This is a genomic window from Lampropedia hyalina DSM 16112 (assembly GCF_900129055.1).
GTDB lineage: Bacteria > Pseudomonadota > Gammaproteobacteria > Burkholderiales > Burkholderiaceae_C > Lampropedia > Lampropedia hyalina.
Genome location: NZ_FQUZ01000030.1, coordinates 1 through 40,731, shown reverse-complemented (window position 1 = coordinate 40,731; position 40,731 = coordinate 1). Strand labels below are relative to the sequence as shown.

Below are 40,731 nucleotides of genomic sequence, written 5' to 3'. Positions count from 1 at the left end.
ATATCGCGCTCCTGCTTAACTTGCCTGAGCTCGCGCCGTAATGCGGTCAATTCTTGGCGCTCAGCGGTGCTCAACGGTGCATCTGAAGACGTATCGCCGGTTTCATCAATTTGACTCTGGCGAACCCAGGTGCCAATGCTGGTGGCGTGGCATCCAAACTCTCGGGCAAGTTCAGCATGTGTGCGACCTGCTTTGGCCAGCTCAACAATTTGACTGCGAAACTCAGGTGGATACTGCGGGCGTTTTGAAGACATGATGGACTCCTTCTTTGAGAAATATAAGGTGTCCGGTCAATGGGGGGAACTTCACCTGTGCGGCCACCCAGCCCAGATAGCTGAAGATGATGATGATGGAGCAGACCACCTCAATGAAGGTGCCGAACCGCTGGCGGTAGAAGTCGCACAGCGTCAGCAGGGTCTTCTGGTAGAGCTTGCGGGCGAAGAACAGGCCCACCAGCACCAGGCAAAGCCCGGCCCCGAAGGGGTCTTTCACCACGGCGATCAGGCCGCCTTCGGCGAATTCCGCCGAAACGCCCAATACCAGTTCGGAGCCGAACCAGGTGGCAAAAGTCATGACCACCACCATGAACAGCGGCAGGCGGCGACTGGCCAGCGCGTAATCGGTGGTGTTGTGAACATTCCTGGCGGCATACAGGCCAATGGCCACGGAAACCAGCAGGTAGGCGAAGATAAAAGCGATCAGTGCCATGCGAAAACCCTCTCACACAAAGAGTCAAAGCGAAAGCCATTTTCCTGGCTGGCAGTGCATGGCCTGATGGCCAGCGGCGGGGCGCGGGCATGACAGGGGCGGGCACAGCAGGCAAGACGGATGGTTGCGACTGAGCAAAAATCAAGCCGGTTTTTTGCCTGGATGGCACTCGCCCACGACTGAATTTTGTCAAGGGCGGATTATCTTCAGATTTTGTGGCGGTACTGAAAAAAACAGGGCACAAGGCCCCATTTTTTCAGGGCAAGCGTGCCATGGTGTTTCTCTTGTCCGGTTTGTGTGATGGTGAGACTCACGCACAGCGTCATGCCGTGCTCAACCTGCTGCTGTCTGGAACGTTTGGGCATAAGCTGGCCAAGTGGTTATTACAGCCTGGGTCAAAGCAGCAAACGCTGTCATGCCGGACTTGATCCGGCATCCAGTGACGACGCTTACAAAAAATACCTCGCTTGCCAATGGGTTGCGGCGCAACTGGATGCCGGATCAAGTCCGGCATTACGGAGGGGGCTGAAGCAGCTCACCCCAGCATTCCCTGCCGCACCAGAGCCTGCACCAGCAGCACCCCCAGCCCGCCCAGCACAAAGCCCAGCGTGCCGTAGAGCAGGGCGTGCAGCAGGTTGCTGGTGCGCCGCTGCTCTTGCAGAAGTTGCTGCAATGCCGCCTGCTGGTGGGACTGCTGGCCGTGCTGCACCAGAAAATCCTGCAACAGGCGCGGCAGGCCGGGCAGGATTTGCGCGTAGCGTGGGGCTTCGTTGCGCAACTCGGTCATCAGGCGGTGCGGCCCCATCTGCTCGTTCATCCACTTTTCCAGGAAGGGCTTGGCGGTGCTCCAGAGGTCAAGGTCGGGGTCGAGCTGGCGGCCCAGCCCCTCGATGTTCAGCAGGGTCTTTTGCAGCAGCACCAGTTGCGGCTGGATTTCGACGTGGAAGCGGCGCGAGGTCTGGAACAGCCGCATCAGCACCATGCCCAGCGAGATTTCCTTGAGCGGGCGGTCGAAATAGGGTTCGCAGACGGTGCGCACCGCCGCTTCCAGTTCGGCCACGCGGGTGTCGGCGGGAACCCAGCCGCTTTCCACATGCAGCTCGGCAATGCGCTTGTAGTCGCGCCGGAAGAAGGCGGAGAAGTTCTGCGCCAGGTATTCCTTGTCGAAATCGGTCAGGGTGCCGACGATGCCGAAGTCCAGCGAGATGAAGCGTCCGAAGCTTTGCGGCTCCACGCTGACCTGGATATTGCCGGGGTGCATGTCGCCGTGGAAGAAGCCGTCGCGGAACACCTGGGTGAAGAAAATCGTCACACCGTCGCGTGCCAGCCGGTGCAAATCCACGCCTTGCTCCTGCAAGACCTCGGTCTGGCCGACGGGAATGCCGTTCATGCGCTCCATCACCAGCACGTCGATGTGGCAGAAGTCCCAGTGGATTTCGGGAATCAGCACCAGGTCCAGCCCGTCCATGTTGCGGCGCAACTGCGCGGCATTGGCGGCTTCGCGCATCAGGTCGAGTTCGTCGTGCAGATAGGTGTCGAACTCGGCCACCACCTCGCGGGGCTTGAGCCGCTTGCCGTCGGCGGAGACACGCTCCAGCATGGATGCCATCGTGTGCATCAGCTCCAGATCGCGCTCGATCACGTCCAGCATGCCGGGGCGCAGCACCTTCACGGCCACGTCGCGCAACTGGCCTTCGCGGTCGGTGATCTGCGCGAAATGCACCTGCGCAATCGAGGCACTGGCCACCGGGGTGCGGTCGAACTGGACGAAGATATCTTCCAGCCGCTTCCTGAAGGCTTTCTCGATGATGCCCACCGCCACGTCGGAGTCGAACGGCGGCACACGGTCTTGCAGCAGGGCCAGTTCCTCGGCAATGTCGGGTGGCAGCAGATCGCGCCGGGTGGACAGCACCTGCCCGAACTTGACGAAGATCGGCCCCAGCCGCTCCAGGGCCTCGCGCAGTCGCTGGCCACGCGGTGCGTCCAGACTGCGGCCGATCGAGAGAATCCGCGCCAGTGCGGCCACGCCCTTGTGGTTGAAGCTGGTGAGCACCAGCTCATCCAGCCCATAGCGGAACACAATCCAGAGAATCGCCCAGCCGCGCAGCCACTTCCTCATGCCGATGGCTTTCTGTCGTCGCTGCTGCCGGTGTGTTCCGGTGCGTGGCCGAAGTCGCTGGCCGTGCCGGCATCATGGGTCGGGTTTTTCTGGCCGCGCAATCCGTCGATGAAGCCGGTGGCGTTCTGCGCAAAGCCGCGCAGTTCCTGTGCCACGCGCCGCGCCACGTTCGATACCTTGTGGGCCGGCACATCGCCGATCAATCGGGCCAGATCGTCTTCCAGGTCCCAGCGCACGTTGTCGATGACCCAGTTCAGTTCGCTGGCCAGTTGCACGTCCCCGGCAATGCGGATCGGCGGCTTCTGGCCGTGGATGGCATCGCGGGCCAGGGCGGAAGGCGAGGTTTCGGTGATTTCCAGCAGCAGGTGGTTGGTGGCGTGGTCTTCGTCCAGATCGAGCAGCCCGGCGGGCGTGATCTTCACCTGCATGTGAAACTGCCGCCAACTGATGAACACGGCCTTGCCGCGCTGGGTGGCCAGCCGCTCTTGGGCCTGCGGCTCCTGTTGCAGCACATGATTGACCAGCAGCACCACGCGATGCTGTACCTCATGCACCAGCCAGGGCGGAGGCGTGAGGGTTTTTTCCAGGCCAGAGAACAGGTTGCGCAGAAAGAACAGGGGGGATTGCGGAGAGGTCATGGTGGAATGCCTTGGAGAAATGGGGTTACAGCCAGTCTATCAGTTCTTCGCGGGTGCGCCCGATGGCCCCGTTGAGCACCAGGGCCAGCAGCGAGAACCACACGGCAATGGCCAGCCAGACGCTGGTGCCAGCCAGTGCGCCTTCCAGCAACGCGCTCTGGTAGCCCAGCACGAAGGGGGTCATGGGGTTGAGCCACAGTGCCCACTGCCATTGCTGCGGGAACATGGCGATTGGGAACAACACGGGGCTGAGGAAAATGCCGATGCCCAGAATGAAGTTGGTGATCTGTACCGTGTCGCGCACGGCAGCGGCCAGCAGGGCCAGCAGATAGCCCACCAGCCAGCACAGCACTGCCTGAAGCAGCAGCAACAGCACAAACGACAGCAGGGCCAGCGGCGCGAAACCGTGCTGCGGCCCATAGAACAGAAACACCGCCAGCAGCAGCGGCCCGAAAATCAGCCCGCTGGCCAGCACCGTGCGCGTGAGAAACAGCACCGGTGGCAGGGGGTTTTTCTGCAACGCGCTGCCCGCCTCCAGCAGACTGCCCATGCCGCGCGAGATGGCATCGGCAAAGGCAATCCACGGCAGCATACCGGCAATCATGTACACGCCCACGGTGCGGGCGGGGGCCTGATCGCCCAGGCGCATATTGAAGATGATGTCGAACACCAGGTAGTAGGTCGCCATCGTCAGCAGCGGTGGCAGATACACCCAGATCACGCCCGCCGCCGTGCCTGCGTAGCGGCTCTGCATTTCGCGCACGCCCATGCGCCAGCACAACTGGCGCAGGCGTTGCAGCGATTGCAGGTCCTGAAGAAGAAAGTTCATGGAAAAAGTAAGCTGCAATGCCACCTGCTCCGACCCGAACAGGTGGCATCGGGTGAGTGCATCAGCGGTCGGGGGTGGCCTGTGCCTTGCTGAAGGCTTCGATGGCCTCGAAGTCCGGGGTCGCCTTGTCCTTGATCGCTTCGGTCACGGCCGTGCGGGCACTGCGAAAGGCCGCTTCGTTACCCTCCTGCTCCAGCCGCTCGCGCACCTCCTCGAACGGCAGGGGGCGTTCCGGGCGGCGTTCTTCCAGCCGCGCGATGTGCCAGCCGAAGTGCGACAGGAAAGGCTTGCTCCACTCCCCCGGTTTCTTCAACTGCTCCACGGCATGCTCGAATTCGGCCACCATGCGGCCCTTGGTGAAGAAACCCAGATCGCCACCGTTTTCTGCACTGCGTGGGTCTTGCGAGTGCTCCTTGGCCAGTGCCGCAAAATCCCCCCCCTGCTGGAGCTGGGCGTAAATGCCGTCGATCTTCTCCTTGGCCCCTTCGGTCTTGCTCAGGATCAGGATATGGCTGGCGCGGGTATCGGCCGGTGCGCGGAACTTCTCTGGTTCGGCCTTGTAAATGGAGCGGGCGTATTTTTCCCGGTTCTGCGGCGACAGCGCGGCCTCGTCCTTCAGCTTGTCCAGCACCAGAGCCGCTTCGATGCGATCCTTGGCCAGTTGCACACGGGTCTGGACTTCGGTGGTCTGATCCAGCTTCTGCTCGCGTGCCTGTGCGGCCAGGGTGCGCTGTATGAACAGGTTTTCGGCCAGTTGGCCCACCTGATCGGGGCGACTGAGCAAACGCTGGCGCGTATCGGCGGGCAAATGGGCGGTTTCGGCCTGAATGTCATCGGTGGTGACGGTGGCATGCGGCCCCTTGAACAGCACCTGCGGCGCATCGGCCACGGCAGGCATGCAGGCTGCACCAGCCATGCCCAGCAGCACAGTGCCCACCAGATGGCGAGAAGAAGAAAGCGGAGAGAAAGAGAGTCGGAGGGTCATAGGGGTTTCAGGAAAAATCGTACACACGTTCCAGGATGCAGCGCGTCCAACGCGCAGACTATATGCCAAAAGAGTTTCCTGCCCGCAGTTTGTTCAAAGAGAATCGAATGTCGCGGCAGCATCGCACTGGCAGGTGCGCATCTTCAGTCTCCACCCCATTGCAGATACGCCAGTTCCTCCTCGGTGAAACCGGCGGCGCGTCGTGCCTCCAGATTCAGCGGAGCCTTGGGGCGCGGGGCCTCGTACTGCGCCACCAGTTGCGGGTACAGGCCCACCGGCTCCAACTGCTGCTGGTGGCACAGCCAGCGATACCAGTAGTTGCCAATGGCCACATGCCCCACCTCCTCGCGCAGGATGATGTCCAGAATCGCCACCGTCTGCACCGCATCGTCCGTGCCGATCTGGCGCAGCTTCTGCTGAATCAGCGGCGTGGCATCCAGCCCGCGTGCCTCCAGCGTGCGCGGCACCAGGGCCATGCGTGCCAACCGGTCGTGGCGGGTTTTCTCGCACATGCTCCACAAGCCCTGATGCGCCGGAAAACTGCCGTAGTGCCAGCCCATGCGCTCCAGCTGCGCCTGCAACAACTGAAAGTGCTTCGCCTCTTCGGCGGCCACCTTCAGCCAGTCGCGGTAGAACGCGGGCGGCATACCGGCAAACCGCCAGATGGCATCCAGGGCCAGATGGATGGCATTGAATTCAATGTGCACGATGGCATGCACCAGCACCGCCCGCCCCTCCAACGTGGCCGGGGAACGCCGCGCCACATCCGTATGGCGTGCCAGCACCAGAGCCGCAGGCATTCCCGGCAACCCGGCAGCCGGTGGCGCGTGCAGTTGGGCATCAGCGTGCAGCGGCAACGCATCGGCCTGGGCATGGAGCGCGTGGGTGCGGCGTGCCTTTTCGTCGGCATCGGTCAGCAGCAAAATCTCCAGAGCCTGGGCACGCAATTCGGAAAAAGCGGGGTATGAATCGGTCATCCCGCGATTGTAGGCAAGGCGGGATGATTGATCGTTTGATCGTCCCTGCGCTCCTGCGTAGCAACGCCTCCCCCGCCGCTCCAGCGGCACGCCATGGACGCTGGAGCGTCCCGATGCCGTTCCCACGCAGGAGCATGGGAACGATCAGTTCTTGCCGGAGTGCATCATAGCCGTAGAAAGGAAGTTGCGGGCATCGGAGCGAGCGGCAGCATCCTGACTCCTCTTGGCAAACTCCTGGTACTGCACCAGGGCAATACTGGCCAGAATGCCAATCACCGCCATGACCGTCAGCAACTCGATCAACGTGAATCCCCTGGAACGATGGACAGATGCCATGGCAGGCCTCATTGCACTCGCAAATGGATGAAAGGCACCCGCTTGGGGTCGAATGCCGCACGGGCGGTCTTGTCCAGAAACGCCGGTGCATGGTCGCCCACCACCACCACTTCCAGACCCGACAGGGCAGGGTCTTGCAGGGTAGAAAAAAACCGCCACTCTTTTTATGGAGGGCGGTTTGAAGTGGGGCATAGAATGCTCCACTCAATATAAGAACACGTTTGAAATTATTTCTACATTACGCGTTCACGCAAATTGCGTTATGCGCGAGGGCTGGCGTTAGTTCCATCAGCACAACCGTTCTCATCTTCAGCTTCTACGCTGGGGGCTGCGGCTGCGGGTTCGTCATTTCCGGCAGTTGCTTCACCGCAAACTGATACAGAGCCACCAGCACTGCTGCCACTGAATACATTACGACCACGAGGGGTGGAGGTAGATACTGCAATAGTGTTGCGGTTTTGAGTGTAGAAAAGATCCACGTTATTGGAAAGATGGAAGCTGAAATCACTCACAACATAAAAAGCATCAGCACCTGCAAAATTGTTGATGCGATCACCGTCAAATGCAATACTGCCCGTTGCATCACCACCCACATCTGCGGCAAAAGCAGAACTGGAAACCAAAGCTGCGGCAATCAGACCGAATTTGAAAAAGTTTTTCATAATTTTCTCCTGATATTCAATCAATTACTTAACAGAGTTGGCCATTGCGGAACTCAGGAAGTTTTTGGCATCAGATTGTGCCGAACGATCCTGAGCTTTCTTTTGGTATTCGCTGTATTGCGGAATGGCAATGGCAGCCAGAATGCCGATAATCGCCACCACGATCATCAGTTCGATCAGGGTAAAACCCTTTTGCAGAGATTTTTTCATAATCAATGTCCTCCAGATTGGGATTGACAGGCCTGAAAATATTTCCTGACCCTTGCTGTTTCTTCTGCAAATGCCATGCCCGTTGAAAATCGACCCTGAAAACGGCATTGGCACATTCCCTGCCGTGCCATTGCCCGCATGGGGCAAAAAAATGGCACAGAAGATGCTGTGCCATTGGTGGCTGTCATAACCCGTGGTGTGCCATGTTGGCGGCACGGTGGGCAGTATGGTTTGCGTGATGGTGAAACTCACTCACAGCGTCATGCCGGGCCTGACCCGGCATCCAGTGGCAACGTTTGCCTTGAAAGTCCCGGTAGCCTGGGTCGTGCCATGCTTCTGGCTGCCGGGTCAGGCCCGGCATGACGGGGTAGTGGGGTTTGTGTTTGGTAGAAATAGGTACATATCGAATGTTTTTGACATGGCACGATCGTTCCGTCTGTATGCCGCTTTGGCCCGCCACCACCGCATCAGCAAAGTACACTGCCCAGACCCGCACCCGGCCCAAGGAGAAACGATGCCCAGCGAAACCACGCACGACCTGGCAACCAGCGGGAAGTGCGCCGCGCATTTCTGTCGTGGATTCGTCTGGTGCTCTTGCCAAGGGCCTTGCCGGATGTGAAACTACCCGAACTGCACGACTTCATCCGATTGCGCGAGAAACCCCGTCCTTCAGAGCCTGCCCCGTACTTGATACGGGGGCGGGGAGGGATAGCGCGGCACTCGTAGAGTGCCCCCTCTCTCGCTTCCTTTCTGGAATTGCTATCTTTGCGTGGTTTATGGACAATGCGCAAGTGGACATCAAACGTGCCTACCGATTCCGGTTCTACCCCACGCCCGAGCAAGCATCGACGCTTGCCCGCACGTTTGGCTGTGCCCGCTTTGCCTACAACCACATGCTGCGCTTGCGCACCGATGCCTGGATGCAGCGGCAAGAGCGCGTCGGGTACCACGCCACGTCTGCGGCCCTGACTGCCCTGAAAAAGCAGCCGGAATATGAATGGCTCAACGAGGTTTCCAGCGTCCCGGTGCAGCAGGCCTTGCGCCATCTGCAAACCGCCTTTGGCCACTTCTTCGCCAAGCGTGCCCGCTACCCGCAGTTCAAACACAAGGATGGCAAACAGTCTGCCGAATACACCACCAGCGCATTCAAGTGGGACGGCTCGGCCTTGAAGCTGGCGAAGATGAATGCCCCACTGAACATTCGCTGGTCGCGCCCGATTCCGAAAGTGGCCAAAATCACCACGGTGACAGTCAGCAAGGATACGGCAGGCCGCTACTTCGTCAGTCTGCTGTGTGACGATGCCGTGGCCGCAAAGCCTGAAGCATCCGGCAAGGTAGGCATTGATCTGGGCCTGACTCACTTCGCCATCCTCTCCACCGGCGAGAAAGTCGCTGCACCCAACACATACCGCAAGAACCAGGCAAAGCTGGCCAAGCTGCAACGCCGTCTTGCCAAGAAAACCAAAGGATCGAACCGACGAAGAAAAGCCAAGCTCAAGGTTGCCAAACTGCATGCAAAGGTCGCAGACTCACGCAAGGATTTCTTGCACAAACTTTCCACCCGGCTGATAAACGAAAACCAAGTGATCGCCATTGAAAGTCTGTCTGTGTCGAACATGCAGAAAAACCGCTGCCTGTCCAAATCCATCGCCGATGCAGGCTGGGCAGAGTTTGTGCGACAGTTGGAATACAAGGCCCATTGGTATGGGCGTGAACTGGTAGGCATCGACCAATGGTATCCCTCGTCAAAGCGATGCTCGGACTGCGGATATACGATGCCAAAAATGCCTTTGAATGTGCGGCAGTGGACGTGCCCGGAATGTGGAGAACACCACGACCGGGACGTGAACGCTGCGCGCAACGTACTGGCCGCCGGACTGGCGGTGTCAGCCCGTGGAGAAGCGGTAAGTCCTGTGGCTTTTTGAGGCATGGGCGCGGTTCGGTGAAGCGGGAATCCCCTCACTTTAGGGAGGGGAGGATGTCAAGGAGGTGAAAGAAATGCTTGTAGAGAATTCCCGCTCGTGGATTGACCAGTGGAAGCATCAGGGCTGGCAGGAGGGTCGGCAGGAAGGCCGGCAGGAAGGTCGGCAGGAAGGTCGGCAGGAAGGCATTGCCCAGATACTGAACAAGTTGCTGCAAGGCAGGTTCGGGGTTTTGCCGCAATGGGCACAGCAGCGGCTGCAACAGGCCGATGCGGATACCCTGACGCTTTGGGCGACGCGGGTGCTGACGGCCAGCACGCTGGAGCAGGTGCTGGCGGATTGAGTCTGCCGATGGTTGCGGCTGTACCCGCATCTACAATGCCACCATGATGACCGAAACCGTAACAATCAGCCTGGATGCCGTCATTGCCATGTCGGGGCGCAGCAGGCGTACCTGGTGGCGGCGCATTGAGGAGGGCAGCATCAGCAAGTTGCCAGCCGATGCGCGTGGACGCACGTTGTTGGTGTTTGGGGAGATTCGCCCCGCGCTGGGCATGGCCTTGACCGATGAGGAAGTGGCCATGATTGCCCGTGCCGATGCGGGTGATGCGCTGGCCCAGGCCGAGGCTGGCGCGATGTTTGCCTTGCGGGCACAAAAAATGCCGGGAGCCGGGAGCCATTGCGCGGCTTTTTACTGGCTGGAGCAGGCGGCCGCGCAGGGGTCGGCAGATGCCATGCACTGGCTGGGAATGCTGTACGCTGCCGGGCGGGGTGAGAGTGGCGACAGCCAGCATCTGGCACTGATGTGGATTGCGCAGGCTGCGGCCCAGGGGCACGCAATTGCCAGGCAGCAGGTTCATTCCCTGACCGGGCGGGTGGTGCAGCAGGCGGTTTGATTGGCTCTTGGCCGGAGTGCAGAGCGATCGCGCTATGGTCAGTGTTTTTGCTGTTCAGTTTGCGTGATGGTGGAATTCACTCACAGCGTCATGCCGGGCCTGACCCGGCATCCAGAAGCATGGCACAACCAAGGCTACCGGGACTTTCAAGGCAAACGTTGCCACTGGATGCCGGGTCAAGCCCGGCATGACGGGGTCGTGGGGTTTGTGTTTGGCAAAAATAGGCATGTATCGGATGTTTTTGACATGGCGTGATCGCCCGCATAATCACGACACAATCATTCTTCCCCCACCCCTGTATGGAGACCCGATATGGCCGTTTACGAACTCGATGGCATCCACCCCGACATTGCCCCCACTGCCTGGGTGGCCGATAGTGCGCAGGTGATGGGCAAGGTGCAACTGGGCGAGGATGCCAGCGTCTGGTTCGGCACGGTGGTGCGGGGCGACAGCGATACCATCACGATTGGCGCGGGCAGCAATATTCAGGATGGCAGCGTGCTGCATGCCGATGAAGGCAAGCCGCTGCACATTGGCCGCCATGTCACGGCAGGGCATCAGGTGATGCTGCATGGCTGCACGATTGGCGATGAATCGCTCATCGGCATTGGCTCGGTCATTCTCAACGGCGCACGCATTGGCTGCAATTGCCTGGTTGGTGCGCGTTCGCTGGTGACGGAGGGCAAGGAGTTCCCCGATGGCGTGATGATTCTGGGCAGTCCGGCCAAGGTGGTGCGCGCCCTCACGCCCGAAGAAATCGAGGGACTGCGCCGCAGTGCCCGCCACTACATCGACAACAGCCGCCGCTTCCGCGATGGCCTGAAAAAATCCGAATGAAGGAACCCCACTGTGTCTGAACTGCATAAATTTCTGTTTGATGGCCTGCCTGTGCGGGGCGCGATTGTGCGCGTGACCGACGCATGGCAGGAGATGCTGCGCCGCCGTGCCGCCAATACCGAAACCGGCGCGTACCCGTTGCCGGTGCAGACCCTGCTGGGCGAAATGGTGGCCGCCGGGTTGCTGATGCAGTCCAACATCAAGTTTGAAGGCGCGCTCATTCTGCAAATTGCGGGGGATGGGCCGCTGAAGCTGGCGGTGGCGGAGGTGCATTCCAGTCTGGCTGTGCGCAGTACCGCTACCCTGGGCAGTGCTGCCCGCGCCAGCGTGCAGGACGATACCCCGCTGTCCGCGCTGCTCAACCAGCAGGGGCAGGGGCGTTGTGCCATTACGCTTGACCCCGACCGCAAACTGCCCGGCCAGCAGCCCTATCAGGGCATTGTGCCGCTGGTGAACGAGGCAGGCGAACCGCTGGAGAGCCTGAACGTGATTTTGCAACAGTACATGCGCCAGTCCGAGCAGCTCGATACCGTGCTGGTGCTGGCCGCCAATGCGCAGGTGGCGGCTGGGTTGCTGGTGCAGCGCATGCCGGTCAAGGGGCAGGACAATCTCGCCGCCGGGCAACTCGATACCGAGGCCGAGGATACGCTGGGCGAGAACGAGGATTTCAACCGCATTGCCCACCTCGCCAGCAGCCTGCAAAAAGACGAGTTGCTGACGCTGGATGTGCCCACCATTCTGCGCCGCCTGTTCTGGCAGGAGCCGCTGGTGCAATTGCCCGCCGCCGTGGATGCGGCAGGTGCGGCACTGCGCCCGCACTTCCGCTGCACATGCAGCAAGGAGCGGGTGGAGAACATGCTGCGCAACCTGGGGGAAGCCGAGAGCCAGGGCATCGTGGCAGAGCAGGGGCGGATTCAGGTGGGTTGTGAGTTCTGCGGCCAGCAGTATCTGTTCGACCCGGTGGATGTCACCGCGCTGTTCAGCGGTGATGCCACGCACTCGCCCCAGGCATCCCGCACGATGCACTGAGCGGGCGAGGCGGCAGGTTGGATCGTTCCTGCGCTCCTGCGTGGGAACGGTGTCGGGACGCTCCAGCGTCCTTGCCTCATGCCATGCCGCTGGAGCGGCGGGGGAGGCGTTCCCACGCAGGAGCGTAGGAACGATTCCAACTTTGGTTTGGGGCCGTCATTCCGGCGCAGGCCGCAATCCAGTCGCCTCATGTGCAATTGGGCCATTTATTCGCGCAACTGCGCCAGCCGCTCCAGTATGCCTGCTGGCACTTCGCGCACGGTCTTGACGGTTCCGACGTAAATATGGCCGGTGTTGCCGTCCAGTGTGAGCACCGTGCCTTCGGGCAGGGGTTGTCCGCCCAGGTGAATCACGCGCCGTGCCAGGTCGATCTGCAAGTCCTGACAGTCCACCAGGCAGACTTTGCCCAGATGGCGTGCCACCACGGCGGCATGGGAGGTGCGCGCGCCGCGTGCCGTCAGCAGGCCCTGGGCAATGTCCAGCGCGGCAATGTCGCTGGTTTCTGCGTCGTGGCGCACCAGCAGCAGTGGGGTGTGGGTGGCGTGGCAACGGCGGGCCTGTTCTTCATCCAGCGCGATGGCTCCGCTGGCCACGCCGTGCGCGGCACTCAGGCCGGTGGCCACGGGAGCCAGTGCGCTGCTCTGGCCATCGGCCTTGCCTTCGCTTCTCTGGGCGACGATGCGCGGCACGGCCAGGGTGTCGGCATCCAGTCCGGCGGTGCGCCTGCGGGCTTCTGCGGTGTCGATCAGTCCTTCCTGCCACAGATCGAGTGCGATGCGGGCCTGTGCCTGTACGGTGCGCTTGCCGTCGCGGGTTTGCAGCAGCCACAACTGACCGTTTTCTACGGTGAATTCAAAGTCCTGCATGTCGCCAAAGGCTTTCTCCAGCTTGGCGATGGCATGGCGCAGTTCTTTCCAGACGGCCGGAGCGAGGCGGGAGAGTTCGTCGTGGCCGCGTGCGCTGCGTCGGCCCGATACCACGTCTTCACCTTGTGCGTTGAACAGAAAATCCACCCAGGGCACGGCCTCGCCGGTGCTGGGATGGCGCGAGAAGCCCACGCCCGCTCCCGAGATGCCCCCGGCATTGCCGAACACCATGCGCTGCACGGTCACGGCCGTGCCCATGTGTTCCGACAGGCCGTGCAATCTGCGATATTCCTGTGCCTTGGGGGCGTGCCAACTGGCAAATACCGCGCCAATGGCCTGTTCCAGTTGCTCCAGTGGTTCTTGAGGGAAGCTCTTGCCTGCCTCGCGCTGCACGGTGCAGAGGTGCAGCCGCGCAAGGCTGCGCAGTTCCGAGAAGTCCAGCTCGCGCTCATCCCGGCCTTTGCCGACCTGCTGCAAGTCGGCCTCGAACAGGGCACTGTCCAGCCCCAGCACGACTTCGCCATAACCGGCAATCAGGCGGCGGTAGGCATCCCAGACCAGGCGCGGATTGCCGGTGCTGCGCAACAGGCCGGGCAGGGTTTTTTCGGTCAGGCCGATGTTGAGCAGGGTTTCCATCATGCCCGGCATGGAGACGGGCGCGCCGGAGCGCACCGACAGCAGCAGCGGGCGGCGGTTGTCGCCGAAACGCAGGCCAGTGGCCGATTCCAGTGCCGCCAGGCCGCTGTACCAGCTCTGGCGCAACTGCGAGGCCGGGGCATTCTGCCAGTGCGTGCCCAGCACAAAGGCCTGGGGTACGGGCAGGCCCAGCGCGGCCATGCGCACGAGGTTGTAGGCTTTGAAGCCGATGGTGTCGGGGCCGGGCAGCGCGGATGCGCGCAGGGTGCTGTCCGGGCAGCCAATCAGGGTGGGCGGTGGCAGCGCGGGGGATTGGGGGGCGGTCGGGGTATTCATGGCGTGGTATGCGGTGGGGCAGCAGGGAGGTTCGGATGGCAGGCCGTGGGATGGTTCAGCTCAGGGGCTGAATCTGGCGGAACACCCGTTCGCGCAGGCCGTGGCCCAGCAGCAGCAGTGCGTCGCTGGCGTGTTCCACGGCGGCAGCAAAGTCGTTGCCCAGTGTCAGGGCCACGGCATCGTTGTGCTGGCGTGCATCCTGTGCCAGCAGGCGGCGCGACTGGCGCAGCAGTTCGTCGCAGTGGCGTTCGGCCTGCAACAGATGCCAGGACATGCGCAGGAAATCGTCGTGATCGATGGCTTCGCTGACTTCGTCCAGCGTGCAGGCGATGGTCAGTGCCTTGATGTGGTCTTGCACGGCGGTGCGCACCGTGCCTGCCAGAGCGACCATCAAGGCACGCAGTGGCTCGCTCCAGTATGTCTGGGGCTTGGCGTGGAAATGCCCGGCCAGCAAGTCCAGCACGAAGCAGGCTTCTTCCAGCGCGTCGGCCACGTCGTCCGAATGCTCCAGCAGCGGTGTGATGGACTGGCTGTGCAACTGGGGCTGGCGCAGGGACTGTGACCGCGCCTGCACCACCAGTTGGTCGGCGGTGCGTTCCCAGCCCTTGGCGCGGCTGGCCAGCCGGGTGGTGGCGGTGGGGTCGCGCTCGGCCCCGTGTGCCAGCGAATCCACCAGGGCCTGTGCGAGAGCGTGGCAGAGGGCCGCATGTTCCTGCAACAGCTCCAGCTCATTGCGGTGGCCGCGCAGATGGCGCGTCAGCAGAATGCGCACTTCGTCTTCCAGCAGGCTGCCGGGGCTTTTGGCCAGCGCGTGTCGGGTGGACAGGGCCAGCACTTCGGTGAGGAATGCCACGGTTTCCGGCTCGCCCAGCACGTCGCTGAGTTGATCGCCCAACTGGAAGATGCCACCGGCCTGTGCGCCCATGGCGTTCCAGATGAGTTGCACCCCGCCCGATTCCAGCCAGAAATAATGCCCCACGCGCTGCTGTGCCGCCGCTTGCAGCACCTTCACCGCATTGGCCTTGCCGACAAAGGTGCGCAGCCGCTTGCGGGCGCGGTTCCAGTCGATCAGGAACACGATGCGCTCGCCAATGCCTTCCAGTTGCCGCGCCAGTTCGGCTTCGCTGTCTGCCTCGAAACGCGCCGTTCCCACGAAGTAGGCTTCGCCCGCATTCAGGCCCCGGTGCTGCTGTGACTGGGTTTCGCTCCAGGTGGCCCCCACCTCGCGCAGCAGCCCCTGAAAGAATGCAAAACGCTGGTCGTGCAGATCGGAATAGGTGAGGGTGATGCGGGGCCGTGCCAGCCCCGTGTCCACCTGAATCACCAGCACATGCGCATCGTTCGTGCCGATGTCGTTCTGAATCATCAGCACCGCGGCGTCGCGCGTGGCGGCGGTGTCCAGGCCGGGGTGGTTGCCCTTGAGGCCACGGGTGCGGCCCAGCCCGCGCATGAATGCCTGAATGCGTGGCACGTCGCTGCCGTCTTCGGCCAGTTGCCAGGCGTGCGCTCCGGCAATCTCGTCGGTGGCCAGTTGCGCAGCCAGCCGGTTCAGTGCCTTGTGCAAATCCATCACGGTAATGTGCAGGCTGTCGCCCTTCTCACGCAGCCCGTGCGTCAGGCTCGACAGGGTGGCGGCATCCAGCAGCGGCTCGGGCTGGCTCTTCACCTCGTTCAGGCTGGACTGCCAGTGCTGCACACGCTCCAGCAGGCCATGCGCCTCTGCCGTATCCTGCTCCTGGAAGGGGCGTGCCATCTGCGCCAGATCATCGTGCAGGCGCGTGGCCAGCAGCGGCAGGTCGGGCAGGCTGATGTCTGCGCCTTGCAGCGAGGCACTGCCGGGCAGTTTGCGCAACCAGTGCTGGTCGGGTGTCTGCCCCATTCCCGCAGCGGCCATTTCCTGCCCCAGATCGGGCAGCGTGGCCTGGGGCTGGTGCGCATGGCCCACCGCCGCTTGCAGCACCGTCAGGTACAGCTTGAGCCGGTCATTGGCCCTGAGGGCGGCCTGTAGGCGCGCAGGCTGCAAAAGAGAGGCCATCCCCAGGGTGGCTACTGCTTGGGCTTTTTCCATGCCGAGATTCCAGTCATGTGTTCGTTCATGAACCAGGTATCGTCGGTGGCGATTGTGAAAATATTATGACGACCTAGGGAAGGTCTGCAAAACTCTTGCGGTAAGCCTGCGCCCGCCAGTGGGATGCAGCGCAAGGCGGATTTTGCGGTCAATAGCGGGGCTATTGACCGCAAAAGCCAACGCAGCGATGCGCCCAGTGGCGGGATGCGGGCGGCGCAATGGGTTTTGCAGACCTTCCCTAGTGCTACCGCAGGAACGCATCCCAGGCCGAGCGGGCGATCAGCACCGATACCACTGCCACGAAAATCCAGCGCACAAAGCCCGCGCCATAGCGCAGGGCCATCCAGGTTCCCAGCAGACTGCCCAGGATGTTCGCCACCGCCAGCGGCACGGTCAGATGCCACCACACATAGCCCTTCATGCCCAGCAAGGCGACCGAGGCCACATTCGTGGCAATGTTCAGCAGCTTGGCATGGGCCGAGGCATTCAGGAAGTCATAACCCAGCAGCCGCACCAGCGCGAACACGAAAAAACTGCCCGTGCCCGGCCCGAAGAAACCGTCGTAGAAACCGATCAGCGCGCCGATGCACATGGCCAGCACTTGTTCGCGCCGACGGCTTTGCAGCGGGTGCGCCGTCTGCCCCAGGTCTTTTTTCCACAGCGTGTAACACAGCACCGCCAGCAGCACGAAGGGCAGTAGCTTGCGCAGAAAATCCGCCGAGGCCACCGTCACCGCCCACGACCCCAGCAGCGAGCCGCCAAAGGCAGCCAGCACCGCCGGCAGAATCACCGCCCAGCGAAACTCGATGCGCCGCGCGTACCGCCACGCCGAGAACGCGGTGCCCCATACGGCCCCGCTTTTGTTCGTGCCAAACAGGGCAGCCGGTGCCGCAGTGGGGTACACCGCAAACAGCACCGGCACCAGAATCAACCCGCCGCCGCCCACAATCGCATCCACGAAACCGGCAAACAGCGAAGCCAGAGAAACAATCAGCCATTCCATGGGCGTGATTATCCGCTGGGAAGGACAGTGCGTGGGTTGCTGTTACATGCCCTCTTGTGGTGGTTGTACCTTGATGAGTGCCAGGATCAGTTCGCGCACAATTTTGCGTTGTGCAGTCGTCAATTGCAGGAAGGCATCGAATGTCTGGCGTTCCATGCTGCCCATGGCCTCATCCGGTGGCTGCTGGTACGGCTGGGCAGCACCGGAGCCAGCACTGTGTATGACTTCGCCATAGCGCAGGGCTTGGGGTTCAACTTTCAACAGTTGTGCCAACACGACCAGCTTCTCCTGCGAGGGAATCGATTCGCCTCGCAGCCAGCGGGTCACGGCCTGAAATGTGACTGCTCGCCCAGGGTAATGAAGGTTGAAGAGTTTCAGCAACACACTGGGTCGCGGCTCCAGGCCGGCAAGAATCATTGCATCACGCAAACGTATTGAAAATTCAATATTTTTTTTCCATCCTCTCACGTTAAATTCCAATGTGATTTTTTTGTTAAAGTTTCTGTTGTAATATTGATTCAACTGAATGTTGAATTGAACGCCCTGCTTGTGTTGCCTCGACCGCGCGCATGGGGCAAGGATGGAAATGCTCAAATCTTTGATTGAACAATTGCCCGAAATTGTCAAGAACGGCCGCAAGGAGGCCGAAGCCATTCTTCAAGGCATTGAAGGACAACGCCGCATCGCTCTGCAAACCCGCGAGGTGGTGCTCCCTGCGCGGGAAAGCAGCATGCCCGATTGGGTCATGCAGCAAAACCGCGAGCAGCAGGCGCAGGTGGTGGCTGCGGATGAGGCAACTGGTGGGAAAGCATGGATGAATCGGCTGATCTACGGCGACAACCTGCTGGCCATGGCCGCATTGCTCGCTGGTGATGAGCACACGCCATCCCTGCGCGGCAAGCTGGACCTGATTTATATCGATCCGCCGTTCGACTCCAAGTCCGACTATCGGACCAAAGTCACCCTGCCTGGAGTGGAACTGGAGCAGCGGCCCACGGTCATCGAGCAATTCGCCTATTCGGATACCTGGGCTGATGGCACCGCGTCTTATCTGGCCATGATGATTCCACGTCTGATACTGATGCGCGAGTTGCTGGCCGATACCGGATCGATTTACATTCACTTGGACTGGCATGTTGCGCACTACGTGAAGCTGGTCATGGATGACGTGTTCGGCAAGGAAAACTTCATCAATGAAATCGTGTGGAAGCGCAGCGATGCCAAGGGCGACTCGGCACAGGGCAGTTCACACTACTCCAGGGTTCACGATGTGATCCTGTTCTTCCAGAAGTCGCCCCACCGCTACTGGCATCAGCAGTTCCTGCCGCTGTCCGAGGCCTACATCAATTACTCCTATAAGCATCAGGACCCTGATGGCAGGAGGTACAAGCTCGAAAACATGCTGGGGCCAGGTGGTGAGGTGAAGGGCAATCCGGTGTACGAGGTCATGGGAGTGCGGCGTGCATGGCGGTACTCGCGTGAGCGGATGCAGCAACTGATCGAGGCAGGGCTGGTGGTGCAGACCAGACCGGGAACCGTGCCTATGCAGAAGAAATACCTCGATGAGTCCAAAGGCGTGCAAGTCGGGTCGTGGTGGGACGATGTCAGCATGCTGCGTGGCTGGTCTTCGGAGAAGACCGATTACGCGACCCAGAAGCCCGAGAAGCTCATTGAGCGCATCGTCCATGCTTCCTGCCCGCGAGGGGGGCTGATTGCGGATTTCAATGCAGGCTCTGGAACCGCCGCTGCCGTGGCCGAGAAGCTCGGGCGTCGCTGGATCTGTGTGGACTTTGGCAAGCCTGCCTGCATGATTACGCGCAAACGGCTCATTGATCTGGAGGCCAAACCTTTTCTTTACCAGGCCATTGGCGACTATCAGGTCGAGGCGGCCAAGGCGCATTTTGGCACGCGCGATTTCCGCATCGGCGATCTGGCGCAGATCGTGCTCTCGTTGTATGGTGCCTCGCCACTGTCTGCCGATGCCAATCCACAGCGCAACCTGGGGCAGATTGTCGGCCTCCAGCCCGGTAGCCGCAAGGGCCGCAAAACACTGGTGCTGGCCGACTCTCCCAATATACTCACCGGGGCAGGCACTCTGAAAAAAGCCATTGCATTGCGTGACAGTCTGCTGGGTGGCTGGGATCGGGTCGTGGTACTGGGCTGGAACTTCGAGCCAGCGATTGGCCAGGCCATTGCCACACTGGACGACAGCCGGCTGGAGGTGCTTGTCATCCCTCCGGATCTGCTCGATCGTCTGAGGAAAAAAGGCAACAGCGTGGAGCGGCTGCGCCAACAGGTGCGCTTTGCCTCGTTGCAATATCTGGCCATCCATCCCGTGCAACGCCAGCGCACGGCTGAGGGTGAGCAACTGACCGTGCGGCTGAAGAACTATGTCTTGCTTTCACCCGAGGCCATCAATCTGGACGATACCAATCGCCAGAAGCTGCAAGCCATCATCAATCGCGATCCGCTGGCATTGGTGGAATACTGGGCGGTGGACACGGACTACGATGGCCAGGTGTTCCGCTCCACATGGCAGGACTACCGGGGCAATACGGCCAATGATGCCGATCCATTGCGCGTGGTTGAACAGGCCCGGATCGATGCGCCTGTCCATGCCGGGATGCGCAGGCTGTGTGTCCGTGCCGTGGATGTGTTTGGCTATGAGGCCGAAGTGGTGGTGACGGTGGAGGCAATCTGACATGGCACGACAGGCCCATCATTCCGAGCAGGATAATCCATTGGCATTGTCGATTGCCTTGACGCAGTACACCAACCGGATCTGCCATGGCATTGAATACGGCGAAGCGGAGATTCTGGAACGTGTCACGCCCACCACCGCAGAACTGCTGCGCTGGTGGTTTGGTGAAGACATGATGGCGGCACGCGGCTGGATGAATTTCCATGCCGGACAGAGGCAGGCCATTCTGAATGCGATTGTGGCGCATGAGGTTCTGGGCGATGTGCAGATGGGAGCAATGGGCTTGCTGGGCCTTTACCAGCAGGTAGCACCGGACGCACTGCGTGTCACCAGCCGCCAGCATGCGCTGGCCTCTCCGTCGAATGCGCACCCCAAATACTGTTTCAAAATGGCGACGGGCACGGGCAAGACCTGGGTGCTGCAGGCCTTGCTGGTGTGGCAGGTGCTGAACAAGACGGCAGCCTTGGCCGAAGGGGTGGACGATGCGCGTTTCACGCGCTATTTCATGATCGTCGCTCCTGGCCTGATCGTGTATGAACGGCTGCTGGATGCCTTCTGCGGCAAGGCATTGCCCGATCAGCAGAACATGCGCGACTTTGAGTCTGCCGACATCAAGCAGTTTGCAGACCTTTTCATTCCCGAGGCGCAGCGCGAGGCCATCTTTGCCTTTGTCTATGGCAACCTGTGCTGCAAGGAGGAAATCGGCCAGAAAACCACTGGCAATGGCATGATCGCCATCACCAACTGGCATTTGCTGGCCGAAGGGGATTTCGCCGATGAACAAGACGATGACTCTGAGCAGGACCAGACACCCCTTGCCGTACATGAAGTGGTCAAGCAGCTTCTGGCCTTGCCCCCCGGCAAGGCTACGGGCAACAGTCTGGATGTACTGGACAAACGCTGGACACGCGGCAATGTTCTGGAGTATCTGGCAGAGTTGCCGGAATTGCTGGTGTTCAATGATGAGGCCCACCACATCCATGAGGTCAGGCGTGCGGGCGAAGTCTCCGAAGTTGAGTGGCAAAAAAGCCTGATGCGCATTGCCCAAAGCAAGACAAACGCACGGGGCAGGCGTTTTGTGCAGATGGATTTTTCTGCAACGCCTTACAACGACGTGGGTCGAGGCAAGCACAGAACCAAATACTTCTTCCCGCACATCATTACGGATTTCGACCTGAAGACGGCCATGCGCGAAGGGCTTGTCAAATCCGTGGTGCTGAACCAGCGCAAGGAAATTGGTGCATTGCCGCTGGAGTTCAAGGCCGAACGTGACGAGCAAGGCAATCCCACGCTCAGCGAGGGCCAACGCGTGATGCTGCGGGCAGGCTTGCAGAAGCTGCGCAAGCTCGAGCGGGACTTTGCGGCCATCGATCCCGATCGCTATCCCAAAATGCTGGTGGTCTGCGAGGACACTGCCGTCACGCCGCTGGTGACACGGTTCTTGCAGGAACACGAAGGCCTGTCGGAGGATGATGTCATGAGCATCGATTCGGGCAAGAGGGTCACATTGGGAGAAAAAGAGTGGCTCAGTGTGCGCGGACGCCTTTTCAATGTGGACCGGCACATCTCACCGCGCGTCATCGTCAGTGTGTTGATGCTGCGCGAGGGCTTTGATGTGAGCAACATCTGTGTGATCGTGCCGTTGCGCAGTTCACAGGCCCCCATTCTGCTGGAGCAGACCATTGGGCGTGGCCTGCGACTGATGTGGCGAGAGGAAGACTATGCCGACATCAAACGCGAAAACCGCGAACGCATCCATGCGGGGCAGGAGCCAAAGAGCCTGCTGGATGTATTGACCATCATCGAACATCCCGCTTTTCAGTTCTTCTATGACGAACTGATGCAGTCAGGCGGGGCTGGCATGACCAGCGAGGCCAGTGACGGCCATCATTCTGCCGGTGACATGGTGGCAGCAGACTTGTGCGAAAACTTCCGGGCTTTCGACTTTGGTGTTCCTTTCATCGTGCAGGAAGCGCAGGCGTGGCGTCAGCCTGCTGTGTTGAAAGTCGGTGAGCTACCTGCTTTCACCGCCATGACACGTTCCTATTTGCGCGAACTGCTGCGCAAGGGCGATCATTTCATTTCACAGGACTTGCAGAATACGGCTCTGTTCGGGGATTGCTGTGTGGATGGCACAGTTGCACAAGTGGCGGGCTACAACGACTACCTGTCGCGTCTGACACGCCGCATCAGTCAGAATTGGAGTGAGGAGTTGCCACGAACCGGCAGGATTTGCGCACATGGAATCACTCCGTATCTCCAGACCAGCGAAGCCATCCTGACGGGCTGGCTGGACGACTACATCTGGACGCAACTGTTTGGCGACACCTTCCATCCGCTGGAAGTCACCCCTGAAGGAGAGAACTGGCGGTATTTGCTGCTCGCTCCCGTGGTCGATCATATCGTCAAGGTGTTTGCCGAGGCCCTGACACAGCAGGAGCGTTACCTGCATGTGGGTCAGACCCAGGTGCGTATGCGCTGGCTCAGCGAAGTACCGCGCTTGATGGTGCGTGAGAGTCACTCCATCCCTTCGAACAAGTGCCTCTACACACGGCAAGGCTGGTCGGCCTTTGATGGTGGACTGGAGCGAGACTTCATCTGCTGGGCGCAGGAAGATGCACTGGTGCTGGCATTCTGCAAGATCAGCGACAATCGCCACGGTTTTCTGCGATTGCGTTATGTGAAGGAGGATGGGTTGTCGGCCTTTTATCACCCGGATTTTCTGGTGCGCACACACGAGGCTGTTTATTTGGTGGAAACCAAGATCAACCAGCAGATGGCACGCCCGAATCTGCGGCGCAAACACAAGGCTGCACTCGCTTGGTGTGAGCGCATCAACGGACTGGATGCCAGCCAGCGGGGTGGCCCGCCTTGGCACTATGTGATGCTGGACGAGCATCTGCTGCATGAATGGCAGAGCAAAGGAGCGCATCTGGCCGAACTGCTGGACTTCGCACGGCTGCGTTCTGCGGCCGATAACAGCTTGCAGGCGTTGCTGCTTTAAGAATGTGTCAGCGCATACCGCCCGGAAACAAATCGTGCAATAGATCGAACATCTGTTCATCGAACTGCTGGCTTTTGCGGGTCTGGTTCAGCCAGCGTTTGAGGGCTTTGCTTTCTTGCAGCCGGTCGATCATCTGCCGGGTTTCGTGGTTGTCTTCTTCCAGAAGTGCCACGGATTCGTTCACGATACGGGGCATGTCGCTGGGCTGGATGCTGGCATGTGGATCGAGCCGGTAGCGCATCTTGAAGGCGGCTTCGGTCTGGAGCAGTTCGATGGTCAGGTCTTCGCTTTGCTGGTGCAGCACCCGGTTGTAGTGCTTGAGCTGGTCGTTGGCCAGTTGGGCCAGATTGCCGGGCTGGATTTGCTCCACTTCCAGCTGGAGTTGCAGCAGGTCGAGCAGGCGGTTGTCCTTGTAGGCGGTGGTGGCGCGTTGCATCAGTGCAGTTTTGCGCTCGCGTTCTGCCGGGTTGGTTTCGCGGTCGGGGTGCAGGCTGCTGGCCAGACGGCGAAAAATGCTTTGCACCGACTGGCTGGCCTGTTTTTCGGCCAGTTCCTGCTCCTGCTGTTTTTTCAGGCGATTGGCTTCGCGGCGTTGTTCGGTTCTGCTGGTTTTGCGTGGGCGTGACGAGGCAGTTTCGTGTTCCGCTTCAGCCTGCATGGCCGCGTGCAGTTGGCGCATCAGAGCCTGCGGGTCGTCCAGGTCGATGGCTTCGTCGCCTAGCTTGACCCCGAATGCCTGTTCCACCTGGGCCTTGATCTGTGCTTGTTTCTGCTGTTCCTGCTCGGCATAGCTGGTGGGGCTGTGCTTGTCGAACAATGTCTGAAGCGTGCCGCGCTCCGCGTTGTCCAGCGTGGCCGATGTCAGCAGTTGTTCAACGATGTCGCAGATGATGCTGTGCAGGGTTTGCTGGTCGGCCTCGGTGAGCCGGATGGTATCGGCGGCATGATCCAGCAGCAGGGCCAGTTGCTGCTGCAAATGATCGGCGGTGTGTTGCAGGGGCAGATACTCGGTATTCCAGCGTCGTGCAAATGACGGTTCATGCTCCTGCCATGCCTCAAGGGTATCGCGCTGGCGGTTGATCTTCTTGATGAGGCCGTTGAACCTTTTTTGCGCAGGCGTGAGTGGCTGGGTGCTGGCAGGCTGGATGCTGAGCGGGTGGGTGCGTGACATGGATGGAGCAGTAAAAGAGACGGTGGCGGGGGCATTCTAAAAGTGAACCACCGGGCAAGTGGCTTGCCACTCGCACCGGATGGCTTGAGTGGCGGTAATATCCCTTGGTGCGGTGGCGCGCTGCCGTGCATTTCTTCCATCACCACCAGCCATATCCAAGGAGCATCCGATGAGTACCGTTTTTGTGTTTCTGACCACGGGTTTTGAAGAGATCGAGGCCATCGGCACGATCGATGTACTGCGCCGTGCGCAACTGGACGTGCAGTCCGTTTCCCTGACGGGAGAAAAACAGGTGACGGGAGCGCATGCGGTGACGGTGCAGGCCGATCTGCTGTTTGAAGACGTGGACTTTGACCGCGCACAATTGCTGGTGCTGCCGGGCGGCACGACCAGGTTCAACGAGCACGAAGGACTGAAGCAGCAGGTGCTGGCATTTGCCCAGCGTGGCGAGAAAGTGGCTGCCATTTGCGCTTCGCCGATGGTGCTGGGCGGCCTGGGACTGTTGCAAGGCCGCAATGCCACCTGCTACCCTGGTTTCGAGCAGTACCTGCAAGGCGCGACCCTGCAAACCGAACAGGCCGCCGTGGTGGATGGCAACATCACCACAGGCCGTGGCCCCGGCCTGACCATCGACTTTGCCCTGACTCTGGTGGAACAACTGGCGGGCAGTGAGCGTGCCCAGCAGGTGGGCCAAGGTTTGCTGGTGCGCTGAAGCCTTTGGGGTTGTTCTGTCAGCCCGGTACGCCCAGCCCTCTTTGTACGGCCGGGCGTGCCGAGAACTGCGCCAACACGCGCTGCACGTTGGCAAAACGCGCAAAGTCCACCAGTTCCCCTGCACCATAAAACTCCACCAGATTGCGCACCCAGGGCAGGATGGCAATGTCGGCAATCGAGTAGGCGGCTTCGCCCTGACCGAGCAGCCAGTCCTTGCCGTCGAGTTGCTGCTCCAGCACTGCCAGCAATCGGGCGGATTCGGTCACATACCGTTGCAGCGGGCGTTTGTCGTCAATCTCCTTGCCCGCAAATTTGTGGAAGAAGCCCAGTTGCCCGAACATCGGGCCTACGCCACCCATTTGCCACATCAGCCACTGGATGGCGTGGTAGCGGGAAGCAGGCTCTTGCGGCAGCAACCGGCCGGTTTTGTCGGCCAGATACAGCAGGATGGCCCCGCTCTCGAACAGGGTCAGTGGCTTGTCGCCGGGGCCGTGCGGGTCGAGGATGGCGGGAATCTTGTTGTTGGGGTTGAGCGAGAGAAACTCCGCGCTGAATTGGTCCTGGCTGGCAAAGTCCACTTTGTGGGCTTCATACGGCAGCCCCAGTTCTTCCAGTGCAATCGAAACCTTGACCCCGTTGGGGGTGGCCAGCGAGTAGAGCTGGATGGCATCGGGCTTGCTGGCGGGCCATTTGCGCTGGATGGGGTGTTCTGTCAGAGGCGAAGACATGGTGAGTGGGCTGTGTGCAGGGTCGGGGCTGTAAGAACGTGTTTCCGATCTCGGCACGAGTGCTGTTGCCCCTCAGGATATGGCGTAGCCATAGAGTTTCGGGACGAGATCGGAAACACGTTCTAAGACAGGCGAGGAAAACATTGTTTCAGAATTTCCGGCCTATGGTGCGGCTAACTCAGGGCGATCGCGCTATGGTGACATGGTATTCCTCTTGTCCAGTTTGCGCGATGGTGAAACTCACCCACAGCGTCATGCCGGGCTTGACCCGGCATCCAGTGGCAGCGTTTGCCTTAAAAGCCCCAATATCCTGGGTTGTGCAATGCTTCTGGATGCCGGGTCAAGCCCGGCATGACCGGGTCGTGTGGGGTTTGTGTCTGGCAAAAATGGGTGCGTGTCGAATGCTTTTGGCATGGCACGATCGCCCTGGTGACTACCGTGCAATCCCTTCAGGGTTCCAGCCACAGGTCAGACCAGTCGCCTGCGGTGAGGTCCACGCTGTTGTTGAGATTGTGGACACGCTTCTGGTACACCTGTAGCGCAGACGGCACGGTCACCAGCGGCAGCACTGGCAATTCGCGGCCTACGATCTGCTGGATTTCCTTGAACTGTGCTGCCCGTTGTGCCTGGTCGGTTTCCACACTGGCCGCACGGAACAATTCATCCACGCGGGGATTGTGGTAGTGCGAGGCATTGACCCAGGGAATCGGATTCTGGATGGCATCCGACCAGTAAATGCGCTGCACGCCCACGGTCGGGTCGAACAGGCGGCCAAGGCCATTCACATTCAGATCGAAACCACGCTCCTTGTAGACCCGGTTCAGGAAGGTGGGCAGATCGCCATCAAGAATCTCCACCTTGATGCCCACGCGGTTGAGCGAGGCGCGAATGTACTCCGCCGCCCGCTTGAAATCCGCCGAAGGCAGGAAGCTCAGACGCAGCTCGAACCGGGGGGCATTGCCCTTGCGCGGGAAGCCCGCTGCATCCAGCAGGGCATTGGCCTTTTCGACATTGTGCGAATAGGTGAACGTGCTGTCATCGTAATAGTCGGTCAGGATTGCCGGAATGGGGGACTGAACGACCTGGGAACGCTGGTAATAAACCTGATTGGCAATGAAGTTCCGGTCGAAGGCATGGGCAATCGCATGGCGTACCTTCTCATGCGCCAGAACTGGGTTCTGGTGGTTGAATTCCAGAAACAGCGCGTTGTTGAGGAAGGCATCGTAGGTATCGTCCACCGCCAGTTTCGGGTTCTTCGCCAGGCGGTCGATGTCGGCAATCGCCACATTCAAAGCGGCATTGACCTCACCGGCCTCGATTGCTGCCGAGATGGACGCGGCATTCTTGATGAAGCGATAGATCACGCGGTCCAGATACGGGTAGCCGTCCCGCCAGTAGTGCGGGTTCCTTTCCAGCACGACGTGACTGCCCTTGACCCACTCCCTGAACACGAAAGGCCCGGTGCCGATCGGATGGTTGGTATTGGCGTGCGAGAGCGGGTCTGCATTGCCATAACGCCGCGCAGACACAATCGGCGTTTCTGCCGACGACAGGGCGTTGAGCAGATAGGGGGCAGGCTTTTGCAGCACGATGGTGGCGGTGTGCGCATCGGGCGTTTTCACATCCGTCACATTCGCAAAGGTGATGCGACCGCGCGGCCCCAGTTCCTTCTGCTTCAGGATGGAATAGCGCACATCCGCCGACGTGAAATCGCTGCCGTCATGGAATTTCACGCCCTCGCGCAGCTTGAAGCTATAGCGCAGACCATCTGGACTGACGTTCCATTCGGTCGCCAGCAGAGGCTGTGGCCGGAACTGAAGATCGTAGCGCAACAGCCCTTCCGTGACCTTGGCACTGGGGTTGCGATTGTCCGTCTTGGTATCCAGGAACGACACCAGCGTGGTCGGCTCCTGCGCCACCACATAGGTGAAGACCCCGCCACGCACCGGCTCCTGAGCCTGTGAATAGGCACTGCTGGCAATGCTCCACGCCACCACAGGCGTAGCGGCCAGCACCCAAGTGCGCGCCCAGAATGGTTTCATGATGACTCCTCCCCCCGCATATGCTTGATCTACCCGATGAATTCCAGCCACGGCAGCCACCCCGTGGCATACCAATCTGCAAACGATTATCGGCAGCCCATCACCAGACCGTCAAATACCGTTTTTTCATTTCTTCATGCGGATGCGGCGGTGCTTGCGTCAGCCCTTGTGTGTCGTCCGCTCAATCTGTGCCAGCAGTTGTGCCAACTGGGTGTGGTTGGTCTTGGCTGCATAGCGCACGGGTACGCCACGCTCCTGCAAGGCTGCAAAGAACTGGCGGGCACTGGCCATCTTCCAGCTCTCGCGCGGCGAAATGTCCGCCTCGCTGTCGTAGCCTTTGGTTTCCACCACCAGATACAGGGCCTGTGCCTTGCCGTCTTGCGACACCACATAGCCAAAATCCGGGTTGTAGTTGCCCACCGGCGTGGGAATGTGAATGCGCGGCAGCTTGGCAAACACCGTGATCTGCTGGTGATTGGATTCGTCCACCGTGTCACGCTCGATCTGGCTGTCCACCGGCATCAGCGCAGCATTGTAAAGGGAGCGTTCGCGCACGGCAGGATTGCCAATGGCATGGGTTTCCGCGCCGCACAGGGCCACCGGGATGGTCTTGAGCAACTGCCCGGCCTTGTCGGTCAATGCCGTCTCCACGCGGATTTCGCGCAGTTCGTAGCGCACTTCATTCACCACCAGTTCATGGACGCAACGCACAATCAGATCGCGCAGCGTGGCCAGGGCACGGTGTTCGTTGTGGCGAATCTGTGCGAATTTGTCGGCTGGCATACGCCGCAAAATATCGCTGATGGTGTGCATGGCCAGCCGCGTCTGGTTGGCCAGCTCGCGCACAAAGCCCGCCAGCGTGAAGACCGATTGCGGCACGGCCGTGTAATGCACCTGCGTGCTGTGCGCCTGGCTCACCGCTTGCACGTCCGTGGTGCGTGTGGTCGTCACCGACAGCGGCTGCACATGGAAGGATTGCCCAATCGCATCCACCACCTTGTCGGTGAGTTTTTCGGTGTCGATGGCATAGCGCAGCACGGCATCGCGGTTGAGGTTCTGCCACAGATCGCGGAATTTCTCGAACTGCGCCGGGTTGATGGCCAGCGTGGGTTTTTGCCGCTCGGGTTTGGCCTTGACCTGCCCTGCGCCCTCGTAATAGACATCCAGATAGCGCAGCATGTTGGCGGTGCTTTCGGGCGGCAGATTTGGCACCTGTTGCAAGGCTGCCGCAATGCGTTCACGTTCGGCCTGATAGCGGGGCTTTTCCCACAGCAACGTGGCCGTGCCGCTGTCGTCGTCCAGCGCAATGAGGCCGGTTTCCAGCAAGGCATCCAGCACCTTGTTGGCCTGGCGCGTGCTGCTGGCAATGCCGTATTCGGCCAGCACCGCATCATCAAACGTCGCCGCCACGCGCCGCACACTCTGCGCGGTGATTTCGTTCTGAATGGCCCGCACAAAATCGCCTTCACTGGCCGGAACCACCACCGTCAGATCGTTGATTTCGTCAAACGCCGCATCATCGGCCTGCACGCGCTGCAACTGCTGGTTCACCGCCAGCCGCAAACCCCGGCCAATCTGTTGCAGCTTGGTGATCTTGCTGTTGCTCGGGGCCAGCTTGCACAGCGTGAACACGTTCGGGTTGTCCCAGCCCTCCTGCAACGCCCACATCGAGAAGATGAAGCGCAGATCGGTATCGAAGCTCAGCAGCTTTTCCTTCTCTTGCAAGATGAGTTTGATGGCCTCCTCCTCGCCTTTTTCCGTGCGCGAACGGGCAAAGTAGCCCTTGTGAATGCGGCCAATGTCGCTGGCCGTGCGCTCCAGATAGGCGCGGTAATCGGCCTCCAGATCAGCACGCGCCAGCACTTTCTGCAATTCGGCTGTGTAGTGTTGCTCGAACAAATCGCGCAGCACCGCAGGCCGGCCACCCTCGGGCAGGTACTTGTGTACCGCATCGATGAAGAACAGGCTGATGGCCTTGATGCCACGCGCAAACAAGGCCGCCTCGCGTTCGAAATGGTTGGCAATGGTTTGGCGCACCAGTTCGGACTGCACCTCATCGGCCAGCATCCCGTAGCCCGTGGGCTGCTCCAGCGGCAATGCGAAGCCATTCGTGAACGTCAGCTCGTTTTTGGTGATTTTCTCCACCACATGCCCGTTCAGAAACGCCAGCCCCGTCACCTCGCCCAGATTGTCCTTGGCATATAACAGCGCGGTGGCCGTCTTGCCACTGGCCGTCTGGTAGGCCACGCTTGCCTTGCGCTCCTTGGCCGTGCCGCTCACCTGTGTGAGGGTGAGCGTTTGCGCCATGTCCGCGCCCGTGCCCACCGTATCCACCGTGATGCCCTTGACCAGTCGCTGGCGGAATGCCTCCAGGCTGTCCAGCGTATAGACCAGATTGCGGAACTCGCCCTGCTTGAAGGTCGCGCCAAAGCGAAGCGTCAGTAGCGGGTTGAACCGGGTCAGATATTCCTGCGTCTGCTTGCCCTCGAAGCGGTGCGGCTCGTCGATGATGAGCACGGGCCGGATTGCCGCCAGAGCCTCCATGTAACTCTTGGCGTGGCCGAACAGATTGGCCTCCACTCCGCGTTTGTTGATGATTTTGCTGTCGCCCGCAAACGACTGATAGGTGGCCACCAGCACCGAAATGCAGCCCTGATTCGCTGCATGGATGAAGCCCGCCACCGTCTTGCCCGAGTAATCGAACACGCGGATTTTCTGGTTCTCGTATTCACGCGCAAAAAATGCCGCTGTCGTCTGCAAACTGCGCAGCGTGCCCTGCCGGATCGCATTGCTGGGTACCAGCACGATGAACTTGGCAATTCGGTGATCTCGGTAGAGCCGGTGCATCGTCTCGATGAAGGTGAAGGTCTTGCCCGTGCCGGTTTCCATCAACACATCCAGCGACAGGGCAGGCGTGGCGGTGAGTGCCACCCGCACCTCACCCGCTGTTACGCCATTGGCAGCACGTACGCGCTCGATATTGGCGCGGATGGTTTTCTGCGCCTCATGCGGCACGAATACCGGGTTCGCCTGTGCGCCTGTGGGGGCCACAAAGCGCACATCGGTGAACACCTGCGCCACACTCTCCACGGCCTCGGCCTGGTGCGCCAGCCGGGTGTATTGGAATTGGACGGTCATAAGAAAGTCACCCTGCCTCGACTCGGTTGAATACCACCCCACGCATTGCTGCATCCCTTCCCGTCATTCCCGCACCCTGTCCCGTCATTCCCGCGCAGGCGGGAATCCAGGTGGCACGGCGGTTGCATTTGAAATTATTGCTGCCATTGGAGACACCGCCGCTGGATTCCGGGTCAAGCCCGGAATGACGGGGAGAAAACTGCACCGTCATTCCCGCGCAGGCTGGAATCCAGGTGGCGCGGTGGTTGCGTTTGAAACCGTTGCAGCCATTGGAAACGCCGTCACTGGATTCCGGGTTGAGCATGGAATGACGAAGCATGACAAAAAACGGCATCGCGTTCACCCCCGCAGCCGCAGCCGGTCTTCCGACAGGTGCAGCGATTCCAGCATGGTTTTCAGGCCCAGCAGGAAATTGTTGTCATGCACCCACGGCGCGTAGACGCTCAGGTGGGTGACGGGGTTTTGCGCTGCATTCAGCAGCGGGCGGATGTCGTCGGTGTCGGCATCGCGCAGGATGAACAGCGTGTTTTCGGCACGGTACAGCACGTCGCCCTGGATGGTTGCCATGCGTGTGGACAACGGCAAGCCCTCGGCCAGCAGCAGGTTGTGCAGAATGCGGGGCAATTGCGCGGGCTGGGGCGTGGCAATGCTTTGCTGCAAGGTGCGCAGATCGTCTTGTGTGGCCTCCTGCAACGGTTTTTGCAGGATCAGCGCGTCGGGATCATCCACCAGATCGAACACGCGAAAGCCCGTGTCCACGTCTGGCTTTTCTGCATGGATTCTGGCTCCGGCGCGGCGCAGACGTTCGGCGGTGATCTCGAAAATCGTCGCTTCCGGCTTGCCCAGTGTCTCGGTGACGAAGCGGTGCGCTTCCTGCTGTTTTTTCGCGTCGATGGGCTGGGGGATTTGCACCAGAATGAATTGGCGCTGGCCGCCATCTTCGGCATTCAGGCGCATCACGGCTTCGCCGGTGGTGCCGCTGCCGGCGAAGAAGTCGAGGATGATGTCGTTTCTAATCTGAGCTGTACCAATGGTTAGCATCCGGCTTATAAGCGCAACAGGTTTGGGTGTGTCAAAAACGTCAGCCCGTTCCAACAGAGCGTTAAGTTCTTTTTTTGCGACATCGTTGCTACCGCATTCCGACATATCCCAAAAACTCGGGACGACTTGTCCTTCTGACTCGCTTAGGAAGCGTTTGATGCGTGGTACGTTGTCACCGGAAAATCCGAACCAGATTCGGTTATCTGCTTTTAATTCAAGGAATGTTGTTTCAATCAAACCCCAACTTCGTCCAGGGGGAGGGGTTATTTTTCTGCCGCTTGGCAGAGTGACTGAAAAATATTGATCTTTTGTAGCTCGCCCAGTCATTCCAGTCATGTCTACTGAAGCCCATGGACCGCGAGGGTCGTGATCTGGATTGGAAAACGCTTCTATGCGCTCCTGACTCAAAGGAATTTTGCCAATAGCCTCTTTTATTTTTGTGGAGTCCTTCGTGTAGCAAAGAATCCAGTCGTGAACAGCTCCTATGGTGTCACGCTGGTCAGGTGATGATCGTTTTTTCCAAACGATTGATGCAACAAAATTCTCCTGCCCAAACACCTCATCACACAGCAGCTTCAACTGCGCCTGCTCGTTGTCGTCAATGCTGATGAAAATCACGCCATCGTCGCGCAGCAAATCCTTGGCCAGCAGCAGGCGCGGGTACATGAAGCTGAGCCAGCCGCTGTGCGTGCGCGCGCCGTAGATGTTCTGGATGTATTCCACATCTTCGGCTTTGTGGCCCAGCTCTGCCAGCACCTCGCTTTGTTTCACGCTGAAATCGTCTCGGTAGATAAAGGCATCGCTTTGCGTGTTATAGGGCGGGTCGATGTAGATCAGCTTCACCGCACCAAAATAACTCTGCCGCAGCAGTTTGAGGGCATCCAGGTTGTCGCCCTTGATGAGCAGGTTGCCGGTGGTGTCCCAATTCGTGCTGTCAGCCGGCAAGGGCTGCACGATTTTCTGCGGTGGCACAAAGGCGGTGTGATAAGCCTCACGCTTGCCCACCCAGCGCAATTCATACCCATCTTCTTCCACCCGAATGCCTGCCGGGTTGGCCGGGTCGAGTGCCTGCTGAATCGCCGCCGCATTGACGCGAATGTGCCCATCGGCCTCGGTCTGCACGGCAGCAGGAAACAACTCGCGCAACAATTCCAGCTTCTGCGCGGCAGGGCTGGGGGCGGTGAAGAAGGGATGTTTGGAGGTGGTCATGGGAGTTTGGGTCAAGGGCTGGGCGGGTAGTCCAGCCGGTTCCACTGAATGATGCGGTTGCGCCAATGGGTGTCGATGGTCTGGGTGAAGTCAGGGCGTACCAGCTTGGCGCGTGCATCGCACCAATGGGCTGATTCCCTGCGCAGCACCACACCTTCCAATGGCCCCTTGCGGAAATGGCTGGAGGTGCTGGCGATGAGTTGTTGCAGTTGGGGCACGGTGGTGTGGCCACGGGTGATTTGCGGTACGGTGACCAATCCGGCCTGGGTTGCCAGCCTATTGCGTCGGGTTGTGCTCCAGAATTGCTTTGCAGTACGGTCGTACACATCAAATGCCAGCAACCAGTCGGGCAGGCGATCATAGTCCAGCGAGTGACGCGCTGCGCACCATTCACCGAAAAGAATGATATTCGGGGTCAAGGCTGCCGCAAGGGCTGCGCCGTGCAGTTCAAGCCATTGTGGCAAGCGGGCAAACTGTCCGCTGTATGGTTCATGTAGATACTGTCCGCGGTTCTGTACTTGCAGGTGTGCGTCAGGCGTGAGTGAGAAGCCCAGGTTGGCTCCGTCCACTTTTTCTTCCACGACCACGTCTGCGGTCAGCAGGGCGGTGGCTTCATCGGGTGACAGAATTTTGTCGTCACGCGGCTTGCCTGTGCCCAACCAAACCAGATGTGGGGTGCTGGGGAAGCGGAAAAAATCGGTCATGCTGCCTTGGGCGGTAATGTGGGAGGTGGCAGCCTGGGGAATTTCTTGCGGTAACTGGTACAGACATCATCCGGGCATAGAAATTTCACTTCAATACCTCGGGCTTCAAGTGTGGGCCACCAGTCCAGCCATTTGCAGTCTGCGGCTTGCCAGATAGGGGGCTTGTCAGGGTGTGCGTTGGCGGTGGCGGCAAATTTTCTGTCAGGTGGGTCGAACAGATTTTCCAGTGCGGCATCGGGAAATTCTGCGAAGCGGTTTTCTTCTGTTTCATGCAAGGTGACTTGCTGTACCCGCTGGATATTGCCTTGGTTTTGCAGCAGCCATTTCAGGAAAATATCACCAGTGCCTTTGGGTTGATTGGGGTGGGTTTTATGGCGGTATTCGCCCAGAATGTGGTGGCCATCGTCTATGACCACAGTGCCCGACTGCTTCATGGCTTTCAGATGTTCGATGCAGGCAATCATGCAGGTGGGCGAAGCCTCCAGATGCTGGCCGTTTGCGACCAGTAGCACATTGGTGTCAATCACTGCTTTCATGGCTGCTGGCTTTGTGTGGCCAGTGCCTGTTTACGTCGCATGGCGGCAATGGTACGGGCGGCAATGTCGGCCATTTCGTCGCCGAAGAAGTTTTCTGGCCAGTTTTCGATTTCGCCAAACATGTTGAGCCGCAAGGGTTGCAGTTCGGCACCGGATGGGGAGCGTTGGCAGAAATACACAGCTACATCGTCAGCAGAAATAATGCCCTCTGCGACACGGCGTTGCAGCCGATTCAGAAAGTGTTCGGAATGGCTTTCTACAATCAGTTGCACATGGCGTTCCTTCTTGTTTTCACGAGCCTGTGTGGTGGCTGAGATGAATACATCGGCCAGTTCCGCCTGAACTTGGGGATGAAGGTGAATTTCGGGTTGTTCCATCCATACGGTGGAATGGGGCTGGCAATAAAAAGCCTGAACCAGTGCAGGCAGCATTTGCGAGACGCCAAAGCCTACGTCGGTGATTTTGACCTCGCTGGCTTGGGTGTGGGTTTTGACGAGCACTTCAAATTCCTTGCGCCCTTCGGCTACGGGTTTGACGGAAAAGCTCTCGATAATGCCCAATTGTTTAAGCCATTGAGCAATGAATTGGTCAAAAGGCTCCAGTGGTTTTCTATACCCACGGTTGAGTTTACGTCCCTGTTGGGTGGCTGCCAGAATGGCCGCTACGGTGAATTCACCACGCGCACCCACGCTGTCGGGAGTTTCTCCTGACCACGAGTAAATTCTTTTGGGATGGTCACGCAATGGGCCAAGATAGTCCACGGCATTCAATGCGGCCTCGGTCTGTAGTGCCAGATCAGAGAGAAATTCGGCATTCTGAAACCGTGCCCGGCTTTGGTCGGAAATACGATAGAACTTGTCTGGGTGATTCAAAGGCCAAGGCCGACCGGTATTGCGGGTGAATTGATATTGTGTCGAGGTGATTTCAGGCTTGCCTTTTGCGTCCTGATGGTAGGTGATCTGAAGTGTTTCTTGTCCCTGGTGGCGCAAGGAGTAGTTCATCGTCTGGATGCGGGGCTGTTCATTGTGATCGGCCAGCATGGAAACTTTTAGAAAAAGTTCGTTGCCTGTGAATTGATTGTTGTTGATGGGGTCTTCAATCATCAGATCGTTAGGCAGTTTCCAGCCAGTCTCAAACTCCAGTGGTTGGCTGAGATCGTGCTGGTGCAGACATTCCTTGAATGTTCCTAAATCAACCAATGAGTTTTCATCACCCAGTTGCAGTGCGCGTTTTCGGTCGGCAGAAAGCACGGTTTGCTTGAGTGCCAGTAACAGATGCCCCAGGCTGCTTTTGCCTGCACTGTTTGCACCAAAGATGATGGTCAGAGGGGCCAGCCGTATGGGGCCAGTGTCTTTCCATGCCTTGAAATTCTTGATGTGCAAGTGGGTGAGCATATGAGTGATCTTTCAAAATGAAGATGGCTGATTATCAAGCTTATGTTATGGGCTGCCCCAAATTGCGCAGCACATCCCGCACCATCTGTACACGGTCTTTCAGCTTGGGCAGTTCGCGTTCGATGCGCAGTTTGTCGTTGCCTGCCAGCCTGATGTGTTTGTTCTTCTGGATCATTTGAATGATGGCCATCGGCTCCACCGGTGGGTTGGGGCAGAACGAGATGGTGATGACACCCGGTGCGGCATCGACTTTTTGTACGCCGTAAGGTTCGCAGAGGATGCGCAGGCGGTGGGTATCGATGAGCGATTGCACCTGCTCGGGCGGTTTGCCGAAGCGATCGACGATTTCTTCCAGCAGCAGATCCACCTGGTCGGTGGTCTTGGCGGTGGCCAGCCGTTTGTAGAACGACAGGCGCAGGTGTACGTCGCCGCAGTAGTCGCTGGGCAGCAGGGCGGGGGTGTGCAGGTTGATTTCGGTGACGGCGGCCAGCGGGGCCAGCAGGTCAGGTTCCTTGCCTGCCTTGAGGGCATTGACGGCATCTGACAGCATTTCGTTGTAGAGCTGGAAGCCGATTTCCAGCATGTTGCCGCTCTGGTGTTCGCCCAGCACTTCGCCAGCACCGCGAATTTCCAGATCGTGCATGGCCAGGTAGAAGCCGCTGCCCAGTTCTTCCATTTGCTGAATGGCTTCAAGGCGTTGCTGGGCTTGCTTGGTGAGGCTTTGCACATCGGGCACCATCAGGTAGGCGTAGGCCTGGTGGTGGCTGCGGCCCACGCGCCCGCGCAACTGGTGCAATTGGGCGAGGCCGAATTTGTCGGCGCGGCTGATGACGATGGTGTTGGCACTGGGCACGTCGATGCCGGTTTCGATGATGGTGGAACACAGCAGCAGGTTGTGGCGTTGCGCGACGAATTCGCGCATGACTTTTTCCAGTTCGCGCTCGGGCATCTGGCCGTGGGCAATGGCAATGCGTGCTTCGGGCAGGATTTCTTCGAGTGCCTGGCGGCGGTTTTCGATGGTTTCGACTTCGTTGTGCAGAAAGTACACCTGCCCACCGCGCTTGAGTTCGCGCAGCACGGCTTCGCGGATGACGCTCTGGCCTTCACTGCGCACAAAGGTCTTGATGGCCAGGCGTTTTTGCGGTGCGGTGGCAATCACGCTGAGGTCGCGCAGGCCTTCGAGTGCCATGCCCAGCGTGCGCGGGATGGGCGTGGCCGTGAGCGTGAGCACGTCCACTTCGGCACGCAGGGCTTTCATGGCCTCCTTGTGGCGCACGCCAAAGCGGTGTTCTTCGTCGATGATGAGCAGGCCGAGGTTCTTGAAGTCGATGCTCGATGACAGCAGCTTGTGCGTGCCCACCACAATGTCCACCGTGCCTTCGGCCAGCCCCTTGGCTGCGGCGTTGATCTCCTTGGTGGTGCGAAACCGGCTCATCTCGGCAATCTTCACTGGCCATTTGGAGAAGCGATCCACCAGCGTCTGGTAGTGCTGTTCGGCCAGCAGCGTGGTGGGTGCAAGAAAAGCGACCTGCTTGCCACCCATGACGGCGACAAAAGCAGCGCGTAGAGCGACTTCGGTCTTGCCAAAGCCCACGTCGCCGCAGACGAGTCGATCCATCGGCTGCGGGCTGACCATGTCGTGGATAACGGCCTGGATGGCGGCGTGCTGGTCGGGTGTTTCCTCAAAGCCGAAGTCCTTGGCAAACACATCGTAATCGGCTTCGCTGAGGCGGAAGGCGTGGCCGACCCGTGCAGCACGGCGCGCGTAGATGTTGAGCAATTCAGCCGCTACGTCACGCACCTGTTCGGCGGCCTTGCGCCGGGCCTTTTCCCACTGGCCGGAGCCGAGCTTGTGCAGTGGCGCATCTTCCGCGCTCACGCCGCTGTAGCGGCTGATCTGCTGGAGCTGGCTGACGGGCACATACAGCACGGCTTCGCCCGCGTATTCGAGGTGCAGAAACTCCTGCAATGCCGGGCTGCCGTCGGGATTTTTTTGCCCCATGTCCATGTTGATGAGGCCCTGGTAGCGACCAATGCCGTGCTGGGCATGCACCACCGGATCGCCGATTTTCAGTTCGGCGAGGTCCTTGATGATGGAATCGATGTCGCTGGCCTGTTCATGGCGTTTGCGCTTGCGGCTGCTGGGGGCGGTGTGGAACAGTTCGGTCTCGGTGACGAACTCGATGCCCGCATCCGGCCAGGCAAAGCCGCGCTGCAACGCGCTGGTGGCAATGCCGGTTTTCTCGTCGCTGTCCAGAAATTCCTGGAGGGTGTCGAAGGCCGGGGCAATCAGGCCGCTGGCGCGGAAGAAGTCGTTGAGGCTCTCGCGCCGTCCCGCACTTTCGGCCAGCAACAGCATGCGGTGGGGGCTGTGGCGCAGATGTTGTTGCAGGCGTGCCAGCGGGTCTTCCGCACCGCGTATGGCCGATACATCGGGCAGCGGGGTGAAGTCGGCACTGTGCGCGCTGGCGGTTTCGGCACTGGCTGCATCGGCGGGTGGGCGCAGTGAGAGTTGCGCCAGCGTCTTGCAGCACTGGTAGAACTGTTCGCTGCTCAAAAATAATGTGGCTGGAGGCAGGGCGGGGCGTTCCTCGTCGTGTTGCAGCAGGCGGTAACGGTCCTGGGTGTCCTGCCAGAAGCGTTGCAGCGCGTCTTCCAGCGGGCCATGCAGCACCAGCGTGGTTTGCGGGCCGAGGTAGTCGAACACCGTGGCCGTGTCTTCAAAGAACAGCGGCAGGTAGTATTCGATGCCAGCCGTGGCCATGCCATTGCCCATATCTTTGTAGATGCGGCTTTTGGTGGGGTCGCCTTCCAGCAACTCACGCCAGCGGCTGCGAAACCGTGTGCGTGCTGCATCGTCCATCGGGAACTCCCGCCCCGGCAGCAGGCGGATTTCCTGCACGGTCTGCTGGCTGCGCTGGGTATCGGGATCGAAGGTGCGGATGGAGTCGATTTCGTCGTCGAACAGGTCGATGCGGTAGGGCTGCTCGGAGCCGTTGGGATAGAGGTCGATCAGGCCCCCACGCACGGCATATTCACCAGGGCTGACCACCTGGGTGACGTGCTGGTAGCCGGCCATCGTCAGTTGTGCCCTGAGTTTGGTTTCGTTGAGGGTTTGTCCGGTCTGGAACTGGAAGGTGTAGCCAGCCAGGAATTCCGGTGGTGCGAGCCGGTACAGCGCGGTGGTGGCCGGAATCAGCAGCACATCGGCCTCGCCCTGCTGGATGCTCCACAGCGTGGCCAGTCGCTCGCTGATGAGGTCCTGGTGCGGCGAGAAGCTGTCGTAGGGCAGTGTTTCCCAGTCGGGGAACAGCACCAGCTTCAGTGCCGGAGCAAAGAAAGCCATTTCGCGCAACAGTCGCAGGGCATCGCTGGTATCGGCCGTCACCACGGCCGTGCGTCGCCCCTGGGTTCGCTCGCGCAGTGCCAGCTGGCTCAGCAGCAGGGCATCGGCAGAGCCGGTGGGCATGGGCAGGGTGTAGCGTTGGCCGGTGGTGAACTTGGGAAGATTCATGGAAAGAGAAGCCGCAGGCCGACGTGCCAATGCGGCGTGAATGGCGAGTGAAAGACAGGTTTTGGAGTGTAGGGGAAATCGTTCCGGCGGGAGGCAACCCGCAAGCGTACATCGATTCGAGAAAAATGCCGGTTTTGTGTTTATGCCAAAAAATGCTGTGCTAGAATCACGATCTTTCGGAGGGATGGCCGAGTGGTTAAAGGCAACAGACTGTAAATCTGTCCTCTTACGAGTACGCTGGTTCGAATCCAGCTCCCTCCACCAGTTCGAGAAAGCACAAAGTTGGCCGGTGCTGCATCTGCAAATTGAAGATCGCGACGCAATTTGCGGGAGTAGTTCAATGGTAGAACCTTAGCCTTCCAAGCTAATGACGCGGGTTCGATTCCCGTCTCCCGCTCCAGATTGGGGTGCAGGTTTGCTTTGTGTTGGTCTGACTGCCCTTGTGGCTCAGTGGTAGAGCACTCCCTTGGTAAGGGAGAGGTCGCGGGTCCGATTCCCGCCAAGGGCACCATCTTTCTGAGGTTTCGGCACGGTGCTGAAAGCTTCTTTATCTGTTTTTGTTTGAGTTTCTTTCGGAGTATAGAAATGGCAAAAGAAAAGTTTGAGCGCACGAAGCCGCACGTGAACGTGGGAACGATTGGTCACGTCGATCACGGCAAGACCACGCTGACCGCAGCGATCGCCACCGTGCTGTCCAAGAAGTTCGGCGGCGAAGCCAAAGGCTACGACCAGATCGACAACGCGCCTGAAGAAAAGGCCCGTGGCATCACCATCAACACCTCGCACGTCGAGTACGAAACGGAAAACCGCCATTACGCCCACGTGGACTGCCCCGGTCACGCCGACTACGTCAAGAACATGATCACCGGTGCCGCCCAGATGGACGGCGCGATCCTGGTCTGTTCCGCTGCCGACGGCCCCATGCCCCAAACCCGTGAGCACATCCTGCTGTCCCGTCAGGTCGGCGTTCCCTACATCATCGTGTTCCTGAACAAGGCCGACCTGGTGGACGACGAAGAACTGCTGGAACTGGTCGAAATGGAAGTGCGTGAGCTGCTCGACAAGTACGAGTTCCCCGGCGACGACACCCCCATCATCCGTGGTTCCGCCCGTCTGGCCCTCGAAGGCGACCAGAGCGAAATCGGCGAAGCCGCCATCCTGAAGCTGGCCGAAGCCCTGGACACCTACATCCCCACGCCCGAGCGTGCTGTGGACGGCGCATTCCTGATGCCCGTGGAAGACGTGTTCTCCATCTCCGGTCGTGGTACTGTGGTGACTGGCCGTATCGAGCGCGGCATCATCAAGGTCGGCGAAGAAATCGAAATCGTCGGTATCCGTGATCTGCAAAAGACCACCGTCACCGGCGTGGAAATGTTCCGCAAGCTGCTGGACCAGGGTCAGGCTGGCGACAACGTTGGTCTGCTGCTGCGCGGCACCAAGCGTGAAGACGTGGAGCGTGGCCAGGTTCTGGCCAAGCCCGGCACCATCAAGCCCCACACCGAATTCACCGCCGAAGTGTATGTGCTGTCCAAGGATGAAGGCGGTCGTCACACCCCATTCTTCGCCAACTACCGCCCGCAGTTCTACTTCCGCACCACCGACGTGACCGGCTCCATCTCCCTGCCCGAAGGCAAGGAAATGGTCATGCCTGGCGACAACGTCTCCATCACCGTCAAGCTGATCGCTCCCATCGCCATGGAAGAAGGTCTGCGTTTCGCCATCCGTGAAGGTGGCCGTACCGTCGGTGCCGGCGTCGTCGCCACCATCATCGCCTGAGT

The 40,731-nt window shown here is 59.8% G+C and carries 32 protein-coding genes, 3 tRNA genes and 2 pseudogenes; 12 read left to right on the top strand and 25 right to left on the bottom strand.

Annotated elements, in window-relative coordinates; genetic code table 11:
- From BUE21_RS11510 to BUE21_RS14840, 11 genes and pseudogenes are all read right to left on the bottom strand, one after another.
- Positions 1 to 254 (bottom strand): transposase (locus BUE21_RS11510; protein WP_143164511.1); only part of this gene is annotated, 254 nt, incomplete at its 3' end.
- Positions 255 to 306: 52 nt separating this feature from the next.
- Positions 307 to 708, bottom strand: a pseudogene (locus BUE21_RS11505) (sodium:solute symporter family transporter); the annotation flags it as partial.
- 206 nt (positions 709 to 914) lie between these two features.
- Complete coding sequence (locus tag BUE21_RS15045; RefSeq protein ID WP_234971139.1) at positions 915 to 1,073, bottom strand: hypothetical protein; 159 nt, start codon at positions 1,071 to 1,073, stop codon at positions 915 to 917.
- Positions 1,074 to 1,243: 170 nt separating this feature from the next.
- Positions 1,244 to 2,827, bottom strand: a complete 1,584-nt coding sequence (gene ubiB, locus BUE21_RS11500) for a ubiquinone biosynthesis regulatory protein kinase UbiB (RefSeq protein ID WP_073356809.1) — start codon at positions 2,825 to 2,827, stop codon at positions 1,244 to 1,246.
- Positions 2,824 to 3,465, bottom strand: coding sequence for a hypothetical protein (locus BUE21_RS11495; protein WP_073356808.1), 642 nt, complete (start codon positions 3,463 to 3,465; stop codon positions 2,824 to 2,826). Before BUE21_RS11495 ends, ubiB begins: the two co-directional genes overlap by 4 nt.
- 25 nt (positions 3,466 to 3,490) lie before the next feature.
- The gene (locus tag BUE21_RS11490) at positions 3,491 to 4,294 is read right to left on the bottom strand and encodes an ABC transporter permease (RefSeq protein ID WP_073356807.1); all 804 of its coding nucleotides are present in this window, start codon (positions 4,292 to 4,294) and stop codon (positions 3,491 to 3,493) included.
- A 61-nt stretch (positions 4,295 to 4,355) separates the two neighbouring features.
- Complete coding sequence (locus BUE21_RS11485; RefSeq protein WP_084523229.1) at positions 4,356 to 5,279, bottom strand: peptidylprolyl isomerase; 924 nt, start codon at positions 5,277 to 5,279, stop codon at positions 4,356 to 4,358.
- Positions 5,280 to 5,422: 143 nt separating this feature from the next.
- Positions 5,423 to 6,256: a ferritin-like domain-containing protein gene (locus tag BUE21_RS11480; protein ID WP_073356806.1), complete on the bottom strand. Its 834-nt coding sequence runs from the start codon at positions 6,254 to 6,256 to the stop codon at positions 5,423 to 5,425.
- A gap of 144 nt (positions 6,257 to 6,400) precedes the next feature.
- The gene (locus BUE21_RS11475) at positions 6,401 to 6,592 is read right to left on the bottom strand and encodes a type IV pilin protein (protein ID WP_073356812.1); all 192 of its coding nucleotides are present in this window, start codon (positions 6,590 to 6,592) and stop codon (positions 6,401 to 6,403) included.
- Between the two features lie 260 nt (positions 6,593 to 6,852).
- Entirely contained in the window at positions 6,853 to 7,254 is a 402-nt protein-coding gene (locus BUE21_RS14555) for a hypothetical protein (RefSeq protein WP_143164510.1), read from the bottom strand.
- Positions 7,255 to 7,344: 90 nt separating this feature from the next.
- Positions 7,345 to 7,464 (bottom strand): annotated as a pseudogene (locus BUE21_RS14840) (prepilin-type N-terminal cleavage/methylation domain-containing protein); the annotation flags it as partial.
- A 791-nt stretch (positions 7,465 to 8,255) separates the two neighbouring features.
- Between BUE21_RS14840 and tnpB the strand changes: the two are divergent.
- From tnpB to hslO, 5 genes are all read left to right on the top strand, one after another.
- Positions 8,256 to 9,389 (top strand): IS200/IS605 family element RNA-guided endonuclease TnpB, encoded by a 1,134-nt coding sequence (tnpB, locus tag BUE21_RS11465; protein ID WP_200796733.1) that lies wholly within the window; start codon positions 8,256 to 8,258, stop codon positions 9,387 to 9,389.
- 73 nt (positions 9,390 to 9,462) lie between these two features.
- Positions 9,463 to 9,729 carry an RpnC/YadD family protein gene (locus BUE21_RS11460; protein WP_073356803.1) on the top strand — a complete coding sequence of 89 codons (267 nt, stop codon included), beginning with the start codon at positions 9,463 to 9,465 and terminating at the stop codon, positions 9,727 to 9,729.
- 43 nt (positions 9,730 to 9,772) lie between these two features.
- Positions 9,773 to 10,282 (top strand): SEL1-like repeat protein, encoded by a 510-nt coding sequence (locus BUE21_RS11455; RefSeq protein WP_073356802.1) that lies wholly within the window; start codon positions 9,773 to 9,775, stop codon positions 10,280 to 10,282.
- 312 nt (positions 10,283 to 10,594) lie between these two features.
- Positions 10,595 to 11,119, top strand: coding sequence for a gamma carbonic anhydrase family protein (locus BUE21_RS11450; protein WP_073356801.1), 525 nt, complete (start codon positions 10,595 to 10,597; stop codon positions 11,117 to 11,119).
- A 12-nt stretch (positions 11,120 to 11,131) separates the two neighbouring features.
- Positions 11,132 to 12,148, top strand: coding sequence for an Hsp33 family molecular chaperone HslO (gene hslO / locus BUE21_RS11445; RefSeq protein WP_073356800.1), 1,017 nt, complete (start codon positions 11,132 to 11,134; stop codon positions 12,146 to 12,148).
- A gap of 206 nt (positions 12,149 to 12,354) precedes the next feature.
- Here the strand turns inward: hslO and BUE21_RS11440 are convergent, their stop codons facing one another.
- The 4 genes from BUE21_RS11440 to BUE21_RS11425 form a co-directional block, all read right to left on the bottom strand.
- Complete coding sequence (locus BUE21_RS11440) at positions 12,355 to 13,986, bottom strand: PEP/pyruvate-binding domain-containing protein (RefSeq protein WP_073356799.1); 1,632 nt, start codon at positions 13,984 to 13,986, stop codon at positions 12,355 to 12,357.
- A 55-nt stretch (positions 13,987 to 14,041) separates the two neighbouring features.
- Positions 14,042 to 16,054, bottom strand: coding sequence for a hypothetical protein (locus tag BUE21_RS11435; protein ID WP_073356798.1), 2,013 nt, complete (start codon positions 16,052 to 16,054; stop codon positions 14,042 to 14,044).
- 244 nt (positions 16,055 to 16,298) lie between these two features.
- Positions 16,299 to 17,057 carry a sulfite exporter TauE/SafE family protein gene (locus BUE21_RS11430; protein WP_073356797.1) on the bottom strand — a complete coding sequence of 253 codons (759 nt, stop codon included), beginning with the start codon at positions 17,055 to 17,057 and terminating at the stop codon, positions 16,299 to 16,301.
- 42 nt (positions 17,058 to 17,099) lie between these two features.
- The gene (locus tag BUE21_RS11425; RefSeq protein ID WP_234971138.1) at positions 17,100 to 17,651 is read right to left on the bottom strand and encodes a helix-turn-helix domain-containing protein; all 552 of its coding nucleotides are present in this window, start codon (positions 17,649 to 17,651) and stop codon (positions 17,100 to 17,102) included.
- Here BUE21_RS11425 and BUE21_RS11420 point away from each other — a divergent pair.
- Together BUE21_RS11420 and BUE21_RS11415 are read left to right on the top strand one after the other, a co-directional pair.
- A complete protein-coding gene (locus BUE21_RS11420) occupies positions 17,644 to 19,758 on the top strand; it encodes a site-specific DNA-methyltransferase (protein ID WP_084523231.1) in 2,115 nt (704 codons plus the stop codon). The genes BUE21_RS11425 and BUE21_RS11420 overlap by 8 nt on opposite strands.
- 1 nt (position 19,759) lies before the next feature.
- A complete protein-coding gene (locus BUE21_RS11415) occupies positions 19,760 to 22,762 on the top strand; it encodes a DEAD/DEAH box helicase family protein (protein ID WP_073356794.1) in 3,003 nt (1,000 codons plus the stop codon).
- A gap of 7 nt (positions 22,763 to 22,769) precedes the next feature.
- Here BUE21_RS11415 and BUE21_RS11410 read toward each other — a convergent pair whose 3' ends face one another.
- A complete protein-coding gene (locus tag BUE21_RS11410) occupies positions 22,770 to 23,933 on the bottom strand; it encodes a hypothetical protein (protein ID WP_073356793.1) in 1,164 nt (387 codons plus the stop codon).
- 169 nt (positions 23,934 to 24,102) lie between these two features.
- On the opposite strand from BUE21_RS11410, the gene BUE21_RS11405 reads away from it, so the two are divergent.
- Positions 24,103 to 24,645, top strand: a complete 543-nt coding sequence (locus tag BUE21_RS11405; RefSeq protein WP_073356792.1) for a DJ-1 family glyoxalase III — start codon at positions 24,103 to 24,105, stop codon at positions 24,643 to 24,645.
- 19 nt (positions 24,646 to 24,664) lie between these two features.
- Here the strand turns inward: BUE21_RS11405 and BUE21_RS11400 are convergent, their stop codons facing one another.
- The 9 genes from BUE21_RS11400 to mfd form a co-directional block, all read right to left on the bottom strand.
- Complete coding sequence (locus BUE21_RS11400) at positions 24,665 to 25,375, bottom strand: glutathione S-transferase N-terminal domain-containing protein (RefSeq protein WP_073356791.1); 711 nt, start codon at positions 25,373 to 25,375, stop codon at positions 24,665 to 24,667.
- Positions 25,376 to 25,824: 449 nt separating this feature from the next.
- The gene (locus BUE21_RS11395) at positions 25,825 to 27,417 is read right to left on the bottom strand and encodes an ABC transporter substrate-binding protein (RefSeq protein ID WP_073356790.1); all 1,593 of its coding nucleotides are present in this window, start codon (positions 27,415 to 27,417) and stop codon (positions 25,825 to 25,827) included.
- A gap of 159 nt (positions 27,418 to 27,576) precedes the next feature.
- On the bottom strand, positions 27,577 to 30,555 hold the full coding sequence (locus tag BUE21_RS11390; protein WP_073356789.1) for a restriction endonuclease: 2,979 nt from the start codon (positions 30,553 to 30,555) through the stop codon (positions 27,577 to 27,579).
- A gap of 7 nt (positions 30,556 to 30,562) precedes the next feature.
- Positions 30,563 to 30,889, bottom strand: coding sequence for a hypothetical protein (locus tag BUE21_RS14550; RefSeq protein ID WP_143164509.1), 327 nt, complete (start codon positions 30,887 to 30,889; stop codon positions 30,563 to 30,565).
- 5 nt (positions 30,890 to 30,894) lie between these two features.
- A complete protein-coding gene (locus tag BUE21_RS11385; protein ID WP_073356811.1) occupies positions 30,895 to 32,805 on the bottom strand; it encodes a site-specific DNA-methyltransferase in 1,911 nt (636 codons plus the stop codon).
- 11 nt (positions 32,806 to 32,816) lie between these two features.
- A complete protein-coding gene (locus BUE21_RS11380) occupies positions 32,817 to 33,509 on the bottom strand; it encodes an RNA ligase family protein (RefSeq protein ID WP_073356788.1) in 693 nt (230 codons plus the stop codon).
- Positions 33,506 to 34,045 (bottom strand): hypothetical protein, encoded by a 540-nt coding sequence (locus tag BUE21_RS11375; RefSeq protein WP_073356787.1) that lies wholly within the window; start codon positions 34,043 to 34,045, stop codon positions 33,506 to 33,508. The genes BUE21_RS11380 and BUE21_RS11375 overlap by 4 nt, the downstream gene beginning before the upstream one ends.
- On the bottom strand, positions 34,042 to 35,295 hold the full coding sequence (locus BUE21_RS11370) for an AAA family ATPase (RefSeq protein ID WP_234971137.1): 1,254 nt from the start codon (positions 35,293 to 35,295) through the stop codon (positions 34,042 to 34,044). Before BUE21_RS11370 ends, BUE21_RS11375 begins: the two co-directional genes overlap by 4 nt.
- A gap of 184 nt (positions 35,296 to 35,479) precedes the next feature.
- The gene (gene mfd / locus BUE21_RS11365; protein ID WP_073356785.1) at positions 35,480 to 38,953 is read right to left on the bottom strand and encodes a transcription-repair coupling factor; all 3,474 of its coding nucleotides are present in this window, start codon (positions 38,951 to 38,953) and stop codon (positions 35,480 to 35,482) included.
- 178 nt (positions 38,954 to 39,131) lie between these two features.
- Between mfd and BUE21_RS11360 the strand changes: the two genes are divergently transcribed.
- The 4 genes from BUE21_RS11360 (at position 39,132) to tuf (ending at position 40,729) form a co-directional block, all read left to right on the top strand.
- Positions 39,132 to 39,217 (top strand) — tRNA-Tyr (locus BUE21_RS11360).
- 62 nt (positions 39,218 to 39,279) lie between these two features.
- Positions 39,280 to 39,353: transfer RNA gene (locus tag BUE21_RS11355), tRNA-Gly, on the top strand.
- A 36-nt stretch (positions 39,354 to 39,389) separates the two neighbouring features.
- A tRNA-Thr gene (locus BUE21_RS11350) sits at positions 39,390 to 39,464 on the top strand.
- A gap of 74 nt (positions 39,465 to 39,538) precedes the next feature.
- Positions 39,539 to 40,729 (top strand): elongation factor Tu, encoded by a 1,191-nt coding sequence (gene tuf, locus BUE21_RS11345; protein ID WP_073356243.1) that lies wholly within the window; start codon positions 39,539 to 39,541, stop codon positions 40,727 to 40,729.
- Positions 40,730 to 40,731: the final 2 nt, after the last annotated feature.

Bases quoted from the DNA above. Each gene is read 5' to 3' on its own strand.
- BUE21_RS11435 (WP_073356798.1), bottom strand. From the start codon at position 16,054: ATGGAAAAAGCCCAAGCAGTAGCCACCCTGGGGATGGCCTCTCTTTTG.
- tuf (WP_073356243.1), top strand. From the start codon at position 39,539: ATGGCAAAAGAAAAGTTTGAGCGCACGAAGCCGCACGTGAACGTGGGA.
- BUE21_RS11485 (WP_084523229.1), bottom strand. From the start codon at position 5,279: ATGACCCTCCGACTCTCTTTCTCTCCGCTTTCTTCTTCTCGCCATCTG.
- BUE21_RS11400 (WP_073356791.1), bottom strand. From the start codon at position 25,375: ATGTCTTCGCCTCTGACAGAACACCCCATCCAGCGCAAATGGCCCGCC.
- BUE21_RS11420 (WP_084523231.1), top strand. From the start codon at position 17,644: ATGCTCAAATCTTTGATTGAACAATTGCCCGAAATTGTCAAGAACGGC.
- BUE21_RS11380 (WP_073356788.1), bottom strand. From the start codon at position 33,509: ATGACCGATTTTTTCCGCTTCCCCAGCACCCCACATCTGGTTTGGTTG.
- ubiB (WP_073356809.1), bottom strand. From the start codon at position 2,827: ATGAGGAAGTGGCTGCGCGGCTGGGCGATTCTCTGGATTGTGTTCCGC.
- BUE21_RS11405 (WP_073356792.1), top strand. From the start codon at position 24,103: ATGAGTACCGTTTTTGTGTTTCTGACCACGGGTTTTGAAGAGATCGAG.
- BUE21_RS14550 (WP_143164509.1), bottom strand. From the start codon at position 30,889: ATGCCGTTTTTTGTCATGCTTCGTCATTCCATGCTCAACCCGGAATCC.
- BUE21_RS11455 (WP_073356802.1), top strand. From the start codon at position 9,773: ATGATGACCGAAACCGTAACAATCAGCCTGGATGCCGTCATTGCCATG.
- BUE21_RS11440 (WP_073356799.1), bottom strand. From the start codon at position 13,986: ATGAATACCCCGACCGCCCCCCAATCCCCCGCGCTGCCACCGCCCACC.
- BUE21_RS11390 (WP_073356789.1), bottom strand. From the start codon at position 30,555: ATGACCGTCCAATTCCAATACACCCGGCTGGCGCACCAGGCCGAGGCC.
- BUE21_RS11430 (WP_073356797.1), bottom strand. From the start codon at position 17,057: ATGGAATGGCTGATTGTTTCTCTGGCTTCGCTGTTTGCCGGTTTCGTG.
- mfd (WP_073356785.1), bottom strand. From the start codon at position 38,953: ATGAATCTTCCCAAGTTCACCACCGGCCAACGCTACACCCTGCCCATG.
- BUE21_RS14555 (WP_143164510.1), bottom strand. From the start codon at position 7,254: ATGAAAAACTTTTTCAAATTCGGTCTGATTGCCGCAGCTTTGGTTTCC.
- BUE21_RS11450 (WP_073356801.1), top strand. From the start codon at position 10,595: ATGGCCGTTTACGAACTCGATGGCATCCACCCCGACATTGCCCCCACT.
- BUE21_RS11415 (WP_073356794.1), top strand. From the start codon at position 19,760: ATGGCACGACAGGCCCATCATTCCGAGCAGGATAATCCATTGGCATTG.
- BUE21_RS11490 (WP_073356807.1), bottom strand. From the start codon at position 4,294: ATGAACTTTCTTCTTCAGGACCTGCAATCGCTGCAACGCCTGCGCCAG.
- BUE21_RS11480 (WP_073356806.1), bottom strand. From the start codon at position 6,256: ATGACCGATTCATACCCCGCTTTTTCCGAATTGCGTGCCCAGGCTCTG.
- BUE21_RS11495 (WP_073356808.1), bottom strand. From the start codon at position 3,465: ATGACCTCTCCGCAATCCCCCCTGTTCTTTCTGCGCAACCTGTTCTCT.
- BUE21_RS15045 (WP_234971139.1), bottom strand. From the start codon at position 1,073: ATGCCCAAACGTTCCAGACAGCAGCAGGTTGAGCACGGCATGACGCTG.
- BUE21_RS11410 (WP_073356793.1), bottom strand. From the start codon at position 23,933: ATGTCACGCACCCACCCGCTCAGCATCCAGCCTGCCAGCACCCAGCCA.
- BUE21_RS11385 (WP_073356811.1), bottom strand. From the start codon at position 32,805: ATGACCACCTCCAAACATCCCTTCTTCACCGCCCCCAGCCCTGCCGCG.
- BUE21_RS11395 (WP_073356790.1), bottom strand. From the start codon at position 27,417: ATGAAACCATTCTGGGCGCGCACTTGGGTGCTGGCCGCTACGCCTGTG.
- BUE21_RS11475 (WP_073356812.1), bottom strand. From the start codon at position 6,592: ATGGCATCTGTCCATCGTTCCAGGGGATTCACGTTGATCGAGTTGCTG.
- BUE21_RS11460 (WP_073356803.1), top strand. From the start codon at position 9,463: ATGCTTGTAGAGAATTCCCGCTCGTGGATTGACCAGTGGAAGCATCAG.
- BUE21_RS11375 (WP_073356787.1), bottom strand. From the start codon at position 34,045: ATGAAAGCAGTGATTGACACCAATGTGCTACTGGTCGCAAACGGCCAG.